Annotated in this window: 46 protein-coding genes and 5 pseudogenes (1 of these 51 only partly in view); 43 read left to right on the top strand and 8 right to left on the bottom strand. The window is 41.7% G+C overall.

What is annotated here, in order from left to right; translation table 11 throughout:
• A protein-coding gene (locus H0266_RS10525) for a S8 family peptidase (RefSeq protein WP_181472352.1) crosses the window boundary here: on the bottom strand, nucleotides 1–1,011 show its 5' portion. It extends 192 nt beyond the left edge of the window; the window shows 1,011 of its 1,203 coding nt (coding positions 1–1,011); it begins with the start codon at nucleotides 1,009–1,011; its stop codon lies off the left edge, out of view.
• A 768-nt stretch (nucleotides 1,012–1,779) separates the two neighbouring features.
• Here H0266_RS10525 and H0266_RS10530 point away from each other — a divergent pair.
• The 6 genes from H0266_RS10530 to H0266_RS10555 all read left to right on the top strand — a co-directional run bounded on the left by H0266_RS10530 (nucleotide 1,780) and on the right by H0266_RS10555 (nucleotide 8,452).
• On the top strand, nucleotides 1,780–3,741 hold the full coding sequence (locus tag H0266_RS10530) for a phospholipase D-like domain-containing protein (protein WP_181472353.1): 1,962 nt from the start codon (nucleotides 1,780–1,782) through the stop codon (nucleotides 3,739–3,741).
• Nucleotides 3,742–4,173: 432 nt separating this feature from the next.
• A complete protein-coding gene (locus tag H0266_RS10535; protein WP_425484299.1) occupies nucleotides 4,174–5,541 on the top strand; it encodes a hypothetical protein in 1,368 nt (455 codons plus the stop codon).
• 15 nt (nucleotides 5,542–5,556) lie between these two features.
• Complete coding sequence (locus tag H0266_RS10540; RefSeq protein ID WP_181472355.1) at nucleotides 5,557–6,108, top strand: hypothetical protein; 552 nt, start codon at nucleotides 5,557–5,559, stop codon at nucleotides 6,106–6,108.
• A gap of 315 nt (nucleotides 6,109–6,423) precedes the next feature.
• A complete protein-coding gene (locus tag H0266_RS10545; RefSeq protein ID WP_181472356.1) occupies nucleotides 6,424–7,035 on the top strand; it encodes a hypothetical protein in 612 nt (203 codons plus the stop codon).
• Nucleotides 7,035–7,586 carry a redoxin domain-containing protein gene (locus H0266_RS10550; RefSeq protein ID WP_181472837.1) on the top strand — a complete coding sequence of 184 codons (552 nt, stop codon included), beginning with the start codon at nucleotides 7,035–7,037 and terminating at the stop codon, nucleotides 7,584–7,586. The genes H0266_RS10545 and H0266_RS10550 overlap by 1 nt, the downstream gene beginning before the upstream one ends.
• 116 nt (nucleotides 7,587–7,702) lie before the next feature.
• Complete coding sequence (locus H0266_RS10555) at nucleotides 7,703–8,452, top strand: SDR family NAD(P)-dependent oxidoreductase (protein WP_181472357.1); 750 nt, start codon at nucleotides 7,703–7,705, stop codon at nucleotides 8,450–8,452.
• A 54-nt stretch (nucleotides 8,453–8,506) separates the two neighbouring features.
• On the opposite strand, the gene H0266_RS10560 is transcribed toward H0266_RS10555, so the two are convergent.
• Both H0266_RS10560 and H0266_RS10565 read right to left on the bottom strand, forming a co-directional pair.
• Nucleotides 8,507–9,457 (bottom strand): L-lactate dehydrogenase, encoded by a 951-nt coding sequence (locus H0266_RS10560; protein ID WP_181472358.1) that lies wholly within the window; start codon nucleotides 9,455–9,457, stop codon nucleotides 8,507–8,509.
• A gap of 600 nt (nucleotides 9,458–10,057) precedes the next feature.
• Nucleotides 10,058–10,735, bottom strand: coding sequence for a bacteriorhodopsin (locus H0266_RS10565; protein ID WP_181472359.1), 678 nt, complete (start codon nucleotides 10,733–10,735; stop codon nucleotides 10,058–10,060).
• A 203-nt stretch (nucleotides 10,736–10,938) separates the two neighbouring features.
• Between H0266_RS10565 and zwf the strand changes: the two genes are divergently transcribed.
• The 4 genes from zwf to H0266_RS10585 all read left to right on the top strand — a co-directional run bounded on the left by zwf (nucleotide 10,939) and on the right by H0266_RS10585 (nucleotide 19,250).
• The gene (zwf, locus tag H0266_RS10570; protein WP_181472838.1) at nucleotides 10,939–12,372 is read left to right on the top strand and encodes a glucose-6-phosphate dehydrogenase; all 1,434 of its coding nucleotides are present in this window, start codon (nucleotides 10,939–10,941) and stop codon (nucleotides 12,370–12,372) included.
• A 31-nt stretch (nucleotides 12,373–12,403) separates the two neighbouring features.
• Entirely contained in the window at nucleotides 12,404–13,813 is a 1,410-nt protein-coding gene (gndA, locus tag H0266_RS10575; protein ID WP_181472360.1) for an NADP-dependent phosphogluconate dehydrogenase, read from the top strand.
• A 597-nt stretch (nucleotides 13,814–14,410) separates the two neighbouring features.
• Entirely contained in the window at nucleotides 14,411–17,359 is a 2,949-nt protein-coding gene (locus tag H0266_RS10580; protein WP_181472361.1) for an immunoglobulin-like domain-containing protein, read from the top strand.
• A 388-nt stretch (nucleotides 17,360–17,747) separates the two neighbouring features.
• Entirely contained in the window at nucleotides 17,748–19,250 is a 1,503-nt protein-coding gene (locus tag H0266_RS10585) for an Ig-like domain-containing domain (protein ID WP_181472362.1), read from the top strand.
• A gap of 492 nt (nucleotides 19,251–19,742) precedes the next feature.
• On the opposite strand, the gene H0266_RS10590 is transcribed toward H0266_RS10585, so the two are convergent.
• A complete protein-coding gene (locus H0266_RS10590; protein WP_181472363.1) occupies nucleotides 19,743–20,309 on the bottom strand; it encodes a hypothetical protein in 567 nt (188 codons plus the stop codon).
• Nucleotides 20,310–20,540: 231 nt separating this feature from the next.
• Between H0266_RS10590 and H0266_RS10595 the strand changes: the two genes are divergently transcribed.
• On the top strand, nucleotides 20,541–21,269 hold the full coding sequence (locus tag H0266_RS10595; RefSeq protein ID WP_181472364.1) for a phosphatase PAP2 family protein: 729 nt from the start codon (nucleotides 20,541–20,543) through the stop codon (nucleotides 21,267–21,269).
• A 471-nt stretch (nucleotides 21,270–21,740) separates the two neighbouring features.
• On the opposite strand, the gene H0266_RS10600 is transcribed toward H0266_RS10595, so the two are convergent.
• Complete coding sequence (locus H0266_RS10600) at nucleotides 21,741–21,998, bottom strand: hypothetical protein (RefSeq protein ID WP_181472365.1); 258 nt, start codon at nucleotides 21,996–21,998, stop codon at nucleotides 21,741–21,743.
• A gap of 189 nt (nucleotides 21,999–22,187) precedes the next feature.
• Between H0266_RS10600 and H0266_RS10605 the strand changes: the two genes are divergently transcribed.
• From H0266_RS10605 to H0266_RS19600, 26 genes and pseudogenes are all read left to right on the top strand, one after another.
• Nucleotides 22,188–22,562, top strand: coding sequence for a hypothetical protein (locus tag H0266_RS10605; protein ID WP_220127220.1), 375 nt, complete (start codon nucleotides 22,188–22,190; stop codon nucleotides 22,560–22,562).
• Nucleotides 22,563–22,805: 243 nt separating this feature from the next.
• Complete coding sequence (locus H0266_RS10610) at nucleotides 22,806–23,789, top strand: winged helix-turn-helix domain-containing protein (protein ID WP_181472366.1); 984 nt, start codon at nucleotides 22,806–22,808, stop codon at nucleotides 23,787–23,789.
• 135 nt (nucleotides 23,790–23,924) lie between these two features.
• A complete protein-coding gene (locus tag H0266_RS10615) occupies nucleotides 23,925–24,683 on the top strand; it encodes a YveK family protein (protein WP_181472367.1) in 759 nt (252 codons plus the stop codon).
• A complete protein-coding gene (locus tag H0266_RS10620) occupies nucleotides 24,673–25,374 on the top strand; it encodes a CpsD/CapB family tyrosine-protein kinase (protein ID WP_181472368.1) in 702 nt (233 codons plus the stop codon). Before H0266_RS10615 ends, H0266_RS10620 begins: the two co-directional genes overlap by 11 nt.
• Before the next feature lie 640 nt (nucleotides 25,375–26,014).
• Nucleotides 26,015–26,779 (top strand): tyrosine-protein phosphatase, encoded by a 765-nt coding sequence (locus H0266_RS10625; RefSeq protein WP_181472369.1) that lies wholly within the window; start codon nucleotides 26,015–26,017, stop codon nucleotides 26,777–26,779.
• 1 nt (nucleotide 26,780) lies between these two features.
• On the top strand, nucleotides 26,781–26,936 hold the full coding sequence (locus H0266_RS10630; protein WP_181472370.1) for a hypothetical protein: 156 nt from the start codon (nucleotides 26,781–26,783) through the stop codon (nucleotides 26,934–26,936).
• On the top strand, nucleotides 26,920–28,773 hold the full coding sequence (locus H0266_RS10635; RefSeq protein ID WP_181472371.1) for a polysaccharide biosynthesis protein: 1,854 nt from the start codon (nucleotides 26,920–26,922) through the stop codon (nucleotides 28,771–28,773). Before H0266_RS10630 ends, H0266_RS10635 begins: the two co-directional genes overlap by 17 nt.
• A 261-nt stretch (nucleotides 28,774–29,034) precedes the next feature.
• Nucleotides 29,035–29,914, top strand: a pseudogene (gene galU, locus H0266_RS10640) (UTP--glucose-1-phosphate uridylyltransferase GalU).
• 386 nt (nucleotides 29,915–30,300) lie between these two features.
• Complete coding sequence (locus H0266_RS10645; RefSeq protein ID WP_181472372.1) at nucleotides 30,301–30,435, top strand: type II secretion system protein; 135 nt, start codon at nucleotides 30,301–30,303, stop codon at nucleotides 30,433–30,435.
• A 424-nt stretch (nucleotides 30,436–30,859) separates the two neighbouring features.
• Nucleotides 30,860–31,987: a DegT/DnrJ/EryC1/StrS family aminotransferase gene (locus H0266_RS10650; protein ID WP_181472373.1), complete on the top strand. Its 1,128-nt coding sequence runs from the start codon at nucleotides 30,860–30,862 to the stop codon at nucleotides 31,985–31,987.
• Complete coding sequence (locus H0266_RS10655) at nucleotides 31,987–32,592, top strand: sugar transferase (protein WP_181472840.1); 606 nt, start codon at nucleotides 31,987–31,989, stop codon at nucleotides 32,590–32,592. The genes H0266_RS10650 and H0266_RS10655 overlap by 1 nt, the downstream gene beginning before the upstream one ends.
• Nucleotides 32,593–32,650: 58 nt before the next feature.
• A complete protein-coding gene (locus H0266_RS10660) occupies nucleotides 32,651–33,550 on the top strand; it encodes a methionyl-tRNA formyltransferase (protein WP_181472374.1) in 900 nt (299 codons plus the stop codon).
• Nucleotides 33,551–33,570: 20 nt separating this feature from the next.
• A complete protein-coding gene (locus H0266_RS10665) occupies nucleotides 33,571–34,221 on the top strand; it encodes a PIG-L deacetylase family protein (protein ID WP_181472375.1) in 651 nt (216 codons plus the stop codon).
• Between the two features lie 27 nt (nucleotides 34,222–34,248).
• Complete coding sequence (locus H0266_RS10670; RefSeq protein WP_181472376.1) at nucleotides 34,249–34,932, top strand: acetyltransferase; 684 nt, start codon at nucleotides 34,249–34,251, stop codon at nucleotides 34,930–34,932.
• Between the two features lie 772 nt (nucleotides 34,933–35,704).
• Nucleotides 35,705–36,955, top strand: coding sequence for a glycosyltransferase family 4 protein (locus H0266_RS10675; RefSeq protein WP_181472377.1), 1,251 nt, complete (start codon nucleotides 35,705–35,707; stop codon nucleotides 36,953–36,955).
• A gap of 21 nt (nucleotides 36,956–36,976) precedes the next feature.
• Nucleotides 36,977–38,833, top strand: coding sequence for a heparinase II/III family protein (locus H0266_RS10680; RefSeq protein ID WP_181472378.1), 1,857 nt, complete (start codon nucleotides 36,977–36,979; stop codon nucleotides 38,831–38,833).
• Between the two features lie 83 nt (nucleotides 38,834–38,916).
• Complete coding sequence (locus H0266_RS10685; protein ID WP_181472379.1) at nucleotides 38,917–39,372, top strand: serine O-acetyltransferase; 456 nt, start codon at nucleotides 38,917–38,919, stop codon at nucleotides 39,370–39,372.
• Nucleotides 39,373–39,388: 16 nt separating this feature from the next.
• Nucleotides 39,389–40,534, top strand: a complete 1,146-nt coding sequence (locus H0266_RS10690; RefSeq protein WP_181472380.1) for a glycosyltransferase — start codon at nucleotides 39,389–39,391, stop codon at nucleotides 40,532–40,534.
• A gap of 35 nt (nucleotides 40,535–40,569) precedes the next feature.
• A complete protein-coding gene (locus tag H0266_RS10695; RefSeq protein ID WP_181472381.1) occupies nucleotides 40,570–41,793 on the top strand; it encodes a nucleotide sugar dehydrogenase in 1,224 nt (407 codons plus the stop codon).
• Between the two features lie 73 nt (nucleotides 41,794–41,866).
• Entirely contained in the window at nucleotides 41,867–43,060 is a 1,194-nt protein-coding gene (locus H0266_RS10700) for a lipopolysaccharide biosynthesis protein (RefSeq protein ID WP_181472382.1), read from the top strand.
• A 973-nt stretch (nucleotides 43,061–44,033) separates the two neighbouring features.
• Nucleotides 44,034–45,233, top strand: a complete 1,200-nt coding sequence (locus tag H0266_RS10705; protein ID WP_246363946.1) for an oligosaccharide repeat unit polymerase — start codon at nucleotides 44,034–44,036, stop codon at nucleotides 45,231–45,233.
• Nucleotides 45,234–45,720: 487 nt separating this feature from the next.
• Nucleotides 45,721–47,146: pseudogene (gene istA / locus H0266_RS10710) on the top strand (IS21 family transposase); the annotation flags it as partial.
• Between the two features lie 98 nt (nucleotides 47,147–47,244).
• Nucleotides 47,245–48,009: an IS21-like element IS643 family helper ATPase IstB gene (istB, locus tag H0266_RS10715; RefSeq protein WP_181472384.1), complete on the top strand. Its 765-nt coding sequence runs from the start codon at nucleotides 47,245–47,247 to the stop codon at nucleotides 48,007–48,009.
• A 198-nt stretch (nucleotides 48,010–48,207) separates the two neighbouring features.
• Nucleotides 48,208–48,939: pseudogene (locus tag H0266_RS10720) on the top strand (Mu transposase domain-containing protein); the annotation flags it as partial.
• A 195-nt stretch (nucleotides 48,940–49,134) separates the two neighbouring features.
• Nucleotides 49,135–49,296, top strand: a complete 162-nt coding sequence (locus H0266_RS19595) for an ATP-binding protein (RefSeq protein ID WP_220127221.1) — start codon at nucleotides 49,135–49,137, stop codon at nucleotides 49,294–49,296.
• A pseudogene (locus tag H0266_RS19600) lies at nucleotides 49,290–49,726 on the top strand (ATP-binding protein). The gene H0266_RS19595 and the pseudogene H0266_RS19600 overlap by 7 nt, the downstream one beginning before the upstream one ends.
• Nucleotides 49,727–49,849: 123 nt before the next feature.
• Here the strand turns inward: H0266_RS19600 and istB (H0266_RS10730) are convergent.
• Together istB (H0266_RS10730) and istA (H0266_RS10735) are read right to left on the bottom strand one after the other, a co-directional pair.
• Entirely contained in the window at nucleotides 49,850–50,572 is a 723-nt protein-coding gene (istB, locus tag H0266_RS10730) for an IS21-like element helper ATPase IstB (RefSeq protein ID WP_181472385.1), read from the bottom strand.
• Nucleotides 50,569–52,020 carry an IS21 family transposase gene (gene istA, locus H0266_RS10735; protein WP_181472386.1) on the bottom strand — a complete coding sequence of 484 codons (1,452 nt, stop codon included), beginning with the start codon at nucleotides 52,018–52,020 and terminating at the stop codon, nucleotides 50,569–50,571. Before istA (H0266_RS10735) ends, istB (H0266_RS10730) begins: the two co-directional genes overlap by 4 nt.
• A gap of 569 nt (nucleotides 52,021–52,589) precedes the next feature.
• Here istA (H0266_RS10735) and H0266_RS10740 point away from each other — a divergent pair.
• The 6 genes and pseudogenes from H0266_RS10740 to H0266_RS10760 form a co-directional block, all read left to right on the top strand.
• The gene (locus H0266_RS10740) at nucleotides 52,590–53,417 is read left to right on the top strand and encodes a DUF4365 domain-containing protein (protein WP_181472387.1); all 828 of its coding nucleotides are present in this window, start codon (nucleotides 52,590–52,592) and stop codon (nucleotides 53,415–53,417) included.
• Between the two features lie 509 nt (nucleotides 53,418–53,926).
• Nucleotides 53,927–55,855: an Ig-like domain-containing protein gene (locus H0266_RS10745; protein WP_181472388.1), complete on the top strand. Its 1,929-nt coding sequence runs from the start codon at nucleotides 53,927–53,929 to the stop codon at nucleotides 55,853–55,855.
• A gap of 353 nt (nucleotides 55,856–56,208) precedes the next feature.
• Entirely contained in the window at nucleotides 56,209–56,700 is a 492-nt protein-coding gene (locus H0266_RS10750) for a DUF6241 domain-containing protein (RefSeq protein WP_181472389.1), read from the top strand.
• Between the two features lie 102 nt (nucleotides 56,701–56,802).
• Nucleotides 56,803–56,928: a hypothetical protein gene (locus H0266_RS19605; protein ID WP_281374294.1), complete on the top strand. Its 126-nt coding sequence runs from the start codon at nucleotides 56,803–56,805 to the stop codon at nucleotides 56,926–56,928.
• A 2-nt stretch (nucleotides 56,929–56,930) separates the two neighbouring features.
• Nucleotides 56,931–57,083 carry a DUF7686 domain-containing protein gene (locus H0266_RS10755; RefSeq protein WP_181472390.1) on the top strand — a complete coding sequence of 51 codons (153 nt, stop codon included), beginning with the start codon at nucleotides 56,931–56,933 and terminating at the stop codon, nucleotides 57,081–57,083.
• A 92-nt stretch (nucleotides 57,084–57,175) separates the two neighbouring features.
• Nucleotides 57,176–57,337 (top strand): annotated as a pseudogene (locus H0266_RS10760) (DUF7713 domain-containing protein); the annotation flags it as partial.
• Between the two features lie 40 nt (nucleotides 57,338–57,377).
• On the opposite strand, the gene H0266_RS10765 reads toward H0266_RS10760, so the two are convergent.
• On the bottom strand, nucleotides 57,378–57,566 hold the full coding sequence (locus tag H0266_RS10765) for a hypothetical protein (RefSeq protein WP_181472392.1): 189 nt from the start codon (nucleotides 57,564–57,566) through the stop codon (nucleotides 57,378–57,380).
• Nucleotides 57,567–57,671 lie beyond the last annotated feature (105 nt).

Below are 57,671 nucleotides of genomic sequence, written 5' to 3' on the forward strand. Positions count from 1 at the left end.
GTTGTTCGGTGTTGTAGAAGCAATGGATACACCTGGTGCCGTAACGTCAACCCACGTTCCATAGTTCGAGAAGGAAGCGACATTGTTGGAGCTATCTACAGCACCTACCGCAATCGCATTCGTGTAAGAAGCAGGTTCGAATGTTGTGGAAACTCCGTCGTTACCAGCAGCGGCAATCACGACAGATCCACTGTTCCAAGCATAATCCACAGCATCTTCTAATGTCTGAGTATCACAGTTACAACCAAGAGAAAGGTTGATGACTTCAGCACCAACATCAGCAGAGTAACGGATCGCATCCGCAATATCATTCAATGAACCATTTCCTTGAGCGTTCAACGCACGAACAGCAAGGATTTTCGTATTAGGAGCCATACCAGCAACACCTGTACCGTTATTCGTTTCCGCAGCGGCTGTACCGGCAACGTGTGTACCGTGACTGTTCAGGTCCATCGGGTAGTAATCATTATCGACAAAGTCATATCCTAAAATCGTTTTGTCGTTCAAGTCTGGGTGGTTATAATCTACACCAGAGTCGATGATCGCGATCTCTTGGGAACTGCTACCTTGTGTAATATCCCAAGCAGCCGGTGTATCCGTGTTTTGTGGTCCGTATTGATAACCACTGTAGTAAGTATCATTTGGTGTGAAGGTCGCTTCGAACAAGTAGTTCGGTTCCGCGTATTCAACGTTCGGATTGTTGTTCAATGCCTTCACAACAGCTTCAACATTTCCTACCTTAAGTACTTTTACCTTCGAATCGACTACGGCTTCATTGTCCTCTAGAACATTAGCATCGAATTTTTCTAATTGTTTACTAGAAAGGCTTTTGCCTTCTTTGAATTTAACGACCACTTCACCTTTCTTATACTTTCCTACCTCTTCAGATAGGTTGATTTTGTTGTCTTTGACAGGTGCATCAACACCAGGAGCGGCGAAAGCTTGACCAGAAACAGGAAGGACGGCTAACGTAGCAGCGAGTGACAGAGTTGCGAGCTTTTTGAATTTCAAATTCTATTCCTCCTTAAAAAGATATACTCTACATATTCTGAGAAATAGACAGAATACCTGCTAAATCGGGGTTGGGATAGAGGGGGTGAATTTAGTATACTAAAGCGCCTATGTGAAGCTCACATTTCCCAAGTCCATGTAGCCAGTTGAAACTGGACTTGTAGATGATGGTTGTGGTATACAATTTTTTCGGGTGCCTGACCCCCTATGCGGTAGTGCGGTGAAGGATCTGACGTAGAAGAGAAGTCTCGCATGAGCGGGGATTCTCTTCGTAGTTTCTCTGGTGGGTTGTCTCGCCGACTTTGACTGTATGAAACTACCACAACGGTAGAGAACCGTAGTATTAACGCAGTTTTTAGGAGTGAGATATAGTGAAACTGTCTTAATAGGAATGCTAAAGACGTTATTGGTAAATATCAGTGACCAAAACCGCTATAATGACGGTCATTAATACAGCTTTCGCCCTCACTCTCTGTTCAAAAGGTTGTTAAGAGATGTAATCGGGATTCGGACTCACTTGGTAACCTGATACGACCAATTAATTTTCTTCAAACTTCACACGAGAACCGTCCCCACAAACACCCACAAACACCTCTGTTGGAAAAATGGGGATGAAAACTATATCATATGTCACTTTCTTAACGAGGGATGAGCAGGCCCAACGGCTCGTTTTTGTAAACAAGTTGTAAAAGAAGATTTCAAGCTTCCCATCTATGTTACTTTAAGAATTGAAAGAATAATCACATTCCATGGATGGAGGACGAGGCAATGCGTAAGTGGAAGTCTAGTTTCTTAGTAGTCATGATGATGGTGTTGAGTTTATCAGGGATTCCGGTCACCCAGTCTTCTCATGCGGCCACGACGAATGATGTGGTCATCAATGAGGTAGCCTGGATGGGGACAGACGTCAGTTACAACGATGAATGGATTGAGCTTTACAATACGACCGATTCTACGATTTCTCTGGAAGGATGGACTTTGAATGCGACAGATGGATCTCCGCAAATCAGCTTATCAGGTTCGATTGCGGCAGGAGGACATTACATATTGGAAAGAACCGATGATTCGACGCTTTCGAATGTGACAGCCGACCTCATCTATACAGGTTCGCTGAGCAATTCAGGCGAAGCCCTGGAACTGCATGATGGTGCTGGTGTCATCGATAGCGTCGATGCTTGGCACGCTGGGGATAACAGTACGAAAGCGACAATGGAGCGAATCGACCCACAAGCAAGCGGGACGGACAGCTCGAATTGGAAAACGGCAACCGATACATATACGGAAGGATTCGGAACGCCTTCATCAAGCAGCAGTCAGGCCCCAGAGACCGGGTGCTCGACGACAGCCCAGCAGTTGAACAATGTGAGTGATGCACCGGGGAGTATCAACGTGTACTTCAATAAGTGCGCTTACGAGGATTTTGCCACACCAGGAAATGAAGCGAACTACAATGTGAACTTGGAGGATCGCCTGATTCACCGCATCAACAACGCGACGACGTCGATCGACTTTGCCACTTATGAAATCAACCTCCCGGGAATCATCGATGCGCTTGTGAATAAAGCAGCCGAGGGCGTCGACGTGCGCGTGATCGCCGATGCGAAAGATGGCAGCGACCCACATTATGCAGAGCGTTACCAGACAATGCGTTTGTATGTTGAAAAATTGGTACGTGGAGCGGATAACGTTGTCGGGACATCCGACGATACGGAGGTGTTTTCGGACTCGTTGATGCTTGCCGTCGAGGATCAGGCGCTTCGTCAAGAATTCGGACTGCCATCTAGTCCTGAGGGCTTGGAGGCTGTGACGGCGGAAGTCGGAAATGGCACTGAGTCCGGCTACATGCTTGCGGATGCTGAGCAGAAAGAGGATGGCGGATACTATTCCCCAGGCAACCAGATGCACAATAAATTCGCGGTCATCGACGGCGAATGGGTCTTCACAGGAAGCTGGAACTTCACGGTGACAGGACTTTATGGCACGGAGGAAAACATGCAGAATGACGTGCTCGGAGGCAACACGCAGCATGTCGTCGAACTGAATTCAAGCGACCTTGCCGATGTCTTCAAAACGGAATTCGATGAGATGTGGGGAAGCACTGGACTGACGCCAGACCCTGCCGTTTCAAACTATCACGGACGCAAAATTGACAACACGCTTCATACGGTAAATGTCGGTGGAAAAGAAGTCGACATTTACTTCTCCGCGGGTGACGATGCGATTGGCGAAATGACGTCTTACGTGAAAAATGAAGCCGACTACAGCAGCTATTTCTCCATCTTTGCCTGGAGTGACCAAGCGCTTGTCGACGAACTGAAATACAAATGGGAAGGGTCCTACAATGATTTGGAAGGAAGCCTGACCGGATTCGATGTGCGCGGCGTCTTCGATCAGAGCTTCTGGAACCAATGGTGGTCCGCTTCGATCGAAATGACCGGACGCACCGCGAGCCAAACGTCCATCAATAACCCGAACGTCCGCTGGAACAACGCGGCCCCGGTATATGAGGACGCGGAAGATCGCAAAATGCACGCGAAAACGATGTTGATTGATTCAACGCACCCATCAAGCGACCCGACAACCATCGTCGGTTCCACCAACTGGAGCACGAACGGCAACGACATCAATGATGAGAATATGCTGTTCATCCATGATGCGGATGTGACGAATCAATTCTTGCAGGAGTTTTATGCGCGTTATGATGTCGCGGGTGGCCAGATCCCGAATTGATTTTGGGGGGAGAAAAGGAAGTCCTGCTTGAGAGGAAACTCTTGAGCGGGGCTTCTTTTTTAGTCACGGCGCTCTCGACGGTTTTGATTCTATTCAGTCATCAAAACAGTCGAGAAGAAGGGTATCAACGCGGTTTTAGGAACGTTGGATTAGTGAAACTGCTTTGACGGGAGTGATCAAGAAGTTTTCAATGAATGTCAGCGTTCAAAAACGTCTTGAAGAGGTACATCACCACAGTTTTCAGTATAGCTCCCGTTCGAAAGTGTCGAGAAGGGGCGCAATCGGGAAACTCACCATGAGAACCGTCCCCACGACCAGACCGCCACAAACCAAACAACAGAACCGTCCCCACGAGGCCGTCATCATTGAAAATCTTGGTCTTTCTGTATAGGATGAGGTCATCAGAGCGTCTATTAGATAGGAGAAATGACCGTGCGCAAGCTATCGAACCATTTATACATATTTTACTCGTTCGTCTTCCTGCTCAGCATCCTACACGTGTTTTGGCAGAATACCACGCTATTCACAATTATCGGGGTGCTGGCGATTGTCATGACGGCAATCAGCTTCCCCCGTTCCGATCGCATTTTCAAAATTCTCGGCTTCGTGCTTCTGGCAGCGGGTACCTTTTTCTTCTTTTCGGGAGAAGCGACATTGAAGGATATCCCGTTATTCTTCGCGGGTAACATCAGTTTATTGCTTTTGATTTCGATGCTTCCTTGGATGAATAGTGTCGTCCGGGCTGGACGGTATAATAAGCTACTTCAGTCACTGCTCGGTGGGAACGTGCGTGGACTCGGAACGTTGTATGCACGCAGTGAAGTGACGATGGTGTCGCTTGCCGCTTTTCTAAATCTATCATCCGCGACGATTTCACAGGATTTACTGAAGGAAAAAATGAAAAACGTGAACACGAAAGTGCGCAACAGCTTCATCACGATGGCAACGCTAAGAGGATATTCGCTGGCTCTATTGTGGAGTCCACTTGAAATCCTGCTCGCGACGTCGATTTTCATTACCGGAGCGAATTACTTACAAGTGCTACCTTGGATGCTTCTGATTGCAGTAATCGGCATTGCGCTGGACTCGTTAGTAGGAAAATGGATGTTCCGCAATGAAGAGATTCCAGCTGGTTCGACGAAAGAGGCGCCGCCTGTCGACAAGAAAAAGTTCAGCCAGTTCATCGCCGCACTCGTCTTGTTTCTCTGCACCGTCGTCTTCCTCGGTAACGTCGTTCAGCTCGACTTTCTGTTCTCGGTCACAATCTCGATTTTCCCGTTCGCTTTCTTGTGGGCCGTCTTGGTCAAACGCAGGAGAAGCTTCCTTCATATCGGATGGCCGACGTGGAAGTGGAAAACGAATCGGTTGGACAACTTCATCGTGCTGCTCCTATCACTCTCGTTTTTGACCGAAACATTGAATGTGTCGCCTTACCTGAGTTACTTGCAAAACCCGCTCATTGCGCTTGAAGGGAACCCGCTATGGATCATGTTCTTCATACAAGGGGCGTTCTTGATTCTGACGTTGATTGGGGTCCATCCGATTGCAACGATGGGGATTTTCGGCGGAGTGAGTGCGCTCTTGACCGGCACATTTCCACCTGTTACGCTGACGATTCTTCTGACGACATGCGCCATTGCGACGGTACCTGCCGCGCCTTATGGACTGATTGTCACGATTACGTCTGTAGCACTTAGGATGAATCCGTATCAGATTGTCTTGCGAAATCTACCGTACAGCATAGGTTTGGGGCTGATCGGAATCGGCATCACCTCGCTGTCGCTATGGGTCTATTCATAAAAGAAGGGAGATTATATGAAAAAGAAAGCATTAATCATCATTCCGTTCGTCTTGCTTGCGGCATTATTATTCTACCAATCGTATAAAAAACATACGTATTACACGATATTAGATGAAACATTGGCTACGAACGTTGAAAGAAACATGAATTATTTCTTCAGCTATGCGACGTTGCTGGATCGAATGGCCAACCCGAACGTGCAGAGACGGACGCAGGAGGAAATTGAAAGAAGTGCATGGAGATTTGAGGTTCTCGTTACAGAAATCGAGACAGAGAACACGGCCCTGATCGATGCCGGAGTGCTTCCGCAATCCGCGGACATCGATGGTTTGGAAAAGAAGGCGGAGGTCATCGTCGCATCGATGGAGCAATATTTAAAATACGAACCAGATGAAATTCCAGTCGACTTACAGGAGACACTTGACAGTCAAGGAGAGTACCTGGCCTCCATTGAAGCACAGATAGATTTCGAGGACTTGAAGGTGGAAGATATAGAAGGGATTTTCCTCCAGTTCGACATGCATGTGGGTCTGATGGAAGAGTGGCAGTATAAGTATTACGATTGACGTTTTTTTGGGTGCCTCCCCCCCCACTACGGTAGTGCGATAAAGGGATCTCAACGTTTTTGACTGTATCCAGCCACCAAAACGGTTGAGAGGAGTCGCATCAAAGCAGTTTTAAGGAGGACGTCTCACTGAAACTGCTTAGACGGCCATCCTCACCACGTTTTTGATGAATGTTACAGTGCAAAACCGTTGAGATGAGGATCATCACCACAGTTTCTAGTCTCGTTCACGTTGAAAAGTGTCGAGAGGATGCTACAGGGGGACAGGTCCGACTCTACACGAGAACCGTCCCCATAACAAAAGGAGGTGGAGGGCATGCAGATTCCTCCTTATTTATTGATGCGCGTGATTGCCGCGATTATCGGAATTTTATTATTTGTTTTACTTACGGCACAAACGAAGGAGAAAAAGAAGAAGAGAGTCGAAACGTTCGTCTCGTTACTGACGACGATCTTCATTTGGATGTTCGTCATGAAATTCGTGACGAAGTTTCCTCTGTTACTGGAGCACCCGCTCACCGTATTAGCGTACCCGAGTGGTACGCTGGAGTTTTATTTGGGACTGGTTGTCACGGGCATTGTATTTGTGCGGACGATTAGAAAGGAAAAGTGGAAAACGGACACTTATAAAGAGCTCTTTCAGCTATTTGCTGCCACTATGTTTTCCTTTTATTTCTTGATTACCGTCTTCTACGGGGAGCGGCCGCTAGTGGAGCTGAGTTTATGGTTCGTCCTCTACATCGGTTCTCTTCTCGTAAAGAAACACCAGCTATTCTGGTTCTCTGCAAGTATGGCAACAGCTATTATTGCGAGCCTGTTTTCTAGTGCTCCGAACGTAATGGGAATCCGTATTCACGCCGCCTTTTATCTTATCGTGGGGACGGTTCTCGTGATTGGTTTTCTCATACAAAGGAGGAGAGTGACGTGATGAAGAAGTTGGTGATTGCGGTCATCGTGACGGCGATGTTCGGCTGGGCCGTCTACGATATGATCGACTCGAGGCAGATGACGACGTCAGAAGACAGCCCAGCGACCGGAGAAGCTTCACCTAATGAGGATACCGGATTATCGAAAGGGCAGCTGGCTCCGGATTTTACCCTAGAAAGATTGAATGGGGAGACGGTGTCGCTATCGGATTATAGAGGTGAAAAGGTGATGCTCAATTTCTGGGCGACGTGGTGCCCGCCGTGCCGGGCGGAGATGCCGGATATGGAGCGGATCCACCAAGAGAAAGATGTGACGATTCTCGCTGTCAACTTGACGGATACGGAAAATAAGCGGGAGGACGTTCGTGATTTCGCTGAGGACTTCGAGCTGACTTTTCCGATTGTGATGGATGAGCAGGCTGAGGTGAAGGAGATGTATCAAATTCGCCCGGTTCCGACTTCGATTTTTATTGATGAAGAGGGGCGGCTGCAGGCGATTGTGCGTGGCGCGATGAATTATGACATGATGATTCAGCGGTTCAATGCGCTGTGATGAAAGGACAGGTAAACGTGGCATAGAGCCACAATTGCCTGTCCATTTGTTTTTTTATTTTCAGACGGGGTAATTTAATAGAGGAAGATACTTAAACAACTATTGGAGGGACCCCTATGAATAAAGTAGCGATTATTACAGGTGGAGGCAGTGGACTCGGACAATCCACGGCACTTCGTTTAGCAGATGAGAACGTGAACATCGTCGTGGTTGACGTGAAAGAAGAGACAGCCAATGAGACGGTGGATCTTGTAAAAGAAAAAGGCGTCGATGCCATCGCGGTGGTTGCGGACGTTGCGAAAAAAGAAGACGTGCAAAAGTACGTCGATAAGACGATGGAACACTTCGGACAGATCGACTACTTCTTTAATAATGCAGGTATCTCCGGAAGTGGCGGACAGTTTCTGGATACCGATGTCGAAGAAATTGAGAAGATTGTCGGCATCAACTTGTTAGGTGCGCTATACGGCGTGCGTTACGTAGCGGAAGCGATGCTGAAAAATGGCGGCGGTTCGATCGTCAATACATCATCGAGTGCCGGCGTCATCGGTCAAGACTCTGTTGTCACGTACTCGGCGACCAAACACGGCATCATCGGCCTGACGAAAAGCATGGTCGCGGAATACGCGGAACAGGGACTTCGTCTGAATGCGATTGCCCCGGGACCGACGGAAACGCCGATGGTCAAAGAATTCTTTGATAATAACCCGAAGATGAAGGAAAGCGCGGAATCTGGCATCCCGCAGAAGCGTCTAGGTACACCAGAAGAGGTGGCTGAACTCGTGACCTTCTTGCTGACGTCGCCTGCTCAGTACATCAACGGAGAAGTCATCCGCATTGATGGTGGATTCACGAATACGAAATAAAATAGGAAAAGGACAGATCCGCTGGCTCCGAGCCGATGGATCTGTCCTTTTTTATTAATCAAAATTCTGAGCTAGAATATTTTTCAGTACTTTTGCGCTATGGTCGAACTGCTCTTGCTCTTTTTCATTCAGCTTCACTTCCATAACGTTCCTTATGCCGTTCCGATTGATGACCGCAGGAACCCCAATATACACATCTTCCGTTCCATACTCTCCGTTCAAATACGCACTGACGGTCAGAATGCTATTCTCATTATGCAGGATGGCTTTCGTGATGCGGACCATACCCATCGCAATACCATAATATGTCGCGCCTTTTTTCTCGATGATTTGGTAAGCGGCATCGCGGACATTGGTGAAAATCTCATCCAAATCCTCGACTTTATATTGAGGATCACGCTCGATCATATCGTTTATAGGAACTCCGCCGACAGTCGCATGACTCCAAACCGGCAGCTCCGTGTCACCGTGTTCTCCGATGATATTCGCGTGAATATTGCCAGGGTCCACATCGAAATACTCGCCGAGCAGGAAGCGGAAGCGGCCAGAATCTAGAATCGTTCCACTGCCGATCACTCGCTCTTTCGGAAGTCCACTGAATTTCCACGTCGCATACGTCAAAATGTCGACGGGGTTGGTCGCCACTAAGAAAATGCCATCAAATCCACTGTCCATCACGTCTGTTACAATGCCTTTGAAAATGGTCATGTTTTTCTTCACAAGATCGAGGCGGGTTTCGCCAGGCTTTTGGTTCGCGCCTGCGCAAATGACGACGATATCCGCATCTTTGCAGTCAGTATAATTTCCGTACCACGTTTTCGTCGGGTTCGGCGCAAACACTTTTCCGTGATTCAAGTCCATCGCGTCACCCATGGCTTTGTCTTCGTTCAAATCGATGATCACAAATTCTTCGGCAATCGCCTGGTTCAGCATAGCAAAAGCATAGCTGCTTCCCACTGATCCAGCGCCTATTAATGCAACACGGTTAACCGTAGTCGTTGTCATTATGCATTCCTCCAATGGTTTTCGGTTGTGAAACACCTCACAATATTATTATGCGCTATTTTGGGGAAAGATTCAATGGTTTTTGTGAAATAATTCACAATGTTTGGTAGTTCTATTTTTATAGTAAAAGTATAGCATTTTGGGTGTTTGGGTTGGAAGGTTTTGCATTTTTGGATTGGTTTTTGTATATATGGTTTTGTTTTTTTGGCTGGAGGGGAATGGGGTGTCCGAATTATGATCGTGCGTGTCCGAATTCCCTGGGGAAATGTCCGAATTCGGCTCAATTGTCCGAAATAGGGTTCCGCATGTCCGGATTATTCCCTCTGATGTCCGGAATCCGTGAGCCTTTGTCCGAATCAGCCACTCAAATGTCCGAATCCCGCCCCGCCCGGCAAAGTGTCCTAATTATGAGCACGCTTGTCCGAATTCCCTAGGAAAATGTCCGAATTCAGCGCAATTGTCCGAAATAAGGTTCCACATGTCCGAATTATCTCCTCTGATGTCCGGAATCCGTGAACCTTTGTCCGAATCAGCCTCTCAAATGTCCGAATCCCGGCCACCCCACCCCCGCCGCCGCGCGAGACGGTGTCCGAGACACCATCACCGCAACCGGCGCAGCCCATACAAATCAAGCACACTGAACCCCACCTTCGAGAAAATCGGGAGAATGATGAAGGCGAGCACATCCACGGTTTGCTGCGTCAATCCGACGCCAGACGGACCGAGCACCCACACCGTGGGATACAAAATCCAGAAGCACGTCAAATAGGCAGCTGTTCGACGGTAGTGGATGGAAAGTTTATGTCCGGAACGGTCGGCGATCTGACGCAAAGGATACCAAATGATATAAAGAATCAACAAAAGCGCGATGATGCCGAGCACATACCAGACGTACTTCACAACACCGCTCGATAGATCCGCGATCAAGCCGGTCAGGATCATGAAGACATCCGCTGCGACCAAGCTGAAGAGGATGGTCTTGCTCTTTTTCTCCGTATAGATTATCGCCGTAAATGCTAAAGCTAAAAGAAGAAGCGGCGTCGTCACGACCCAGTCGAGGTAGCGGGCGAAGTAAATCGTACGCTCGGGTTGTTCGAGGACGCCTTGGCCGAACGCTATCGATAAATACGCTGCGCCTGACCATAGCGGAATCAAGATGGCAACAAGATATTCGTAGTTGGGCACGTCTTTCGGCCGGCGACTTAAATAGAAGAAATAGAGCGCACCCGTCAGCATGACGAGCGCATAAAAATAATGCAGACTTGCGAAGTTTTCCATTCGATCATCACCTTTTCAATGGTTATACACCTAGTTTGTCCACATTTGGGAAAGGATAAAAGGGGATTAAAATCGATTACTTACATGTTTCGACTGCATCGTTTATAATAGGAAAGGATGTAGTACATTTCGACAACCTAGGGGGTAGACAAGCAATGAAGCCATTTTCTGAAGAACACGATGATATAGAAGCGATCGACGTGATGGAAGACATGACGTTTGTGCTTTTCGGAGCGACAGGGGATCTCGCAAAACGCAAAATTTACCCTGCTTTATATAACCTATACGTAGAAGGTAAAATGCCGGAATCGATTTCGGTGATCGGATTGGGTCGTACGGAACTAACGAACGAAGACCTGCAAGCCCAAGTCGAAGAGGCGCTGAACGAATTTTCAAGACGAGATGTTCAGTCCGAAAACATACAAGAATTCTTGAGCAAGTTCCGCTACTTCATTTTCGATGCGATGAAAGAAGAGTCGTATGACCGGTTGCGGAAGTACATCGAAGACCGGGAATCAGAGCTAGGCATTCCGGATAACCGTTTGTTCTATCTATCGGTTGCGCCGCGTCTTGTGGAAATGATCACGACGCAGCTCGATAAGAGCGGAGTCAGCCGCACAAATGGCTGGAGACGTTTGATCGTCGAGAAGCCGTTCGGTTCGGATCTTGAGTCTGCACGTGAATTGAACGCCTGCTTGAAGCAAGTATTCGATGAGGAAGAAATCTACCGCATCGACCACTACCTCGGCAAACCGATGGTACAAAACTTGGAGTCACTGATCCGCCCGAACCCGATTCTGAAAGCGTTGTGGGATCATGACCAGATCGCGAACGTTCAGATCACGGCGAGTGAAACAGTCGGTGTTGGATCACGCGCATCGTATTACGATAAAGCGGGAGCCATCAAGGATATGGTTCAGAACCACTTGTTACAATTGGTGATGATGACAGCTGTACACCATGAGAAAAAGTTGTCTCCTAAACAAACGGAAGAAAAGAAACGCGAAATCATGGAGTCCCTGCAGCCTGTTGAGCCTGAGAATTTATCTACGCATGTGATCCGCGGGCAGTATGAAGAGGGAGAACTTTCTGGTGAGGCCGTTCCAGCTTACAGAGACGAGTCTGGCGTGACAGAAGGATCCAACAATGATACCTTCTTCGCAGCGAAATTGTGCATCGACAATGAATATTGGAGAGGCATTCCATTTTATATCCGCACAGGGAAGCGTATGAACGAGAAGTCGACTCGCATCGTGATTGAATTCAAGAAGGACACCGATGATGCTGGGATCGTTTCCAACCTATTGGTGATCCAGGTTAACCCGGACGAGAGCATCTCATTACGCGTCAACATGAAGGATAATTCCACCGATCAGTTCGAGCCACAGTACATCAGTTTTTCTGACAATTCTTCCACACAACCAGAGGCGTACGAGCGTTTGCTGTATGATGGAATGGTCGGAAACTCGACGTACTTTGCGCACTGGCACGAAGTTGAATTATCATGGGAATGGGTACAGCCGATCTTGGATGCCTTCGAACAAGATGAAGTCCCGCTACACTTCTATCCAGCCGGATCCAAGGGACCAAGCGCGTCTCACGAGTTGCTGGAAAAAGACGGGTTTGAGTGGAATTAATGAATTTTTATAAGAAAGAGGGTCGATCGTGATGAGTAAACAGAATATGGGCGTCATTGGCTTGGGTGTCATGGGAGCCAACCTTGCGCTGAATATGGAAGAGAGCGGCTATTCCGTTTCGATTTATGACTATTGGACGGAACGTGTCGATGAGATGCTTGAAAAAGAGGCCAAAGGCAAGAACGTCAACGGTGCGTACAGCATCGAGGAGTTCATTGAGTCCTTGGAATCTCCGAGAAAAATCTTGATGATGGTGAAAGCCGGTGAAACGACGGATAAAGTCATCCAGTCGCTTGTCCCTCATTTGAATGAAGGCGACATTCTGATCGATGGCGGAAACACGTATTATCCGGATACCGAGCGTCGTGCGGAAGAATTGAAAGATACGGGTGTTCACTTCATTGGAACGGGATTCTCAGGCGGCGAAGAAGGCGCGCGTACGGGTCCTTCCATCATGCCGGGCGGTCCTGCTGAAGCGTACAAAGAAGTGCAGCCGATTTTCGACGCGATTTCTGCAAAAGTCGACGGCGAGCCTTGCAGCACGCACATCGGTACAGGCGGCGCCGGCCACTACGTGAAAATGGTGCACAACGGCATCGAATACGGAGACATGCAGCTGATCTCTGAAGCGTACTTTTTACTTAAGAATGTCCTTGAATTGTCTGCTGAAGAAATTCACAACGTCTTCAAAGAGTGGAATGAAGGCGAGCTGAACAGCTACTTGATCGAAATCACCGCTGATATTTTCACAAAAATCGATGAGGAGACGGGCAAGCCACTTGTCGAAGTGATCCTCGATACAGCGGGTCAAAAAGGGACAGGGAAGTGGACGAGTATCAATGCGCTTGAACTCGGAACTCCCCTGCCACTGATAACAGAGTCTGTGTTCGCGCGCTTCATCTCTGCTATGAAGGAAGAACGTGTCAGAGCAAGCGAACAGCTGCAAGGACCTGAAATCAAGTTCGACGCCGACAAAGATGAAGCGATCGAATCGATCCGTAAAGCGTTGTACATGAGTAAAATCTGCTCGTACGCGCAAGGATTCGCGCAAATGCAAGCGGCATCGAAAGAAAAAGGCTGGAACTTGGCATACGGCAACATCGCCTCCATCTTCCGCGGCGGCTGCATCATCCGCGCTCAGTTCTTGAACGACATCAAAGCGGCCTATGACCGCAACCCAGAGATCGACAACTTGCTACTGGACGACTACTTCAAGAACATCGTCCACAGCTACCAGCAAGACTTGCGTAACACATTGCACCTAGCAATTCAAAACGGTATTCCAGTGCCGGCTCTATCTAGCGCAATCGCGTACTACGATAGCTACCGCACAGCGAAATTGCCAGCAAACTTGCTGCAAGCACAGCGTGACTACTTCGGCGCGCACACGTATCAGCGCATCGACAAAGAAGGCACGTTCCACACGGAGTGGACGAAATAAGTTTGGCTTTTTCTTAGCGTGGGGCGTTCTCGTGCGTAGCGTTCTTTGCATGGGGACGGTTCTGGTGTTTGGTTCAACTAAATAGGATATTAGGGGTGACTCTTTTAGGGAGTCATCCCTTTTTTGGTGATGAGAGAGTGGGTGCTGGACTTAGGCAACAAAAGGAATATGACGTTATTGATCAAACGTTTGTTTAATTTCTCGTGTGAGCCGATAGCACAGTCTTTCTCAACCTTTTTTCATGCAGACGAGCGTGGAAAACTGTGGAGAGGAGGATGATTAAAACGGTTTTGAAAGACGTCTATGCAAAAAAGTGTGGAGAGGAGTTATATCACAGCAGTTTCGTTAACCCCTGAGATTTAAAACCGTTGAGATATCCTCGATCACTACACTTTTGAAGGACAATCCGAATCAAAACCGACGAGAGACCTCCCCGATCATTCGAACATAAATGAATCGAATTGATGATTCTACCTTTACTTTCTTTTACATAACGCGAACAAAGGACTAGACCTAATCTTTCCAATATTTGATATAATTGTAGATGGTCGTGAATATTTCGACTAATCTTTCATTTCAAAAGGAGAGAAATTAGTGATGAGGAAAACCCCTATGAAAGTGATTGCTTCAGCAACTCTATTATCGACGATTGCCATCCCAGTCGCAGCAGACGCCGTTCAGGCAGAGGAAGTTTCGATTGAATCGGTTGTCTTGAAAACGGATACAGGTTTGGTACGCGTGTCCCTTGAAGATTTTTCCGATGCGATGTTATCAGGTGAAGGCAATCAGTTACTGACATACATAGCTGAGAATGAGTTATACGGTATCGCACTAAATAGCGACAGCGTCGTGTATTACGATGACTTTGTCGACGAAGTGTTATCGAGCCCTGGCTTTGATGTGTTTGAAGTGCTCGAAGATATGTCTGATCAAGATGATTTCTTGTTTACGGATGAGGAGTTGGACGGGATCGGCGAATTACCGCCACTTGGTGAAGATCTTCTTCAACCCCACGACATCCAGGGCGCCGCTCATTTCTCTCCTTTTGAAGGTGAGAGTGTCGGACCTGTCGAAGGCATCGTGACGCACGTCTTGGACAAGCAGTACTTTCCGAAAGGTTTCTATATCTATTCGACGAACGAAGACGGCGATGTCGCGACATCCGAGGGTGTTTTCGTTAAAACGGATGAGACACCGGAAGTCGGAAGTATCGTCCAGGTCACCGGTATGGTCGAGGAGCGGAAGCCATCGTTGCCATCCTATATGAGTACGGAATTCGAATTGACGACGACTCAAATCGCGGCGTCAGAAGTGAATGTGACCGGCGTTGCAGATGAACTTCCGGACACGGTTCTCCTCGGAAAAGACCGCATCCAACCTACAGACGTCATCGATGACGACGGTTTGGAGTCATTTGATTCTGAAGAAGATGCCATCGACTTTTACGAAAGTTTAGAAGGTATGCGTGTAGAAGTGCCGAAACCGACCGTTTTGTCTCCGATCAAATACGATGAAATCACGGTGACGGCTGGTAAAGTGAAAGAGGATCGCAGCCAGTCAGGCGGGCTTTTGCTGACACCGGATGACCCGAATCCTGAGCGCTTGATCGTCGACGTCGAAGATTACGCGAGCACGGCGACCTACCCTGCGACCGTCGGTGACCAGTTCAAAGGCAACATCACCGGCATCATGGATTACGACTACAGCAATTTCCAGCTGATCGCGACGGAGGAACTTCCGGAGCTCAAACAGTCGAATTACGAACCTGAAACGACGACCATCACGAGCGAATCGAACAAGCTCCGTGTCGCGACCTATAATGTAGAAAACTTCTCGACGGATGATGCCGGGGACAAAGCGAACCGCATCGCCGAAACCATTACGGATAATATGAAAAATCCAGATATCCTGAGCCTGGTCGAAGTACAGGACAACGACGGGTCAGAGGATAGCGGGGTCACCTCTGCGGAGGAGAGCGCGCAAGTGTTGATCGATGCGATTGAGCAAGCGGGCGGCCCAACGTATGAATACGTCGAAGTCGAGCCTGTGAACAATGAAGAAGGCGGGCAGCCAGGTGGGAATATCCGCGTCGGGTTCTTATACAATCCTGACCGTGTCAGCTTGAAAGATGGCGCTCCCGAAGGCGGTTCACTAGAAGCGGTCGGTTATGAAAATGATGACCTGACACTGAACCCAGGACGTATCGATCCGACGAATGAAGCGTTCGAGGATTCTCGTATTCCACTAGCCGCTGAATTCACATTCCAAGGCGAAGACGTCATCGTCCTAGCCAACCACTTCAATTCCAAGGGCGGAGATGATGCGCTTTACGGCCTCCGTCAACCAGCCCAGCAGGGATCTGAAGTCCAACGTCATAAAATCGCACAAGTCGTGAACAACTTCGTCGATGACATTATGGAAGAAGATCCAGATGCCAACGTCGTCGTAACTGGCGATATGAACGACTTCCAGTTCTCTGAAACGCTCGATATTTTGAAAGGTGACGTGCTGACGAACAAAGTCGACAGTCTGCCTGAAGACGAGCAGTACACGTACGTGTTCCAAGGTAACTCCCAAGTGCTCGATCACATTCTCGTGAACAACGCTCTGGCCGATGACACCGAGATCGACATCGTGCATATCAACGCTGAATTTTCCGAGGTTGAAGGACAAGCGAGTGACCACGATCCATTGCTTGCGAAAATCGACTTCGGCTTCGATCCGCTGACAGCTAAAGAAGCAGTCGTTGTAAACAAAGAGTCTCTCTCAATCGGATTCTCTGGTGGAGACGAAGCGACAAGCGTAACCCAAGATCTCAAACTTCCAACGAGCGGAACCGATGGCGTGAAGATTTCGTGGGAGTCGAGTGATGATTCTTATGTAACGGACGAAGGAAACGTCACGCGTCCAGCGGCTGAGGCAGAAGACCAAACGGTGACGTTGACCGCAACCATCAAGAAAAAAGGCGAAAGAGCTACCAAAACGTTCGACGTGACCGTAGTAAAAGAACTCGGACAAGTGTCGATCGAAGAAGCACGCACACTTTCAAATGATTCTAGCGTAATCATCAGCGGAACGATCACGGCAATCGACGGCAAAAACTTCTACATCCAAGACGGTACAGCAGGCATCATCGTGCGCGATTGGTCCGGCGAATTCGCAGGTGAAGTCGGCGACACAATTAAAGTAGAAGGAACGAAAACCGACTACAACGGCATGGAACAAGTCGAAGTCGAGGCCGCAGCGAACATCAGCGTGACCGACGAAGGCGAACAGCCAACGCCAAAAGTGATCACGGCAGACGAGTTGAATGAAGCGCATGAAGGCATGCTCGTCACCATCGAAGATGTCTCTGTGACAGGGGATGCCGGCTACGGTGAGTACAACGCCGAAGACAGCCAGCAGCAATCGTTCATCATCGACAACGAGCTGATTCAAAACGCCGTTACAATCGATGAATCGTATGCTTCTGTGACAGGCGTTGTCCATTACAGCTACGGTGCTTATAAACTGGCACCTCGTATGGAAGCGGATGTTGTGAAATAAATCTAGTAGAGGAGGATGACTCTCATAGGAGGGTCATTCTTTTTGTTGTCTCCACACTTTTGGGAGACGATGACTCTAAAAAGTGCGGAGAGGAGTCCGATCTGAGCGGTTTTGTAAGTTTCATAGTTATAAAAGTGTTGAGAGGAAGGCTATCACGTCGCATTTGTCACCTGTCACGCCTAGAAACTGTGGTGACCAGCCTTATCTCAGCACTTTTGAACGCCGTAATCTCCTAAAAGTGCCGAGAGCCCCTCCATTACAAGAGAAGAAATTGGCAGCCGAAATACCCCCTTAAGTCCTATAAATCTATGATAAACTAGTCATCGGTGTCCTCCATTTTATAGAGGGTACTCACACACATCAAGAATCTACATAGGGGGAGAAACAATTGAAGAGAGTCATTCTAGCATTCCTTTTCGCAGCCCTGTTTTGGGTTGCTTCACCGGTCCAAGCCGAGACAACGGTTGGTCCGGATAAAACGTGGACAATCACGTTCAACACGGCGATCGATCTCCAATCCGCTGACGAGGCGATCACGGTCACAAACGAAAGCGGAGACGAAATCGACGTCGATGTCTGGCATCAAGATAGTCAGAAGAAACACATTAAAGTAAAACCATCGGGTGGAGCGGAATACCCATCAGGCACGTACACGCTTACCGTCAGCAAACAGGTGAAGAGTGTCGCCGGCGTGCAGGCGGAGACGGAAGCGACCAAAACCTTCACGGTCGCTGCAAACGATTGGGGCGAGTGGACGTCTGTCAAAGCTCTGGACATCCAGGATACGAACGGACAGACAGCGACGATTCATCTGCTTGCAAATCAAGTCTTGCCACAAGAATCCCAGTCCACAAGTTGGTCGGCCAATAAAGTAGACGCTGATTTTAAATTCGGTATTGAAACCAACGGAGAGAAGAAGGTCAGCGATGTACTGGTAACGGACAAAGCGAAGGCGGCTTTCTATCAGAATGCTGTAGTAGATGTAGACTGGCAGTTCAGAAAGATTGAGGATCGCATCTTTGTTGTGACGCAGATGGAAGACGACCGTTACACGTTCGATTATTATTATGGTGTCAAAAATGGCAACATAGAGCGTATTCAGCTGGATTCTGTCTATAATGGCACCGAGGACAAGGTGTATAACGATCAGAGTAATCTCAAACATGAGAGCGGCAACACGTTCGTGCGAAACTATTATAGTTCTTTTGCGGACGATCAGCTGAAAGCGGCCTTTGTTTTCAATCATGAGTCTATGAAGCTGGTAGAGCAAACGTACTTGACACAGGCACAAATGGAACAAAAATCGGACTACTTGCAGGATAAAGTACGCAACATCATATACGGAGATTTGAAGGCGAACGGAGAAGACAATCGTTCATATGAAAGAGTCGAAACAAAAATCGACGAATACGTAACCAATGAATTCGGTGAAGCGGTAAAAGTCGTTTACGAAGAAGCTTGTGTCGATTGCAATCAAGTGATGCAGTTTAACAATGATTGGCGCTGGGACATTCATTCTTTCGTGATGGAAGATTACAAAGACCGAGTGATTATCGAAACGACTGCGCTGGATACGCCTGAAACGTACGGATCGATTGACTGGATCGTACTGAAAAAAGAGGGCGATCACTGGAAGCTGGATGAAATCTTCTATGCACACTTCCAAAAAGATATCCACCTAGAACTATCCGTCGACTTGGCCCGACAAGTTCTTCTTAGCAGTGACTTCGCTGTTTCGGACAATTACAGACACGTCACATCTTATAACGAAGAAGTGAAAGATTACTATGATCAGTCTTACACGACGACGTTCCATCGATTCAAAGATTCAAACAATGGACACATAGTAGAAGTCGATGCTTCGACCGGTGCCATTCATAATGTAGAATAAAAAGAGGGGACAGTAGCCGTTTGAGCTACTGTCCCTCTGTTCGTTTTCTAGCCTCCATGAGCTCGGAAACTGCGGTGAGAGCTCCTATCAAGACCGTTTTCAGAGTGGTGGCAAGCTGAAAGTGTCTTTAGTTACTCAATCAAAGCGGTTTTCTGAATGTCATCATTTCAAAACCGCGTTAATAGCCCCGATTATGACGGTTTCCAAGATCGATACAAGCCAAAAGTGCTTTAATGAATCTCATACTGCCCAGCCGGATCCTCACGTTTGCCAAACCAAACATGCGCATAGTTCCCATCAATGCAGAGCAGGGAGTGGGCACAGGCGATTAAACGCACTTTCGCTTCACCTGATCTCATAAAACTGTCTTAAGTGACCTCCTTACAACCTTTTCAGAAGAAACGCCGCCTTAAAAAGGTCATAAAGTGCTCCCTTACAGCAGTTTCACATGCCACCCTGTCACAACATCGTTTTAATCCCCCCGCGCCCCACCTACGAACTCGCCTTCAACGTCGCAAACGGCCGCGCATGATACTTCATCCCGTATCCCACCTTCGCAAACCGGTGAATATGCTTCGCAATGCACTCCGCGCCATCCTTTTGATGCGTGAAAAAAATCACGACGGGGTGATCGAGCGAATCATAGAAGAAAATCGGATTGAGGCTGCGCATCGCATGTTCAAACGGCCAGTACCCGAACAAATCCAGCTGCCGCACCCACGCATCATCCAAAATACTCTCAATCGGAACAGATTCCTCGGGGCCAAAAGACCGAATGACGTGATACATCGAAGCGGCTTGCAAATAGGAAAAAGCCGACTCGTCCCCCGAGACGACATCCATGAAGTTGACGAGCTGCGTCCCAGCAGCCGACTCCGCATAAATTTCCCCGTCTTCACTGATGATTCTCCAGCCATTCCTCAGCCGTAACTGGGAAAATTGTTGGATGAGCGCGCTCAAGTCGCACATCGTATAAGGCGATTGAGCAGATGTCGGCCGTTCTTTAAGATGAATATTCATTTGCGTCGCATCGCGCGTAAAGACCATTTTATTCCTCATAACCGAACTCCTCTCTAAAAAGCAGGTTTTGTTCTTTATTAAGAATATTATACAATGCGAATCGACAGATAAGAAACGCCCGTATTCCGCTTATTTCGAAACACATGAACCGTTTGCTTCTCCATTCGTCCGTTTACAACGCATTACGTTCTTTTTAAAGAACGATTCAAATAGAGTTTCACACTCAAGCCAGTAGGGGTATGGTATATAAAAACAGGCAGAGGTGTACATATGTTATTTTCAGGAACAAAATTATCCGATTTATCCAAAACGTCGATTCTTTTGATCGTCATCGTGTTTCTATCGATCGGAGTCAGCATTTACGTATTCGCGGACTTATCATCAAGCGTCTTAGAAAAACAAAAATTCGCGATCGACCAAGCGGCCTTCGACGCCGTGAGGGCGACATCCTTCGCCGCACTCGACCCCATCTTGAAAGTCGTGACCCAGGCCGGGTCCGTCATCTTGATCACCGCCGGTTCGCTCGCGCTCGTCGTGTATCTCTTATTCTTCTCGAACATGAGCCGCTGGGTCGGCGTCTATTTCATCGTTGCGATGGGCGGCATCAGCTCGCTCACGAAACTTACAAAATCCCAATTCGACCGTGACCGCCCCGAGTTCATGGGCGAATACCACGGCGAAACATCAAGTTTCCCAAGCGGCCACGCCTCCGGAGCGCTCGTCTTCTACGGCTTCATCATTTATCTCATCGCCATCAGTCCTTTGGAAAAAAAGACAAAATGGCTGATCGGCATAGGTTTGGGTCTGCTCACTTTGATTATAGGAGTCACCCGGGTATATATGGGCGTCCACTTTTTCACAGACGTCGCAGCCGGATTCTTCTTCGGCCTCGCCTGGCTGGTGATCTGCATCACCGCCCTAGAACTCACCCTCTGGCGCCAACGCAGACGCCAAGAGAAAAAACAACACACAACCCAAAAAGGATCAGCGCACCAATAAGCGCTGATCCTTTTTTCTTAGTATGAATAGTCCGTTCGACAAGTGGAGTGGTGGCGAGGGAAGGGAAAACAGTCCGCTTTCCGCGGGGAACGCTGAGCCTCCTCGAGCTAAAGCTCTGTGGGGTCTCAGCCTGTTCCATTTTCCCGCAGGAGCTACCTATTTTCCCTTCCCTCACCTTCGATGTAGAGGAGAAACGGACCGACGATAACCCCAGGACTTGAATAGTAGTGTGCTATCGGTCCTATTCTGCCGGGTTCCTTTCTCCATCATCAGATAGAAGAGGTTCGGGGAACGGGGAGACTCCTGCAGGATGAAGGTGCATCGTGAGACCCCGGAAGGCGAAGCCTGAGGAGGCTCACGGTACCCTGCGGAAAGCGACTCGTTCCCCGAACCTCTGCCGTACCCAATCAACGCAAAGGAACCTATTACAGCAAATAAAAAAAGCCGCCTCCCATTCCGAGGCAGCTCCTGTTATGCAAACTTCTTCAACTCCTGATACATCCTCTGACCTTCCTCATTCAACACACTACCATTCCCCGAACAAGAACCACATTCCTTCTCAAACTTCGTCTCCTCATAAGCCATCTCCCACGCCGCCTTACCCTCAGCATAATTCAGACGCTCATAATGATCGACAATCATATTCGCTTTACTATCATCATATTCCTCATATTTTCCAGAACCATGGCAGACGGGACAGACATTATATAGCGTACTCGTTTTATTCATGTCAATTCTCTCCCTTGAAAATTTTTGTATTACGAATGATTTTATGAAATATTCTGACTAATTACAATAGGTACGCACTCATTTTTACATTAAAAAAAAGAAAAAAAGTCTGTCCGCCCGATTTAACAATGATTTCTATTGTATACCTGAGAAATTATACCGATATAAATAGAAATACGAGCATAGAGGATGAGTACCGTGCAACTGAGTGAACTAGTGAAGAAGGTCAACCAAACCGTAGATGAGATGGACCTCGTCACGGCAAGAACCTATATCGAAGAGAATTTAGACTTGCTGACCGATAACAAACATCTATTGAAGTCCAATGCCCGCGAACTGGTGAACTATTTCAACGAAAAAAGGAAAAAAGGCGAAGTACCTCTGACAAGACAAGAAATGAGCGATCTCAACGCCGTCAACGTCTATGCGAAGCGCTTTGACGTTCGTGGCTTGAAGATGATGGTGAAAAACAAGAGAGCCCTCTTCCTCAAGAAAGAAGCGCTCTCCTATTTGCACGCCGATTCCAAAGCCCTGCTTGCCGGTATGGGCGTTATTGAAAAATAGCATCGCAAACAAAAGCGAACGGTCTCAGGACCAGTCGCTTTTGTTATATTAAAAGGTTACTCTATCCATATTCAAGTGTATATACTATAAAACTTTTACACTATTATATATGAAATATATGCTATCATGACAAATAACAACCGTTTTTTACTCATTTCGATAAAAATCATAGCATTTATACCAAATGAACATAAAAGTAAGGTAGTATACGAGTAACCAATGGATTAGATGGAGGCGGGCGCTATGAGACCGGTAGAATACAAACAACTTTTCCAGCAATTATGGGAACGATGCGAAGATCCCATCATGATTGTGGAAGCAGATCACACCATCATTGAGGTCAACAGGGCTTTCGAAGAGACCCTCGGTTACCAGAACGACGACATCAAAACCCTCGACCCGTTTTCAATCTTTGATGAAGATTTCCAATATTTACTTCATAATCATCAAGAAAAGTCGAAAAAAGAAATAAGATATGTGACAAAGAGTGGACAAGAAGCAAAAGCGATCATCACTTCCGAACCCCTTCAATTCGACGACCGAACCGTTTGGATGCTACACGTAGAACAAGAGAATGAATCGTTGATAAAAAAAGCGTTGGACGAAGCACCGGATCCCGTCATCATCCACCATAAGGGTACCGTTCTGTTTGCGAACGTGGCGTGCGGTAAAATGCTGAATGTCGACAGAATTGAGATAAGCGGCCAAAATATCTTCGACTTCATTCACGAAGACAGCCGCACGCATCTCGAGGAACGGGCTTCCGTAAGCAGCCATCAAGGAGGACTGGATCCGGCCACGATGTTCGCTGACTTAGGGGACGAAACGATCAAACTGTTCGTTGCGCCGACCCCGGTGTTTTTCCAAGGAAAGGCTTGTACGCAAGTGTATATGAAACCGATCCATGAGAATGCGACCGAAAATGACCTCTACTTCGGCGATCTGCAAGTCGACGTCGAGCACCAGTGTGTCTATAGGTCCGGTCAACAAATCCCGTTATCGTCCAAAGAGTTTCTCATTTTACTCAAGCTCGTTCGCACCCCAGGTAAAGCGGTAAGTGTGCAGAAACTGTATGAAACGATTTGGGGATCCGATAGCATCGGCGACACGCGTACGGTCATGGTCCACTTGAGCAACCTTCGCAAAAAAATCGAAGTGAATTCTTCAAAGCCGAAGATCATCCAAACGGTCCGAGGAGAAGGATATAAGTTCCAACCACCTGTTTAACTTTCATACGATTGGTATACAAAATTGTTAATCCTTTCTAAGAAAATCGGTATATTTTCTATACAACTTGAATCTCTGTGCTATAATGTGACTATCTTTTTTAAATTTCGACAGGAAAGAGAGGTTTTACCATTTATGGAAGAAACAATTTCGCTGAAAGAGATCTTTGAGGTCCTGAAGAAGCGAATCCTTATGATTCTCGGGATTGCCGTCGGTGCTGCCATCATCAGTGGCTTGATCACGTTCTTCGTGCTCACACCAACCTATCAATCTTCCACCCAATTCATAGTCAATCAGTCTCCCGAACAACAACAGACAGCGGCCTATGACATTAATGACATAAGAACGAATGTGGAACTGATCAATACATATAACGTCATTATCAAAAGTCCAGCCATTCTAGACCGAGTGACCGAAGAACTTTCCCTTGAAAAATCAGCGGGAAGCTTGGCGAGCCAAATTCAGGTATCCAACGCCAATCAGTCGCAAGTCGTCGATGTCACGGTGACCGACCCAGATCCAGCGCTTGCGGTCGAAATTGCCAATACAACGGTCGAAACGTTCCAAGAAGAGATTCCGACCTTGATGAACGTGGATAACGTCAACATTTTATCACCAGCCGTAGCGACAGCAGATCCATCACCCGTCAGCCCGAAACCGATGCTGAACATCGCCATCGCGATCGTCGTCGGATTGATGGCCGGAGTCGGACTAGCGTTCTTGCTTGAGTACTTAGACAACTCGATCAAGTCCGAGCAAGATATCGAACAAGTTCTTGGCATGCCCGTCATGGGTGTCGTATCCACGATCAGCCAGGAAGAAGTCGACAAAGCGCTGATGAATGCAAAAAAGCCTAGACCCGTTGAAGTAAGGAGGGAGTCGATTGGTTCTTAGAAGAAAGAAAACGGGCATCCAATCACAAGCAAGAACGCTGATTGCGAATGACAACCCGAAATCACCGATCTCAGAGCAATACCGTACAATCCGGACCAATTTGGAATTCGCCTCGGTCGATGAGACGTTGACCTCGATGATGGTCACATCAGCCGGACCGGCCGAGGGTAAGTCGATCACGACAGCGAACCTTGCCGTCGTCTTCGCCCAGCAAGGCAAGAAAGTCTTGCTTGTCGACGCGGACCTGCGTAAACCGACGATCCATTACACGTTCCGATTAGACAACACGCTCGGACTCAGTACATACTTATCAACCAGCCAAAGACTCGCAACCATCGCTCAACCGAGTCCGATTGAAAACTTAGACCTTGTCAGCAGCGGACCGATTCCACCGAACCCATCCGAACTGCTCGGATCGAAAGGGATGAGCAAGTTCATCCTCGAAGCCAAGCAGAACTACGACATGGTCATCTTCGACTCCCCGCCCGTACTCGCGGTCACCGACTCGCAAGTGTTGTCGTCATCCGTTGACGGAACATTGCTCGTCGTGCGCAGTAAGCAGACGGAGAATGATGCGGCTGTGAAAGCGAAGGAATTGTTGACGCAGGCGAAAGCCAATATTCTTGGCGCCGTGCTCAACGACCGGGAACTGAAAGCGAATAATTATTATTACTATTACGGCAATAGCTGAAGAAAACCACCAGTCTACACTCAGACTGGTGGTTTTGTTGTTTGTAGATCCAAGTTTAATTAGAACTCTCTAGAGGTTTCGTATAACAAAATTGAGGTGGTGGAGAAACGGCGACACTCCTGCAGGATCTGAGGGCTGGGTGAGATCCCGCAGGTTGTGAAGCGACCGAGGAAGCTCACCGCCTCCTGCGGAAAGGGAGTCGTTTCTCCACCACCTCTACACATACCATAGATGAACCGATCGGATCCTTCCCATTTGAATCTATAATAAGTAGTCCAAACGTATTATAAACCCACTTAAAGTAATCTTTAGGAAACATGACTCCCGAAACTCCCACTAAGACCCATATTTCGACCTCAACTTTCCCAAGTATGGAAACCAACACCCAACAAACCCTATTATATCAACGATTCATAGAATCAAAACTTCATATATAAACTCAACAAAAACCAACCGAATATTCATCAAAAATCTATCAACTAACCTCTAATTCTTATATAAGTGTCATATAAAGACAAAATTAGACGTTTCAATTATTTTCCGTTGCTGATATACTAAGAAACAGCAATTACCCAATAAGGAAAATATTTAAATATTTAATCTTACTTACCATATTTATAGATAGAGAGGAGTGGGTCTTTTGATAGATATTCACAGTCACATACTACCAGGCGTCGATGACGGAGCACAGACGATCGACGACAGTATCGACATGGCACGAGCGGCTGTGGAGGAAGGCATCCACACCATCTTGGCAACCCCGCACCATATGAACGGCGCATACATAAACGCGAAGCACGACATTCTTCCGAGAGTCGAAGAGTTGAATCATAGACTAGAAAGAGAAGGCATCGAACTTACCGTACTGCCAGGCCAAGAAACACGCATCAACGGCGACATGCTTGAAGGGATCGAAGTGGGCGACGTCCTCCCTCTGAACAACACAAGCTACGTCTTTGTGGAGTTTCCCTTTGACACGGTTCCGCGTTACACGAGTCAACTGCTGTTCGACATGCAGGTGACCGGCTACCGACCGATCATCGTGCACCCGGAGCGCAATAAGCGGATACAAGAGGATCCCGATATCCTCTATTCTTTTGTAAAAAAAGGGAGTTTCACGCAGCTGACAGCCGCAAGTGTAACAGGACACTTCGGCAAAAGTAGTCAGAAACTGGCACATCAGTTGATCGAAGCGAATCTGGCGCATCTCATTTCATCGGATGCCCACAATACGTCAAGCCGTGGATTCCATTTGAGGGACGCCTATCAGGCAGTGGAGAAAAAGTACGGCTTGTCTTCGGTCTACTTCTTCCAAGAGAACGCGGAGTACCTCATTCGTGACGAAGTGCTAGCAGCAGAGCCGCCGCAGCACGTAAAGAAGAAAAAATTCCTCGGGTTGTTTTAATGTGAACGAACTACCGAAATCAGTTACGAAGACGATTCGTTACATCAAGTACCAGGCACCCGAAGACAAACTCATTCAACTAGAGAAAGAAATCAACCAAGCGATCAGACGTCGCAGACTAGGAAAGGAGAGGGAAGTACATGACCGCCGCTTATAAGACACGCCTCGCGATACTCGTAGTCATCGATTCGATCATCGTATCCTTTTCCATCTTCATGTCGCACTTTTTCTTGAATCCTTATTTCGCCAGCTTCGATACGACTGTCGCCGTCAGCGCCGTCGCCCTACTCGTAGGTCACCACCTTTTCTCTGCTTTCCTTGGAATGTACAAGAAGAAATGGCGCTATGCCAGCATGGAAGAACTGTTCGGCATCATTGTTGTGGTCAGTTTATCAATCGCAACCGCCGCCATCGTCCAAGCCGTCACATTCGCCAGCATTTACGAGCGCTCTCTTACGATTACATGGTTACTCCATATCATCTTCATCGGTGGTGTTCGCTTCGCTTGGCGTTACTACAACACGTACGGCTTGCAGCTATTACCGAAAGCGAAAAAAGCAAAGCTTGTTAAGAACAATCCGAACAGCCAGACGACCTTGATCATCGGGGCTGGAGCGGCTGGCCGGATGCTTGCAAGACAGTTGAAGGATTCAGGAGATATCAACACCCACATCGTCGGATTCGTTGACGATAATCGCAACACCCATCACCTGACCATCAGCGGATTCCCCGTTTTAGGTGGAACGACCAAAATCGAATACATAGTAAGAGAATACAACGTCAACCACGTCGTGATTGCGATGCCGAGCGTCAGCCGTGAGCGCATCAAGAACATCATCAAGCAGACGAAAACAGTCGTGCAAAACATCCAGACCCTGCCGATGCTTGAAGACATCGCGCTCGGGAATGTATCGGTCAGCCAAATCCGCGACGTACAGATCGAAGACCTACTCGGGCGCGAACCCGTTGAACTCGACATCGAATCGATCGAGTCCGAAATCAAAGGACGCACCGTTCTTGTTACAGGTGCTGGCGGATCAATCGGTTCCGAAATCTGTCGCCAGCTTGTCAAGTTTGCACCGAAGCGTCTTGTGTTACTCGGACACGGAGAAAACAGCATTTATCACATTCATAGAGAATTATCCCAGCTCGATATCGATACCGACATCATTCCGGTCATCGCAGACGTCCAGGATCGCGAACGCATTTTCCAAGTGCTCCAAACCTACGGACCATCGTACGTTTATCACGCCGCTGCGCATAAGCACGTGCCGTTGATGGAAGCGAACCCGAAAGAAGCATTCAAGAACAACGTCATCGGAACGAAGAACGTCTCCGAAGCGGCCGACGCCGCCGGGGTGAAGACCTTCGTCCTCGTCTCCACCGACAAAGCCGTCAACCCACCAAACGTGATGGGCGCAACGAAGCGGATGGCTGAAATGGTGATTCAGACGTTAAACAAAGAAAGCCAAACGAAATACGTAGCCGTCAGATTTGGAAACGTCCTCGGAAGCAGAGGTTCCGTCATACCATTGTTCAAGAAACAGATTGAAGACGGCGGCCCTGTTACCGTCACCCACGAAGACATGACCCGTTACTTTATGACAATTCCGGAAGCATCAAGACTCGTGCTTCAAGCAGGAACACTCGCACGAGGCGGAGAAATCTTCGTTCTCGATATGGGCGAGCCGGTTAAGATTGTCGATCTTGCACGTAACTTGATTCAGCTTTCTGGGTTTACGGAAGATGAGATTCCGATTAAGTTTGCGGGTATTCGTCCTGGTGAGAAGATGTATGAGGAACTTCTTGGTGATGATGAAGTTCACAGCGAACCGGTGTTTCCTAAGATACTAATTGGGAAGACAGTTGAGTTTGATGGTGCGCATGTGATGCGGGCTGTTGAGTATCATGATGAGTTGAGTGAGGATGAGCTTAGGGAGTATGTGATTGGGTTGGCGAATGCGGGGGAGCAGGATTTGGTTGTGAGTGGGTAGTGTAAAAACCAACTCATTAAAAGGTAACTGAATGGCTCTCTTTTTACGCGAGTCTGACCCACTTCCCTGTGTTGTACGTCCTGTAGTCACCATAACCTAAATGAATCTGTCGCTCTAAGTAAGTGGGCCAGGGGCAGGCACCCTGTGTGGAACAGTGCTTGAGGTAGTGTTCTGTAATTAAGTGCTTGAGCCACTCTGTGCTCAGTGGTTACATAATGTAGTGTTTTATCGTAATTTTTATATCTAGTGAGGTGAGTATATATTAAGAAAGTGAAGAAGGCGATTATTCCTGCGGCAGGTTTAGGGACACGGTTTCTTCCTGCAACGAAGGCGATGCCTAAGGAAATGCTGCCTATTGTTGATAAGCCAACGATTCAATACATATTAGAAGAAGCAATTGAATCAGGCATTGAAGATATCATAATTGTAACCGGTAAAGGAAAGCGTGCGATTGAGGATCATTTTGATAAGAACTTTGAGCTTGAGGATAACCGATTACAGAAAGAGAAGTATGACCTTTTAGATAAAGTGAATGCCACTTCTAATGTAGAGATTCACTTCATTCGTCAGAAAGAACCAAAGGGCTTGGTCATGCGGTTTGGTGTGCGCGTAAGTTTATTAACGATGAGCCGTTTGCCGTGCTTCTCGGTGATGACATTGTACAAGCAGAGAGACCTTGCCTTCGTCAGATGATGGATCAGTACGAAGAGACACTATCTTCAGTGATTGGTGTGCAGACCGTTAATAATGAAGAAACCCATCGTTATGGCATCACCGATTCTCAGCTACAAGATGGACGTCGTTATCAGGTTAATACGTTTGTAGAGAAGCCAGCACAAGGAACGGCTCCTTCTAACCTTGCGATTATGGGACGTTATATTTTGACTCCTGAAATCTTCATGTTCCTTGATAATCAGGAAAAGTTGTTGGTGGCGAGGTGCAGTTGACGGATGCGATTGAGAACTTGAACCAGATCCAGCGTGTGTTTGCTTATGATTTTTAAGGAAGACGCTTTGATGTTGGGTAGAAGCTCAGGTTTGTGAAGACGACGCTCGAACTCGCGCTTGAGCGTGATGAGTTGAGCAGTGAAGTGTTGGAGTATTTGCAGGGTGTGGTCAGTGAGCAAGTGGTGAAAAGTTAAAGGTTGCTTTTAGAAGCAGCCTTTTGTGTGTGAAAAGGAACTAATATTTGAGACTTTACGATATGAAACTTTAATCGGGTGTAGTTGGTTCTAGCTCTTGCGAGATATTTCTAAATACTAACGACGTTGGACAAACTCTTTTCAGAGTTTAAGCGGTAGTAAAAGAAACCCTATCATCTAGAATATAGCAGTATACATGCAACGGTATTGTCTCCTTTACCGATATCAATGGAGGCACTCGACTGTGCTGTGGGTTGGAAGATCACCTTAGATGCGTTTTGTTGTCATTAGTGTGGTGTGAGGTGGGGTTAAATGCCCTTTATTACATATTATTTATAAGTTCTATCCTTTCAAGGTTCTATATAATATAAAAGAATGTGACGAATATGATTAAATCTACTAATGAAAAGGGCTTTACTTTGTTAGAAGTATTGTCTGTTTTGGTAATTGTTGCAATCATTTACTCTATTGCTGTTCCTGTGGTTTCTGGAGTAATTGAGATTGCAAGGGAAGGTCCTTGAGAGGATAGTAGGCTTATTACCGAGAAAGATTATGAGTGAGAGTTATCCTTGGAGGGATTGGGTCATTCGGATGCTATGCTTAGTGTGCATAGTGAGGGTTCTTCTGATGGGGATGAAGAGGATAGTGATGTACCATTTTTATAAGGGCCTAAAGGGGCTCTTTTTTTACACATTGGATGGTCAAACGGAATTGACTATCGTGCTTAGAAAGACCGCTAAAAACCTCGCGCGATAGGGGGTTTGAGCACTTTCAGTGAAATTTATAGCTTGATTGAATGGTATTGTGCTGCATATAGGTAAAGAGGTGGCTATCGGGTATAGGTAACAATTTTAGTGGTTTAGTAGTTAGTTGCAAGAATAACAGATTCTAATTAAGTCCTAATCTACTAAAATATAAATTTAATTAGGGAAGGAAGTCTAGAAAATGGAATCGACAAAAGTAAAAGAAAGAATATTCCTCTCTTCACCACATTTGAGTGATGAAGGTTATGAAATGCAATATGTTAAGGAAGCTTTTGATACAAACTGGATTGCTCCCCTTGGTGAAAATGTAAATGGGTTTGAAAGGGAATTAGCTGAGAAGGTTGGTTCTAAATCCGCAGCAGCACTTTCTTCTGGAACAGCTGCTATTCATTTAGCCCTTAAAGCGGCAGGAGTTGGAGAAGGGGATATTGTATTCTGTTCAACACTTACATTCTCCGCTACTGCAAATCCAATCATTTATCAAAATGCCATTCCTGTTTTTATAGATAGTGATTATGAAACGTGGAATATGAGTCCGAAAGCATTGGAAGAAGCGTTTGAAAAGTATCCAGAAGTGAAGGCAGTACTGGTCGTTCATTTATATGGTTTATCAGCAGATATGGACAAAATTATGGAAATCTGTAAGAAACACAACGTAGCGGTTATAGAAGATGCAGCGGAGTCGTTGGGTTCTTACTATAAAGGTAAGCATACAGGGACTTTTGGTGACTATGGTATTTTCTCTTTTAATGGAAACAAGATTATCACTACCTCTGGTGGGGGGATGCTTGTTTCTAATAATGAAGAGAGAATTGCGAAGGCAAGATTTTGGGCCACTCAATCCCGAGATCAATCAAGGCATTATCAACATAGTGAATTAGGGTTTAATTATAGGATGAGTAATGTTGTTGCTGGGATTGGTAGAGGGCAGCTTAAGGTGTTAGACCAGAGAGTTGCTAAGAAGAATTACATCTTTGAGTTCTATAAGAGAGAGCTTGGAGGGCTTGATGGTGTTGAATTCATGCCTAGTAATGATTGGGATGAACCGAATTATTGGTTAAGTTCAATGATATTAAGTGGACAAGTTAGACCAATTGACGTTATGGAAGCTCTTGAAAAAGAAAATATTGAGTCAAGGCCGGTTTGGAAACCGATGCATATGCAGCCATTCTTTGAGAAATATGATTTTGTTGGAACCGATGTTTCAGAGGAGTTATTTGAGAATGGTTTGTGTTTGCCTTCTGATACGAAGATAACAGTTGTACAGTTGGCGAAAATTGTAGAAATTATTAAAGGGTTGTGGGTTTAATGCAAAGTAATAGGAAGTTAAGCCTTTTTATTAAAAGAATAATAGACATATTAGGTAGTGGATTGGGATTATTAATCATATTACCATTATTTATCATTGTGATCATACTTATTAAGGTTACAATGCCAGGCCCTATATTTTTTAAGCAGGATCGGGTGGGTAAGGATAAAAAGGCATTTCAAATACTAAAATTCAGAACTATGAAAGTAGATACAGAGGCTGAAAAAAACTTGGATTTTTCTAAAGATAAAAATCGCTTAACAACTTCAGGGAGAGTCTTAAGGAGAACAAAGGTAGATGAACTCCCACAACTTTTAAACGTATTTTCAGGTGACATGAGTTTAGTAGGTCCAAGACCAACAGTGGGGATTCAAGTAGATAATTACACTGAATTTCAGACTCAAAGACTTAATATGAGGCCGGGAATGACAGGTCTTGCACAAGTGAATGGAAACATCACATTACCTTGGAAACAAAGAATAGAATACGATGTCGAATATATTAGAAACTTTTCAATCTTATTAGATTGCAAAATCCTTATTAAAACTGTTGCGATTGTATTATTGGGTGAGAGAAAATTTAAAAAAGAGAAACATGGCATCTAAAAATGACATAGCATCTAGTGATTAGCAGTAAGTTTAGTGGTTTTGAGAGGAGAAAGCTATGAGAGCAATATTAATAGGATCGGTTGGTTCAAGTAAAGTGGTCTTAGAAGAAATAATAAAAGTCAACTTTCCAATTGATATGGTATATTCATTGGATGAAAAATATTCGACAAATGTATCGGGGTATGAACCAATCCATGAATTAGCGGAAGCTAATAATATTCCGTATCGAAAGTTTAGAAAAATAAATGATGCAGAGCATGTAAAAGAAATTCAAGAAATTAGCCCAGACTATATTTTTGTAATCGGATTATCTCAATTAGTTAAAAAAGATATTATTAGTGCTGCTAAGAAAGGAGTAATTGGATTTCATCCAACTGCCTTGCCAAAGTATAGGGGGAGAGCAGCTTTAGTCTGGCAGATATTATTAGGCGTGACTGATGCAAAATGTTCACTTTTCTTTATTGATGAGGGGATAGATTCAGGCGATATTATTGGACAAGAAAGATATTCTATTAAAGAAACCGACTATGTTATAAATGTTATGAATAATTCTAGAGAAGCGCTAAGAACTTTAAGTAATAAGGTGTTACCTCAAATTATGAATGAATCAATTCAACCTAAATCCCAAAATGAGGAAGAAGCTACCTACTTATTAAAAAGAACTCCTGAAGATGGGGAAATTAATTGGAGTAAGCCAATATCCGATATATATAGACTGATAAGAGCGACTTCAAAGCCGTTCCCAGGGGCATTTTCTGATTATGATGGTGAGAGTAAAACTATATTCTGGAGAGCTGAATGCTTAGAAAATAGTAAATATGTTGGTGTTCCGGGCCAAATAGCTAATATAACTGATGAGTATATTGATATTGTTTGTATTGATGGTCTTCTTCGTGTGCAAGAAATTGAAACAATTAACGACGTTAAATTTATCGTAGGACACAAGTTTAAATAATAAAACTAGAGGTGAAAACAATGAAGGTGTTAGTATTCGCGCCACACAACGATGATGAAGTTTTGGGTGTGGGTGGAACAATAGCTAAATATTCCGAACTAGGATACGAAATATACGTATGTGAGGTTACAAGTGGAGATAACCCAGAAAGAGTCAAGCAAATTCAAGAGGAAGCTTTGAAAGCTCATAAAATATTAGGAGTAAAGGAAACAATTTTTTTAGGTCTACCTGTTGTGAAATTAAGACATACACCAACTGTAGATATCAATTCAAAGACACTAGAAGTAGTAGAAAAGATAAAGCCGAATTTGGTATTTGTTCCTCATAAAGGTGATATGCACCAAGACCATGCTGAGGTAACTACTAGCGCGATGGTTGCTCTACGACCTTTTAATAATCCTCAGTTAAAGGCTATCTATGCCTATGAAACTTTATCTGAAACTGAATGGAATACACCAACAATAGATAATGCTTTCATACCAAGTGTCTGGAGCGATATTACCGATACAATAGACCTTAAACTTCAAGCTATGGATTGCTTTATAACACAAGTTAAGGAGTTTCCACATCCTAGGTCTTTAGAGGCGATCGAAGCTCTTTCAAAATTAAGAGGTTCAACAGTTTGTGTGAAAAATGCTGAGAGTTTTATGTTGATGAGAAGCAATATATAGATTAAACGGGTTTGGAGCTGAAACAACATGTTATCTATAAACGAGTGGTTGGGTCAAACATCTTCAAGAGAAAAGCTCATTGTTATTGGAGCAGGTAGCTTAGGGAAGTTAACAATTGATTGTGTACTGAAAAATAAGGACTATTTAGTAAATGATGTAGCTTTACTTGATGATAACGAAGAAGTTCAAGGTAAAAATATACTGGGGATTCCGGTCATTGGTACAATTGAACAAGCTAAAGTTTTAAATGTAAAGGGAAATATAATATTTGTAATTGCTATTGCTAATAATAAAATAAGAAAAAAAATTGTTGAGGAAAATCCCGTATTGAATTATAGAAGTATCATTAGTAAAGAGGCAATTCTTTCTCCATTTTCGAAGGTTGGCGTAGGAAGTATTATTTTACCAGGTGTAGTAGTGGACCCTGAAGCTGATATAAAGGATCACGTGATTATTAATAAGGCATCGACAATTGCACATGATGTTCTCCTTAAGAATTTTTCACAAGTTTCTCCAGGTGTTAACTTTGGTGGGGATGTTGAATTAGGTGAGTGTTCATTTATAGGATTAGGAGCTTCAGTATTGCCCAATGTAAAAATAAATGAAAATGTAGTTATAGGGGCAGGAGCAGTCGTAACTAAAGATATAGATATCATCAATTCTATATATGTAGGAAACCCTGCACAATTACTAAAGGAAACCTACAGCTAAGAAAGTCAGGTGGATGTAATTAAAATAACTATTGTAGGGGGAGCAAGCTTTGTTGGATACTGGGTTAAAGAGGAGTTTAAGGAGCAAGTGGCCCAATACTAAAATTAAAATAATTGACGCACCACCTCGGGACTTCCATTAATTACTAACAAATAAGGACATTATAGACTTCTCCCCCTCAATTATAGTTATTAGTTTATACGATCTACGGATTTATAGCTCTTTATTTTATAGTGTTGAGAATAATGCGTTAATCAACTCTTTAAATCGTATTATGGAAGTTTCAAAGGAACTGAGCTGTCAACTGGCTTAAATTATTAATAAAAATAGTTAATTAAAAAAACTTTAATGTAATAGAAGTTGTTATCAAGCCTATAATACATATAACTTTTTTATTATGCTTGAGTCACTGGGGCCTGTTGTTACTTTCCTCAGCATCAAATTATCAAGAAGAACAAAAGTAAGAATATCAAAAGTGGAAAGAGAGTTTATCTATTTTAAAAGGACTGTTCCAAAAATTATGCGTCATACATTAGTGAATACTGCCTATTCAGTGGTCTTATTAAAAACTAAAGAATAAGTATTAGTCATTTGTACAATATGATATATAGCTATTTAAGTAGAAATAGTATAGTTGAGTTTTTTGACGATAAATGCACTTTTGCAAAAGTAAATGACACAAATTTAACGGAAGAAAATATTCGGTCGGCAATTTATGAAGATATAATAAAATATCTATCATGCTATAAAAGTAGTTCGAGGTGTACTGTAAATGATGATATCTAATAAAGTTGAGAATATTGTAATATTAAACCACCACGCCACAGCACCAGATACTGGTGGAGGAGGTAGACATTACGAATTAGGTAAGAGTTTATCAGAAGCTGGTCATAATGTATGTGTGTTAGCTTCTTCATATGATAATGGAAAAAAAGAGTACCTCACCTATGAAAAAGTTAATGAAGTTAAGTTTTCTGAAAGATTTAAGTTTATTAGATTTAAAACTGCACCTAGCTATAAAAGTACATTAGGGAGATTCCTGAATTATATAAACTATAAAAACTATGCGGGCGCGTATAGTAATTTTGGGGATACTCCCACAATTATAATTGCTTCTTCAGTTCATCCTTTAGCTTGGATAGCAGGCTATAAATTAAGTAAAAAGTATAATGCTAAATTTATAGTAGAAGTGAGAGATTTATGGCCTTTAACTATGTACGAAGACTTTTCAGGGTTAAAAAGAAAATTAGTGTTTAGTTATTTGGAAAGCCTTGAGAAAAAGTATTATAGGCTAGCTGATGCAATTATCACTACCGCACCATTTGCATTTGAGTATATAGAGTCAAAATATAATATAGACAAAAGTAAAGTACATTATATACCTCATGGTATTGACATAGAAAAATTCGATGATGAGCAAAAAATGTCCGATGATATCCTTTCAGAAGAGTTGAGTGAAGTATTAAACTCTTATTTTTGTGTTACTTATACTGGGGCACTTTCGAAAAGTGAAGGATTATCAACATTTGTTAAATCAGCAAAATTATTAGAACAATATAAAGATATAAAATTAGTTGTGGTCGGTGGTGGCCCAGAGAAAAATAAATTAGAAAAAATTATTGAAGAAAATAAACTAGAAAACGTAATTATATTTGGAAAGCAGCCCAGGAAATATATACCGTTAATTTTAAAAAAATCCAAAATATTATTTTGTGGTTTGATGGATCGAGAGGCATTTAAATATGGTATTAGCAAGAATAAGTTTTATGATTATATGGCTTCAAATAAACCAATTATTTTTTGTTCAAACGTTCGTGGGAGCTTAATTACTAAAGCAGGAGCAGGTGTCACAATAAAACCAGGTAACTCTGAAAATTTAGCTGAAAATATTATTAGTATATATAATAACTACGACAATGTTGGTGAAAAATTTGGATCAAACGGACGTCGATTTGCCGAAGAAAATCATACAGTAAAAATTGTATCTGATCAATTCTTAAATGTGATATCGCATGTTAAATAAATTAAAATTGAAGAGGTTGTTATGATTAGATCATTAATATTCGATTTTGGATTGCCATGGGTTACTAACAGATTTTTATACTCTATGAAACTTAAAATGATGAGAGGTGTACCTTGGACAGAAAATCTATTTGAAAAGAATATAGAAGTTAAAAGGTTAAATATTTTTAAAATGAATACTGAGGCTATAGAGGGTTTTTTGTCCTCAATCCCTTCAAGAAAAAATGAACAAATTATTCAAGCAGCAAATAAAGCAACTAACGGTATAATAACTGGCTTTTCATCCATTGATCTTGATTATGGTAGTGAGTTAAATTGGCATTATCATCCGATAAGCAAAGTACAGATAGACAATAAAAAGAAATGGTATGAAATCCCTGATTTTGACCCTAGTAGAGGAGATATTAAAGTTGTTTGGGAGGCTTCTAGACTAACACACTTTTTTTACTTAGCTAGGGCTTATATGTTAACAAAGGATATGAAATACTACCAAGCATACTCAAGACAGCTTGAGGATTGGATAAAAAACAACCCATATTCATTTGGAGCTAATTATAAGTGTGGTCAAGAAGCAACATTGAGAATGATTAGCGCCTTAATAGGGCATTCAGTCTTTCATAATTATGGTTTAATTACTGATAAAGATCAAAAAAACTTGAAAGAACTTGTAAGAGGTAGCTACAAGAAAGTACTCTCTAACTTCTTTTATGCAAATAAATGCATTAAAAATAATCATACACTATCTGAAATTTGTGGATTAATAATAGGTAGTTGGTGTTGTGAAGATAGTTCTAGCCTAGTAAGAGCATATAAGATGATGGATAGGGAAATTAGTAGACAATTCTCAGATGACGGTGGATATATTCAAAATTCGTTTAACTACCAACGACTCGCTCTCCAAATCATGGAGTGCGTTTTAAAATTGAGCGAGGTAACTAATGTTATCCTATCGGACAATAGTAAGGACTTGATTCTTAAAAGTGCCCACCAAATGTATCAAATGCAAGATGAAAGCGGGGATCTTCCAAATCGAGGAGCAAATGATGGTGCATTAATATTCCCAGTTACTTCTTGTAGTTATCGTGATTTTCGTTCGGTTATTAATACAATAAATACCCTTTTGAGTAATGAGCGTTTATATGATAAAGGACTTTATGATGAAGAAATTTTATGGTTCTCCAATAAAAAGTTAAATGACATTCCTGTAAAAAACCTAAAGAGAACATCTAATGCATACTTTGAAGCTGGTATTTTTTCATTGAGGAAAAATGAGGATAGTTTCTTAATGACAATTTTAAAAAATAATAAAACTAGACCTAGTCACATGGATCAACTGCACGTAGATCTTTGGCATAGAGGAATAAATGTCTTTTGTGATAATGGAAGTTATTCGTATGCTGACCCAATTGGGAAAAATTTGTCATTAACTTCATCTCATAATACAGCAAAAGTAAATGAAGTAGAGCAAATGAATAAGAAGGGTGCTTTCTTAGTAACAGATTGGACAAAGAGCCAAGATGTAAGTTTTACAGAGTCTAGTTTTAATGGAACTTTGATATCACGGAACGGGTATAAGCATAAACGAAATATTGAGAGTACGGAAACAGGATATAGAGTATCAGATGTAATATACGGTAAAGGTATTGGTTGTGAATTTCGTTTTCACACACCTTGTGATGTTGAAATTACTCCAATAGGATTCGATCTTTATTATAATGGTCGAATTCTAACTAGCATTGAAACAAAAGGTGTAGTGGAAGTAAAGAAAGCTTATAGAAGTCAACAGTATATGAGAAAAGAAGAAATAAAATGTATTACTGTTAAGGGTGAAAAATTAAGTGAACAATATCAGATGAGTTTTGATATTAAATTAATCTAAAAAAATTAACTTAATCGATTAACAATTTAAACAATAAGAACTAAGAATACAATGAAAAGAATTTTTTATGTGAGGGATATATAATGAATGCTATTAACCTTTATAAAATCGCAAGATTTTTAAATAATAGAAGAATTCCGTTCATACCTAAATTAATAAAAGGGGTAATATTTTTATTGTACAATTCTGTAATACCTTATACAGCAGTGATTGGTGAGCACTCTAAACTTGCCTATGGTGGGATTGGGACAGTAATTCATAGTAAAACAACAATAGGTAAAAGAGTTTTGATTGGTCAGAATGTAACAATAGGGAGAGCTCTTGATCCTGATGGAGTTCCTTATATAGGTGATAATGTTTATATATCAGCAGGTGTACGTATAATTGGCAATGTAACAGTTGGGAATAATGTAATAATTGGAGCAAATGCAGTCGTTACTAAAGATATTCCTGACAATTGTATCATAGCAGGAGTTCCAGCAAAAGTTATTAGAATAATAGATCATGATATATACGATTTATTAAAAAATATTTATTAAGTAAGGTGATAATGTAGTGAAAAAAATTGTTTTTTTTCAACCATATATTCAGAAGTGGAGATATGATTTCTTAAAGAGATTCATTAATGAAACTGAAAGTAATTATAAGGTTTATTCTCTGTATGGTAAAAATGAATCAAAAAAACAGAAAGCTGGGACATATAAGAATATCCAAGGTATAAACGCAACAAGTCTTCTATCAGTACCAATAAGAATTAATATCAAGGGACAACATTACCCAGTATATTGGTCCCCTTTCCTTTTCATGAAATTGTTAAGAATACGTCCTGATGTAATTGTAACAGAGGGAGAAATAAATATTTTTAATAACATAGCGATTGGTTTATATTGTAAGATCTTTAATAAAGAATATCTTTGGTGGAGTTTAGGAAAGGTTAGAAATCGTAATTCCAACATAATAAATAAATTATTCAAGCCTATTGTCAATCACTACCTCCAAAAATCTAAGTTTATTATTGCCAGGAACAGTTTAGCAAAGAAATACTATTTATCAAATTTTAATATAAATCATCAAAAAATTATTATTGCTCCAAACAGCTTGGACGAGAAAGCAATTGATTTAGAAATAGCTGAATATGAAGAAGAAGCTAATAAACTAAAAAACAAGTATAATGGCAGAAAAATCATTCTTTTCAGTGGGGCAATAATTAAAGGGAAAAGATTAGATGATTTGTTATATTCAATTAATAAGATAAAGAGTAGTATTAATAATGTTTTATGTATTATTGTAGGGGATGGTCCGGAAAAATCTAACCTTGAAAAAATGGTTATAAAATTAGGATTAGAAGAAAATGTTATGTTTACCGGGCCAGTATATAAAGCTGTATCAAAATACTTCTTGATTGCAGACTTGGTTGTACTACCGGGCATGGGGGGACTTGTTATTCACCATGCAATGGTACATAGTAAACCAATTGTTACTAGAATGGCTGACGGTGTTGAAGAAGATTTAGTCTTTGATGGGTATAATGGATATATACTACGAGATTATGATAATGAAAAGTTAGTTGAAAAGATTATGGATGTTATCAATCAGAGTGAAAAAATAAATGAAATGGGTAATAATTCAAGAAATATAGTCGAAACAAGGTGGAATATGAACATTATGATTAAACAAATAATTAAAGGAATTGAAAAGTAACAATCATAAAAAACTATAATAAAGGAAGATGAAAAATGGCGATTAATGTTATAGGACTTGGGTACATTGGTTTACCTACAGCACTTATGTTTGCTAAAAACGGTCTAAAAGTAATTGGGACTGATTTTGATCAAGAATTGGTAAACAACTTAAAAGAAGGCAAGCTTACTTTTGAAGAAGATGGACTAAAGGAATTGTTTCAAGGAGCGCTTTCAAGTGGAATTGAGTTTACCACAGAATATCAGAAGGCACATACTTATATCCTTGCGGTTCCAACCCCCTATATAAAAGAGAGTAAAAAGCTTGATCCGAAGTATGTTATTTCTGCTGTAAATAGTGTTCTCAATGTGTGTGAAACTGGTGCTGTTATTATTATTGAATCAACAATCTCACCTGGAACAACTGATAAGTATATTCGACCAGAAATAGAAAAGAGGGGATATATTATTGGTGAGGATGTACATCTGCTGCACGCTCCTGAAAGAATAATTCCTGGAGATATGATATATGAACTTGAGAACAACTCGAGAACAATAGGTGCAGATAACTTGGAGATTGGCGGAAAAATCAGAGGATTATATTCAAAATTTTGTAAGGCGGATATTGTAGTAACAGATATTAGGTCAGCAGAAATGTCTAAGGTTGTAGAAAACACATACAGAGATATCAATATTGCTTTTGCAAATGAGTTAGCTAAAATATGTCGTACTGATAATATGGATGTTTACGAAATAATAAAAATTGCAAACAAACATCCACGAGTTAATATATTACAGCCAGGTCCGGGTGTTGGTGGGCATTGTATTTCTGTAGACCCATGGTTCTTGGTGGGAGATTATCCAGACTTAACTAACCTAATACTTACTGCTAGAAAAATAAATGACTCTATGCCTAGGCATGTACTGAGTCGAATTAGAGATATTATGAGAGAACATGGAATTAAAGATATTTCAAAAGTAGGTCTATATGGTTTATCATACAAAGAGGATGTGGAAGATACTAGGGAAAGTCCTACACTTCAATTACTGAAAAGAATGGAGGACCACCTTGCTTTCGGTGTAAAAGTCTATGATCCTCATGTCAAAGAAAGGATAGCAGACCACCAATTTATGAACTTTGAAGACTTTATTAATGAAAGTGAAATAATAGTTATTATGGTTGGTCATACTCATTTAAAAGAAAATATAGATAAGATTAAAAATAAATTGGTGTTGGATACTAAAAATATATTAGATTACAACCACACTTATAAGCTTTAATAGATTTTCAGTGAATTACTTTCTGTTAAGCAAAGTAAGATCTTTGTTGGTAGACTGAGAGAAGGAATACATCATGTACAAAAGAAAGTTCATATTTGATTCAATTCTGAGTATAGTTGCTGCTGCTATTCCAATATTAATACTCCAACTTTTTACACTTCCTATAGTAGGATCTCTATTAGGGCAAGAGAGTTATGGATTAGTAGTAGCACTTATTAGTCTATTTACCTTAATAAGCTTTCCATTTGGTAATGTATTAAATAATACGAGATTAGTGATGCAAAAAGAATATGAAAATCAACCTAAGGGTGATTTTCACTTACTATTATTAATAAGTGTAGTGCTTAGTGTTTTAATGGTTTCCTTAGGAACGTTATATTATCAGGAATCAGCTTCTATATATGAAATTTCATTCATGATAATTATTACTATCTTAAACTTAATGCGTGAATACTTAATAGTTGATTTTAGGTTGAATCTAAATTATAAAGCTATACTATTTAACAATGTTATATTAGGTGTAGGTTATTTATTTGGAACTATAATCTTTTATTATACAAAAATTTGGGAAGTAATTTTTGTTTCAGGATTGGTTGCTAGCTTAGTTTATATCCTAATAAATTCGTCGTTATTAAAAGATTGTTTTGAAATTACTGAATTATTTAAAAGGACTACGTATAAGTTCTCAGTATTATATTTCTCTGGTTTAATGAAAACTTCTATCTCATATGCTGACAAACTTTTATTGTTTCCTTTACTAGGGTCTAAGGTTGTATCTATTTATTATACAGCAACAATTCTAGGAAAGATTACTTCAATGGTGATTATTCCTATTAATAATGTAATACTAAGTTATTTGTCTAAATTAAAAAGTATAAAAAAGGAAAGATTTATATTTGTAATTACAATATCCTCAGCATTAGGTGTATTTGCGTACTTTGTTATTGTATTTATTAGCCCTTACGTTCTCTATAAATTATACCCGGAGTGGGCTTCAGAGTCGTTAAATTTAATTTACATAACTACAGCCAGCGCGATTGTTACTACTCTAAATTCTGTTAGCCAACCTTTTATCTTAAAGTTTAAGAGTGTGAACTGGCAAATATTGATTAGTGGATCTCATGTTATTATATATTTGATCTTAGCATTTTATCTATATCAGCATTTTGGGTTAATTGGTTTTTGTATAGGTATTTTAGTAGCGAGTTGCTTCAAGTTAGCATTTATGATTTGTTTATTTTTAGCTACGGACAGTAGCAGCAACTAAGTCATTTTATGCATCATTATAATAAAAACAAGTAGAATTGCATAAGAGTTTGTTCAACTTTTTCGTCAAGACTGACAAATGTCTTGATTTAAGAAGGAAGAGTATTAATTTTCCAACAGTTGAAATGCGTTTTGACCAAAGTTTCTGTGATCAGAGTTTCCTTATCGTTTGTTGTGTAAAAAAAAGGTCTACTTCATGTCGAGCAGTTCAATGACGTTCATCTCTGCTATGTACTTTCTTTTGAATTGACCCTACCCCCATTAAGCTGTCAGGTTCAACAAGCTTTGTGTTTTCGAAAGTTGTAAACGAAAATAATACCCCCTCCTCTAATCTTACTAACGGTTGTGAGATAATACAGTCGAAAATTTCGAAGTAGGGATGTCGGTAACCTAAAAGGAAAATGTTCTTTGAACCTCTAATAGGATTCAAGTTAGAAGGTGAGACGGAACAAACTAAACTGGAGTAACGGAATTTGAATAGAATTATAAACGAATTATAGACATGTTAAAGGAAAGTCAACCTAATGCAGAAATAGTTGTTTGTAAGATATTATCTACAAACGATACTGACAGAACACCTTACCGTAATGCGTACATGGCGTTCAGCCAAATACAGCTGGACAGTAATTGGCTTATCAAGAAATTTTACAGGTTGTGCAAGAGACTAAATTCGTACAACATAAACAATTAATAATTTCTTGGGAGTATGTAGAAATACGCTGATAAACTAATTTATAATTAAAGGAACTATACTTTACAACGAATAAGGATGTGCCTTTATGACTAGAAAGAAAATATTTATGCTCATATTCCTAATGTTGTACACTTTTCTGACCTATTTATTTATCATCAATAGTGACGGTGAGAGAATGATATTATCCGCGTTTGTACTAGTTCTACCTGCGATATTTATTTATATGGGGATGTATGTGAAACTACTATCCACCACATTTTTCTTCTTAATATTCTACCTGATGTTGTTTTTTGTACAACCCATATATAATCTGTTAATCGATTACCATTACTATCAATACAGTTCCGGATCCATTAGAACGTTGACGACTCTATCTGTAATAGGTATCTTGTATTTTTGCATTGGTAATTGTTTATTGGTAGGAAAAAAAACTAAACTGGATAAAATGTATATAAAAAAAGGAGCAATAAAGAAAGCGACTGTTCTGATAGGGTTAGTTACATTGGTCAGTATCTTATTTAGTTTCATAGACGCCGGGACACTCAATATAATGAGTTTAAGTCGTATGGAACTTAAAAATGCTACCTTTTTTAGATTGATAGCTACTTATGGGTTTTATACAACATCTATAATGTACTTTTTGGTGTTTTTTACTGTGAAGGCCAGACGCCGTACAAATGTTCTAAAGTGGTTATTAATTTTTATTATTTTAGAGACTTTGATATTTATGCTCTTCCGAACTAGGTCGATGTTAGTTGTTCATTCAGCGTCTGTTATGATTGGTTATTATTATAGTGGTTTATATGGATATAATAAATATAATAGCCGAGTCTCTCCGAAATTTATAACTATGGCTATGGGGGTTGGCCTATTTTTAGTCGCGATAACGTCACGGTTTTTACGTGGTTTTTTGCAGCCAAATCAAAATATCACTAACTTTGATTTTGACTTAAAAGCTTTCTTAGAAGCCTCAATTCAGTCAGGGGACATAGGTTATTCTACCACGGTTTTAGATGTTATCAACTACGTTCCTGCTACGCAAGATCTATTGGGGGGCCAGTCCTATTATAGGTTACTTTTTATTGCGGTTCCTAGGTCTATTTGGGAAAATAAACCTCTAAATACCCAACAAGTTGTAGCAAACTGGCTGGCACCTGAAATACCAGGTATGTCAATCCCACCCGGAATTATAGGTGATGCTTATATAAACTTTGGAGTATCAGGTATATTGATTTTACTGATTATAGGTGTATTTTTCTCATCCTTAGATCGAAAGCTCTCCATTAAGAATTTTATGGTATGGGCAGTTAGCGCAACTTGGATATTCCACCTTGTCAGAGGAGGCTTTACTAACCCCTTAATAATATTTTTAATGTTATTTGTGGTGTCAACATTTATCAATTATAGGATTTTTAATAAAAACATGATTCGGATGGATTTTTGGGAACCGGAATTTAAAGATGCAGCAGGATATAAATAGTAGGAACAAACTTCGTCACAGATCAAACAAGGAAGGACATCCGCACCGGGTGTCCTTTTCTTATAGAGGTGAGACTATGCTCCCACTTTCACTTAACGGATTCGATGTTGAAATCGCAAAAGCTGTTTATGCATTCTAGAAATGTATGTAATGGTAGTCAGTTTATGTAGGTGTTCTTTGAACATGAAGACATAAAAAAGTTCACTTGCCAACCTTCCCAAAAACTTTAAACTCCTTGTTGTAAACGCTAGAATGAAGTTGACAATTTTCACTTGATAAGATCTTACACTTTTGCTCTACCAGCCTATTACTTAAGTAAAATAGTTGGTGACGTTATTTTACTGGATGTTAGTGTTGTAAACGCTAGAATAAAGTTGACAGTTTTCGCTTGATTAGATTTTACACTTTTGCTCTATAAGCCTATTACTTTAGTAAAATAAATGGTGACGTTATTTTACTGGAGGTTAGGATTTTGGAGGAGAAATTAGTGTTGTATTTAAATATCAAAGATCTACATAAAAAGAAGTTCAAAATAGCACAAATTGCTAAGGAACTTAAAATCTCAAGACCAACGGTCTATAAATATTTAGAGATGACTTTTGAAGAAGCCAGAGCTTATACGGAGCAACCTGTGGGGAAGAAAAAGAAATTAGACAGCTACAAAGATTGGATACTTGCCTGGTTAGAAGAGTATCCTCACTTGAGTGCTGCGCAGATACACGATTGGCTTTTAGAGAGATACCCCGACCTAGCGGTCGGAGGGAGTACAGTAAGGTCATATGTTCGAGAAGTCAGGGAAGTCTACCAGATTGAGAAGAAAGTGGTAGTTCGCCAATATGAGGCGATACCTGAACAACCTATGGGGAAACAACTTCAGGTGGACTGGGGTGAAACAAAGCAAAAGACAAATGATCGCAAAGAGATTAAGTTGTATTTCATTGCGTTTGTACTCGCTCACTCTAGACAGAAGTATATGGAATGGCAAGCAAGACCATTTACCACAAGAGATGCGATTCGCTGTCATGAAAATGCCTTTCAATTCTACGGAGGATGTACAGAAGAAATCGTGTATGATCAGGATCATTTAATTACGTTTAGTGAAAATGCAGGGCAGCTGCTCTTAACAGCTGAGTTTCAAAGTTATGTGAATCAACGTAAGTTTACAGTGCATTTGTGTAGAAGAGCTGATCCGGAGTCTAAAGGAATGATTGAGAATGTAGTGAAGTACAATAAAGGAAATTTCGCAGACAGTCGAGTATCCAGTGATATAGAGGATTGGAATCAGAGGTCTTTACAATGGCTAAAGCGTACCGGAAATTATCAAGTTCATCAGACAACGAAAAAAAGACCAGCTGAAGTGTTTCTCGTCGAAAAGCAACACTTAAAGCCGGTCTCTTCCCTACTTTCATTTGAAAGTACCAATAATAAAAGTATATCAAGAAGTGTAAGCAAGGACAATACAATCCGGTATAAGTCCAATGAATATTCCGTCCCTCTCGGGACTTATCAAACAAACACTGATAATCGTGTTTTGATCGAAGTTACAGGCAAGGAACCGACAACGCTCATCATTCGGAAGGAATCAGAAAGTGAAATCATCGCCGAACACTGTGTAAGCTTAGAAAAAGGCAAGCTCATTCAAAATCGCAACCATACCCGTGATCGCTCCAAAGGGGTTGAGGAATTCAAACAACGGTTGATCTCCTTTTTTGAAAATCCATTACAGGCAACTACTTACTTTGACGAGATTAGCCAAAGATACCCAAGGTATCGTCGAGACCAGTTTGCGATTATTCATCAAGTCATCCAACAGTACCCAAAGGTAATCGAAAACGTATTAGCCAAATGTATGAGAGAGAAGCTGTTTAGCGCAAATGACTTTCGCGATATTGCCCAACACATTCATAGATTACCTCATGACCCGGTAAAGGAGGTAAAACCTTCTAATACTTATCCATAAAAACATCGAGTCTTTAAATGCTTATACCAGCATTTTGGGAGGTCGGTCATCATGAACAAGACAGTAAATGAATTACAAGATCAATTTCGTCAGTTACGTCTATCAGAAACGGCGGAGGAGCTTCCACAGCTTCTTCGCGAAGCTGAAAAATCCTCATGGACCTACTTAGAATTTCTAGAATCTATTACGCGATATGAACTAGCAAAACGTGAAGCAAAAAGCCTTGAAAAAAGAATGAAATGGGCCCGTTTCCCTTTCGTGAAGTCATTAGATGAGTTTGAACTGAACGGTCAGAACGTTCTGACTGCCCGCCAGCTAACTCAACTCAGAGAGTTAAGTTGGCTGGAGCAGCAGTATAACTTAATTATCCTCGGGCCGCCTGGTATTGGAAAAACGTATATCGCAATTGGGCTGGGGCTCGAAGCTGTTTCCAGAGGATTCAATGTTTACTTCGCTACAATGGGGGAGCTTGTGCAGCTCTTAAAGACGGAAGAGTATCTGAACAAATCAAAGGTACAACTGAAACGAATGAGAAACTCTGACCTTGTGATAATTGATGACCTGATGTATATGGCGATGGATCAACGAGAGGCGAATCTGTTTTTTCATTTGATCAACCATTTATACGAACGAAGTTCGATCATCCTGACCTCAAATAAAAGTCCAGAGGAATGGGGGCATTTGATTGGCGATCAGGGGATTACGACAGCGATTTTAGATCGTTTACTCCATCGTGTAGAAGTTATACATGGCGGAGAGAATGAGGAAAGTCATCGTATGAAAAACAGAAAAAGCAAATTTTCAGCAGAAGTGTAAAGTGGAAACGAGCAAAAAGTGTAAAATTCGACTTGACGTCTACAAGTGTAAGCAATGGTGCTAAAATCCCTAAATAACAACGGTTTTAAATTCCCGACAGATAATCATTTCTACACTGTAAATGTTTGGAGAGTAGAAGAGATGATCAAGAATGGGGAATTTATTATGATTAAATAGCTATACAAGAAAGGCTGGTCCATCACTGCAATTTCTAGTGAAAACGGATCTGACCCAAAGACTATCAGGAAGTACATAAATTATGACGAATTACCATCTAAGAAGAAAACTAAGAAAAAATTTAGCAAATTAGATCCCTATAAAGATTATGTGATGAAGAGTATTAAAGAAGGAAACACAAATTGTACGGTTCTTTCAGAAGAGATCTTATCTATGGGTTGTGAAGGGAAGCTCACAATCCTGCGGGATTTTGTTCGCCCCTACCGCACACGTCCTAAGAAGCAAGCTACTATAAGGTATGAAACACCTCCGGATAAACAGGCTCAAATGGACTGGGGGGCATGTTGTCAAACAGCGAACCGTAAGGTTCATCAAACCATTTTAGAAGCCCTTCATACTCGGTTCCAGCACGAACAAAAGTATCTAGTAAGCCGCTTTTCCCCATCCATCACTGGGAAGTAAGAAGAGTAAGCAAAGATTGCTTTGTTTCTTATGGTGGAAAGCGGCATTCTGTGCCTTTTAGATATGTAGGACAAGAGCCGGAAAAAATAGACATTTAATCATCATATAGAAGTTTATGACCATTATGAATGCATAGCGAAACATCCCATTATATCTGGAAGAGCAAGGGATCATATTAATCTAGAACATTATAAAGGACTGCAAACCGAATACGTTGGTTTGCCGCCCCACAGACGCTTACAGTCCACTGATATTGAAGTGGAACAACGTTCCCTTCAAATCTATGAGCAACTAGAGGGGAGGACAATCGTGAACACGAACCTTCTAGTTGAACGCTTAGAACAGATCGGATGGCACCATACCACCGATCAAATTGATGGTCTACTTGAAGACGCATTTAAAAATATTGTACAATATTCCGACTTCTAAATAACGGTATTATCTTAAGAAATTGAATAGAAAGACAAGGGTGCATTTGATAAGCGGTTGAACAAAGCTAAGCTCCCATATATTAAAAGTATCCACGACTTTGACTTCAGCTTTCAACCTAGCATTGATCAAAGAAGAGTTAAGGAAGTATTGTCTTCAAGGTACATTCACAACGGAGAAATATTAGAAAAATTCTTCTTTTGGGTCCCACGGTGGTAGGTAAGACTCATTTAGCCATTTCCATGGCTTTTGAAGCTTTAACTCAAGGTCATCAAGCACTGTTTATCACCGCAAACGATTTTATAGCTGAATGTCAGAAAGCAGACAGGCAAGGATTAATCCAACGGATTATTAAAAGGTATAGTCGGCCAGACCTCCTTATAATAGATGAACTAGGGTACTTTAGCTTTGATGAATTAAGTGCACATACACTTTTCCAAATCATATCTAGAAGATATGAACACGGTGCTATGATCATTACGTCAAACAAACCCTATGTGGAATGGGGAAAAATATGGGGGATGAAGTGTTAGCCACTGCTATTTTAGATCACCTGGTTCATCACTCAACCACTTTCAACATTAAGGAGGATTCCTATCGCCTGAGGGAAAAGAAAAAGGCCGGTGTACAGCCGGCCAACATTCGCTGATATTAGGGAATTTGGTTCCGTTGAAAATAGGGAATTTCAATTCGTTGTTGACAAATGTGTTTTGCAATAGAAAAGTACATAATAATGCAACAGAAAATACATAAGCTTGCCAGCCGATTTCATTTAGTTATTTTGCCTTGATAGAGCGTGACTTACTCGGTAACTATCACCTGAGAACGTCAGGATATGCGCATGGTGAATTACGCGATCAACCAATGCCGCTGTCAGTCTTGAATCTACAAAAATACGATTCCATTGACTGAACTCTAAGTTCGATGTGATGATAATGCTTTTCTGTTCGTACCAATCGGTAATAAGCTGGAATAGAAGCTCTGCTCCTTCTTTGCTGAAAGGGATGTAGCCCATCTCATCCAAGACGATGAGATCCACTTTTTTGAACCGATTTCTGAATTGCTGTAGCTTTCCTTCTCTCCACATTTTCTCTAGCGTATCCACTAAATCAGACACTCTAAAAAATCTGACTTCATACCCTTTCTCACAAGCCTCACGGCCTAATCCAGTCGCCAAGTGCGTCTTTCCAGTCCCTGGCGAACCTGTTAATACCACATTCTCTTTCTGGTCAATGAAATGCAAGCCTTCTAACTCTACTCGATCTAGCTGAGGTGGAAACCTGACTTGATCTCCCCACTGAAAATTCGAGAGATTCTTATGATTTATAAACTTTGCCTTCTTAATAAGTCGTTCAGCTTTCGCTTCTTCTCTTAATTCAAATTCTTTTCGGAAAAGTGCTTCTAAGTACTGGGTTTCGTTTTCAAAAGGTATTTGCTCGTAAATGTCTGCGACATAAGCTAGTCTAAGGTTTTTGCACATCTCTTTAATGTTCATACCTGTTCACCATTCTCTTTTAAGGACGGTTGTAACAGATCATATTTAGACCAATCCACATCGTAAGGATGGGGAGTAGAATCAGAGACTCTTTCCGGTTGTTCTTGTAATAAATCATAGAATTTATCATTGATTTCATTCATTTCGTGAGTCACTAATAAACTAATCAACCAATCCAAACGTTGCTTACGTATGTTCAATTCCTCGATGTTTAAGTAAGTTGCTATTCGACCTGGCAAATAGGGGTTGTATCTTGAGTAAGACACCGCACGCGGCTTTGATCTCCAGCCCCTCAAAATGGATAACCAGGGTATATTACGTCCTTTATTCATATAAGGTCGATAATCCGAATGAAGAATTTCTCCGTAAGGAGAAACGACTTTATAACGGTCCCAATATAGAACAACATGAAGATAGCTGAAATTGTAGCCTTGTGGAATATGTTCTTTCGTTCCGTCAATTGTGATTTCACCATACTTATTAGCTGTAGATGTAGTTTCCTTAAAAATTGGATAATCCTCTTCTGGCAGAGCTAGAGTATAGTTGACTTCTTCTTCAAGCAATTCTTGAATCCGCACTCCCTTGGAGTAATGAATTTGTTGACGATCCTTTGATAGCTTTTCATTTAAAATGTTGGTCAGGTCTTCGAAGCTCTCGATAACTGGAGATGGTGTGACAAAATTATAGCGAACATAGCCAACTTTATTTTCTACGTGGCCTTTCTCGTTGCCTCTTCTTGGATTACAAGCTTGAATCTCAAACCCATAAAAATTAGCGAACTGTATGAATTCATCTGTGAAAATAGCTTCGCCATTCTTATCTCTTGCTTTAACTACGGCAGCTTTCAAATTATCAATTCGAACACTTCTAGGTACAGATCCTAATTGCTCAAATGCTTTCTTTAATCCGAACAGAAAACATTCTTGATTTTCTCCGGGGAGAGCAATCGAGAATCCCGCATTGCTGTGAGGGAGGCTCATAATCAGACAGTGAACATCTATGTACTTCCCATCTTTCACTGCTTCCGTTAATCCGAAATCCACTTGAGCTTCAGCAGGAGGATGATTTAACCTTTCGCTATTCTTATCTTTATCTTCGCTTTCGTTATTTTTTCCTTCTTTCCATTGAGCGATAAAGTAACAAACGGTTCTGTAAGAACCTGTGAACCCAAGGGCTTTCAACTGTTCATAGATTGTTTTGTTTTTCCTTCTCAACTTCGCTTTCAGTTTTTGATCCTCAATTAGCCAGTCTGTTACGATATCACCCCAATCTTCTTCATACATCATGCCTTTACGCTCTATAATTTTTTCTTTCGGAACTTGATCTGTGTCAGCGTATTTCTTTGCCGTCCGCCAATTTACATTAACTCTTTTAGAAATTTCATTAATTGATTCACCTTCAAGATTCCGTATATTTTTGATATGATTAATCGTAGTCATTGCTAGCATCCTTTCGACCTCCACTGTGTTTTGATTCGACACCAATTACAGTAGAGTGGTTTTGGGAGGCTGGCAAGGGCTTTTTTTATCTAAAAAAGAAGTGCAGAGTTATGTACGTTTTGGTTGCACAACTCTGTACTTCTATTTTGCACTACACAACAAAAGAGCTTGATCAAGTTGTTAATAAATAACACATCAAAATAAACGACAATCTTGGGAGGTATTGTTAGAACAATTATATCAGGAAATTAACATATATAGTAACGTAAATCCGATTGATGATAACTGATTTTAGGCTGGTACTGATTTAGGCGACGTATATTATTCAATTGTTGTCAGAAAAGATAGTTCATCTATACACCTAGTGACTGATAAACCAAATACTGAGATTAATAAAAAAATTTTGAATATCTTCATAACTATATAGAGGAAATTGAGCGAGGTTTAGGTGGAATAGAGGTGGTATGATTTTACATTATATTTGTAAAAAAGGAAAAAATCACAAGTCTGTAATCTTGATTAACATTTAGTTAGTAGAATTTCAGAAATCAAAAAAATGAAACTTGGGAGAGTGAAAAATGAGTGAACTAAATAGAATCTATGGCCCTTCTTATGAAGGGAATCCAAAATATACAAAAACAAGTATGACTGACAGAGCTGGTGTAGGAATTGTTATGAAAAGCTTAGCGAAATCAAACCTTTATTTCAAAGAGTTACCGACTGGTGATGTAGGAATAGATGGGATTATTGAACCTGTTGTAGGGGAATGGGGGACGGGTATGCTTATTGCCTGTCAAATCAAATCTTCAGAGGGAAAGTTTGCAACTATTCCTTCTACTAAATATATTAATTTTAATGAAGGTAATTTATCTCATTATAAATATTGGGTAAATAAGTCAATCCCAGTAATAATTATATTAGTTGATGTAGCAAATGAGATATGTTATTGGGAGCATGTAACTGATAAAAAAATAAGTGAGAACGAAAAATCGTTTTCAATTCATGTTCCATCATCACAAGTTTTAAATGAAGATAGTGCTAATAACTTATATGAAATATCTCTGAATAGAAATGAAGAAGAATCCAAATATTTCTATTTAAAGATGAATGAACCATTGATACGTGACTTAGAAAGAAATAAAGTTCAAATTAGACTGATAGAAAAGTCATTGGGTGAAGCAGACATAGACTTAATTATTGAAGATGAAAACCTGGGTACTACATATTTTAAATATGATAGTGATACTAAATTAATTGATGCTTTAGAGCAATACTTCTTTTGGGCCGATTTAGAACATTCTTTAGATGATTCAAATATATTGTTGAATTTATACCCGAATGAAATAGGGAAGAAGTTTATAGAACTTCAGGATGAACTTAAAAAAATCAGTCTACAATTTAAATAGTTATAAAGAAAGCAATAGTATACAAGAAACTCATCTAATTACGCTCATCACCTTAATAAGTGGTGGGCCATTTTTGCGTTAAACGCAGTAAAATCCGCTTTAAATACAAGGTGAAGAGTATTAAGGAGTGATGGGGGAGGAGAGTTCATATACCGTGAAATTCTCTATTTTCAACGGAACCAAATTTCCTAACATCAGCGAATATGACCCCAATGTAAACAGGCCTTTTTGAAAGGAGCCCGCTTTTAATATAGGAGCTTAGCTTTGTTCATCTGCTTGTCAAAAGGGGCGTTTTCTTTCTATTCCTCCGAGATATTACCGTAATTAATAAGTCGTAAATAGCCTTTGTTCTCGGCTATACTTTCAGTGTATTTTCCTCTTGCTGCAAGCGATAACCTCTCATCAATAAGGTACTAAAAAATTATTTGAACCTATGTCCTTTATAGTCCTAATGTGCTATATTTATTCCTTGTGTGCAAGGAATATTATTAGTTTTCTAGGAGGATTTTATGAAGAAATATAACGTATTGATGAAGAGCTTGCTTCTGTTTGCTATGTTCTTAATGCTCTCTTCACAACCAACAAAAGCAGAAGAGAAGATCACCCTTAACCCAGTTCATGGTTATGAAGTCGTCGATCTTATTCGTGGACAGGCTTCGAATATGACTTGGAAAGGAGCAGGTAGCACAATATTGTACGATGATTCACCCGTGAATATGAGTGGATTGTTTGAGGAGCATGACTACCAAATCGAATTGATCTACAAATTGATGAAAGATGGAAATGAAGTTTACTATCACTATGTTGATCAAATGACGGGTGATGAGTTTAATCAATTGACGAGTGTAGATATGAAGAAATCCTATCATACATATACGATGAGTACACCTGAAGGCCATGACGTAAAAAATGTAATCGTCGCTCCGAATATGGGGAGTGAAATTTTTGCGATCAATATGTCAGAAGGAGAAGGCACGTTCTTATTGGATAAGAAAGCGGAGAACCCGCTCTTTATGATAGAGGGGCAAAGAGGAGAGGATGTCTTCTATTATTTGGCTGATCCAAGTCCAGGGTCTGGTGAGGTAGACTTTCAGGAATCCGTCAATGAAAGTGTAAAAGTCTCGTTTGATACACCATTGTCTCTTGAGAGTGTCGCTTTATTAAATGACTTCGGTACACACGGTAGTTATATAACGTTACCCAATAAGGACTCGGCATTTTATGTGGAACCTGGTCTTGAGAGAGAATTGATTTTGAATGCTCAAACAGGTGACTACAGCTATAGTTTCAGTAAACCTGTGATGACTGGAAATGAAGATGAAATCAGCTTGCACGATGTGGAGCCCACTCATATCATGATGCAGCAGTCCTTTTCTTTAACCAGCATCGTGAAATATGGGAAGTGGCAGCTGGACACGATTCGAAATCAAAACTTCTCGAGTGGTGATCGGGACATAAACTTGAAAGCTGTGGATGAGAATCAGAATACGATCATTGATGAACAACTGTATATGTTCAGGTATTTTGATGATATTGAGAAAGGGAATCATACCTTTACGTACACATACACCGATCCATTTGATAAAGATCGTATGGAAACCTTGACGACGAAGTATGAAATCGGTTCTCGTCCCGGTGGATTAGAAGCCTACATGATGACGCTGAAAGATCATAGTGAAGTCCTTAAAACGGGGGATCAACTAGACTTTACGCTGAATGCGCAGGTACACAGCACGTACACCGGTAAAGGTGAAGTCGTATATGAAAGTCATTCAGGAGACGTCACATCAGAAATTTTGAATTTAGACGTGGTCAAGAACGTGTATCAAGGGACGTTCGAGGTTCATGATGCTGTGAAAAAGGTTATCGAAATACGTACATGGATAGAAGACCCACTCGGTAACAAATCTCAGATTAAAGTGAAGCAGGTCAACGATCGTACAGAAGCGAATAAGATTGTTTCAGTGAACAAAGATAACCTATCTTATTTATTTTCTGTCGATGCCCAATCTTTTAAGAGCTTAAATGCTGACATGGCAACAGTAGATGCTGATGGAAACGTTGATGTACGAAATGACGGACTCGTAACCATCGAGGCGCGCCTCGACAATGGGGAGAAAGAGAGTAAATTACTGCTGCTATCTGATTCCGAAGTGAAGGATTGGACGGAGAAGACGACGGATGATCCTAACAAAACGTGGACGATCCAATTTAACACAGAAATAAAAGAGATCAATACGGACGACATTCAAGTTGTCCATGCTGATGGAACAAAAGTAGAAATCGAAGCAGAATTAAAAGCGGACCAATTGAAGCTTACACCTTTATCGAAATACGCAGGGGGTACATATTACTTGTACCTTTCAAAAGATATTAAAGCGGCGAACGGAAATGAGTTAAGCAACTCGGTCATGATGTCGTTTGATGTAGAGTCTTAATAAGACGGTTTGTAGAGATCCACGAATAGAGAATAAGCAGAACACCTTCAAATTTATAATACTAATTTGAAGGTGTTCTTGTTATGTCATGAATCTTTATAAGAGGTGGACCAACTGTGTCCATATTAGAATTAAAAGTTATTTTTGTGAACGCAGTCTTTTCTTCTAATGAAATCGTCTAATTATTAGAGGGGCCCCTTTTATCTTATTTAATTGCGGCAATACATATAGATGAAGAGACTTTCAAGGAAAAGTAATTTGAATAATGTTGGCTTATATGTGCTAGTTAATGAAGGGCGATCCTAATAAACAATAAAAGGGGACAGGGAACTATATTGGGGAAAATCACAAAAATGTTGTTGTATTCGTTGGGAGGATTATCTCTTATTGTCATTTTTACGTTTGTATGGATTGCTTTTTCAGAGGATAACTCAATGACCAAAGAACAAGAAAAAATTATGAAGGAAGTCAATGAACCTATAGAGCAAAAAGAAATAAAAGCAGTAGAAGAAGACGGAATTCCTTCCGAACGTTCATTTAGGCAGGAACTACATGAAATGACGCACCAAAAAGTCCAAGCAGATAAAAAGCGTGGGAGTCAACAAATGACGGCGGAACAAATTGACCGTATGCTCGGAATATTGAAGTCAGTTGAAGAAACTGAAAACCATTATGAACATTTCGATTTTTACAAGGAATCGTTGGAAGCATGGGATATAGGTGACTTCTCCAATGCGGTGACGGTTCATAATACAATTTGGGAGTGGCAGAACGGAGTAATTGGAAGGGCGACGGGGCTTATGAGTGAAGAGGAAGAGCGTGAATATATTAAGCGAAATTTCTAAGAGTTAAAATGGGGACGGTTCTCTTGTTTGGTTTTCAAACTAGGGAGCTGTCTTTTTTGATTAAATGGTAGACTATGAACAGAGAGGCTAGGAGGGAGAAAAATGAATAGATGCACGAACTTTGATAACGCTGAATCCAAGGTCCACTTGGTAGATGGGGATGAAACGGTGAGGTTCTGTGAGAAATGCTATCACCAATGGATGAGTGATCAATTTTTTGTCGCTTAAAGATGGAGGCGGAAGAACTCGTTTTGCAAGATGCCGTGGGAGAGTGGCGGAACTTTGGGATACATCAGCATCTTTCTGAGGTGGGTCTTTTCTTGGAGGAAGCTGAAGCGGATGAGTATGGTTATCAGTTTGCTGTTCACGGAGAGCTTGAGTAAGACCAGGGAAGTCTGTTGGAGCGTTTAGTTGATAAAGTCTCTTATGGAATTGGTGAAATGTACATAGAAAATAGGATTTTCACGGACAGAATTACTCGTCGATGAAGAATGATGTATTCCATGGTCATCTCGCTTATTCAGAGGAGAGTGACCACAATGTTGTGGTCATTGATGGTAAGCCTTATTCTTGGGATGAGGTAGAAAAGATATTGAATGCTAATGAAGGGTTCAAGATTCAGGTTAATATATCTTAGGAGGAAGCGCTGGGCCCGGACCCGCGCTTCCGTTTCTTTATCAAATCCGTGTCAGTGAACGATACGTTTTGGGAGCGAGTCCTTCAAAGGTATGGATGACTTTGAACCCTTCCCCTAAAAGATTATGGAACGTTTCCAAGGCAAGCGCTTCGTTCACGGCGGATTGCTCCGTTAGGAGGAAATCCCCCGTTTCTTCTTTGTAAACGACCAGGCTGTAAGTTTTAGTCATGTGTAATTCCCCATTTCTCTATTTTTTTGAGGTCCTCGAACCTCTACTCACGAGTATAAGTGGTGGGACATGAAATGGCGAACCTAAGCGACAAACTTTTTTCAC

The sequence above is a fragment of the Halobacillus locisalis genome, from assembly GCF_013694105.1.
Taxonomy (GTDB): domain Bacteria; phylum Bacillota; class Bacilli; order Bacillales; family Halobacillaceae; genus Halobacillus; species Halobacillus locisalis.

What these genes read in the sequence shown, in the direction of transcription:
- H0266_RS10665 (WP_181472375.1), top strand. Translation starts at nt 33,571, where the DNA reads ATGAAGGTGTTAGTATTCGCGCCACACAACGATGATGAAGTTTTGGGT.
- H0266_RS10635 (WP_181472371.1), top strand. Translation starts at nt 26,920, where the DNA reads ATGACCGCCGCTTATAAGACACGCCTCGCGATACTCGTAGTCATCGAT.
- H0266_RS10700 (WP_181472382.1), top strand. Translation starts at nt 41,867, where the DNA reads ATGTACAAAAGAAAGTTCATATTTGATTCAATTCTGAGTATAGTTGCT.
- H0266_RS10595 (WP_181472364.1), top strand. Translation starts at nt 20,541, where the DNA reads ATGTTATTTTCAGGAACAAAATTATCCGATTTATCCAAAACGTCGATT.
- istA (WP_181472386.1), bottom strand. Translation starts at nt 52,020, where the DNA reads ATGCTAGCAATGACTACGATTAATCATATCAAAAATATACGGAATCTT.
- H0266_RS10605 (WP_220127220.1), top strand. Translation starts at nt 22,188, where the DNA reads ATGAGTACCGTGCAACTGAGTGAACTAGTGAAGAAGGTCAACCAAACC.
- H0266_RS10560 (WP_181472358.1), bottom strand. Translation starts at nt 9,457, where the DNA reads ATGACAACGACTACGGTTAACCGTGTTGCATTAATAGGCGCTGGATCA.
- H0266_RS10650 (WP_181472373.1), top strand. Translation starts at nt 30,860, where the DNA reads ATGGAATCGACAAAAGTAAAAGAAAGAATATTCCTCTCTTCACCACAT.
- H0266_RS10705 (WP_246363946.1), top strand. Translation starts at nt 44,034, where the DNA reads ATGTTGTTTTTTGTACAACCCATATATAATCTGTTAATCGATTACCAT.
- H0266_RS10655 (WP_181472840.1), top strand. Translation starts at nt 31,987, where the DNA reads ATGCAAAGTAATAGGAAGTTAAGCCTTTTTATTAAAAGAATAATAGAC.
- H0266_RS10750 (WP_181472389.1), top strand. Translation starts at nt 56,209, where the DNA reads ATGTTGTTGTATTCGTTGGGAGGATTATCTCTTATTGTCATTTTTACG.
- H0266_RS10615 (WP_181472367.1), top strand. Translation starts at nt 23,925, where the DNA reads ATGGAAGAAACAATTTCGCTGAAAGAGATCTTTGAGGTCCTGAAGAAG.
- H0266_RS10680 (WP_181472378.1), top strand. Translation starts at nt 36,977, where the DNA reads ATGATTAGATCATTAATATTCGATTTTGGATTGCCATGGGTTACTAAC.
- H0266_RS10530 (WP_181472353.1), top strand. Translation starts at nt 1,780, where the DNA reads ATGCGTAAGTGGAAGTCTAGTTTCTTAGTAGTCATGATGATGGTGTTG.
- H0266_RS10645 (WP_181472372.1), top strand. Translation starts at nt 30,301, where the DNA reads ATGATTAAATCTACTAATGAAAAGGGCTTTACTTTGTTAGAAGTATTG.
- H0266_RS10765 (WP_181472392.1), bottom strand. Translation starts at nt 57,566, where the DNA reads ATGACTAAAACTTACAGCCTGGTCGTTTACAAAGAAGAAACGGGGGAT.
- H0266_RS10660 (WP_181472374.1), top strand. Translation starts at nt 32,651, where the DNA reads ATGAGAGCAATATTAATAGGATCGGTTGGTTCAAGTAAAGTGGTCTTA.
- istB (WP_181472384.1), top strand. Translation starts at nt 47,245, where the DNA reads ATGAACAAGACAGTAAATGAATTACAAGATCAATTTCGTCAGTTACGT.
- H0266_RS19605 (WP_281374294.1), top strand. Translation starts at nt 56,803, where the DNA reads ATGAATAGATGCACGAACTTTGATAACGCTGAATCCAAGGTCCACTTG.
- H0266_RS10540 (WP_181472355.1), top strand. Translation starts at nt 5,557, where the DNA reads ATGAAAAAGAAAGCATTAATCATCATTCCGTTCGTCTTGCTTGCGGCA.
- H0266_RS10740 (WP_181472387.1), top strand. Translation starts at nt 52,590, where the DNA reads ATGAGTGAACTAAATAGAATCTATGGCCCTTCTTATGAAGGGAATCCA.
- H0266_RS10755 (WP_181472390.1), top strand. Translation starts at nt 56,931, where the DNA reads ATGGAGGCGGAAGAACTCGTTTTGCAAGATGCCGTGGGAGAGTGGCGG.
- H0266_RS10590 (WP_181472363.1), bottom strand. Translation starts at nt 20,309, where the DNA reads ATGAGGAATAAAATGGTCTTTACGCGCGATGCGACGCAAATGAATATT.
- H0266_RS10555 (WP_181472357.1), top strand. Translation starts at nt 7,703, where the DNA reads ATGAATAAAGTAGCGATTATTACAGGTGGAGGCAGTGGACTCGGACAA.
- H0266_RS10550 (WP_181472837.1), top strand. Translation starts at nt 7,035, where the DNA reads ATGAAGAAGTTGGTGATTGCGGTCATCGTGACGGCGATGTTCGGCTGG.
- H0266_RS10685 (WP_181472379.1), top strand. Translation starts at nt 38,917, where the DNA reads ATGAATGCTATTAACCTTTATAAAATCGCAAGATTTTTAAATAATAGA.
- H0266_RS10600 (WP_181472365.1), bottom strand. Translation starts at nt 21,998, where the DNA reads ATGAATAAAACGAGTACGCTATATAATGTCTGTCCCGTCTGCCATGGT.
- H0266_RS10580 (WP_181472361.1), top strand. Translation starts at nt 14,411, where the DNA reads ATGAGGAAAACCCCTATGAAAGTGATTGCTTCAGCAACTCTATTATCG.
- zwf (WP_181472838.1), top strand. Translation starts at nt 10,939, where the DNA reads ATGGAAGACATGACGTTTGTGCTTTTCGGAGCGACAGGGGATCTCGCA.
- H0266_RS10745 (WP_181472388.1), top strand. Translation starts at nt 53,927, where the DNA reads ATGAAGAAATATAACGTATTGATGAAGAGCTTGCTTCTGTTTGCTATG.
- H0266_RS10610 (WP_181472366.1), top strand. Translation starts at nt 22,806, where the DNA reads ATGAGACCGGTAGAATACAAACAACTTTTCCAGCAATTATGGGAACGA.
- istB (WP_181472385.1), bottom strand. Translation starts at nt 50,572, where the DNA reads ATGAACATTAAAGAGATGTGCAAAAACCTTAGACTAGCTTATGTCGCA.
- H0266_RS10695 (WP_181472381.1), top strand. Translation starts at nt 40,570, where the DNA reads ATGGCGATTAATGTTATAGGACTTGGGTACATTGGTTTACCTACAGCA.
- H0266_RS10670 (WP_181472376.1), top strand. Translation starts at nt 34,249, where the DNA reads ATGTTATCTATAAACGAGTGGTTGGGTCAAACATCTTCAAGAGAAAAG.
- H0266_RS10675 (WP_181472377.1), top strand. Translation starts at nt 35,705, where the DNA reads ATGATGATATCTAATAAAGTTGAGAATATTGTAATATTAAACCACCAC.
- H0266_RS10565 (WP_181472359.1), bottom strand. Translation starts at nt 10,735, where the DNA reads ATGGAAAACTTCGCAAGTCTGCATTATTTTTATGCGCTCGTCATGCTG.
- gndA (WP_181472360.1), top strand. Translation starts at nt 12,404, where the DNA reads ATGAGTAAACAGAATATGGGCGTCATTGGCTTGGGTGTCATGGGAGCC.
- H0266_RS10545 (WP_181472356.1), top strand. Translation starts at nt 6,424, where the DNA reads ATGCAGATTCCTCCTTATTTATTGATGCGCGTGATTGCCGCGATTATC.